This is a genomic window from Pseudomonas sp. E45-MNA-CIBAN-0222 (assembly GCF_040310405.1).
GTDB classification, from domain to species: domain Bacteria; phylum Pseudomonadota; class Gammaproteobacteria; order Pseudomonadales; family Pseudomonadaceae; genus Stutzerimonas; species Stutzerimonas stutzeri_AC.
The window spans coordinates 282,345-332,553 of sequence record NZ_JBEOPU010000005.1; the positions used below are offsets into that span (position 1 = coordinate 282,345).

Here is a 50,209-nt window from a genome sequence, read left to right on the forward strand (position 1 = left end):
TGGCGCAGGAAGGCAGGCATCCTAATCCGCTATTTGCACCGGCACACAGAGCGTTTAAGGAATTGGAGGCTGATGTATATGCAAAGGCTTCAGAGGCACTATCCACCTACAACAGCTTCTTAGAAAAGGTTATCGAATACGGACAAGAGGAGGAACGGCCTAATTAAACGACCGCGACACCATCTTTTACTAAGGGTTTTCACCCCTTAAATCGGTTATTAATACAATCCATACCCATTACAGGCTTTAGTCTGTTTGCGTATTTCTATTGCCAAAATATAAGGAAACAATCATATGAGACAGTGTCTAGTTTGCAACAAAGAGTTTGAGCCAGTACGAAGCAATCACCGAAAATGCAGCAATCTCTGTTGCGTCAGACACTATCAGGAGCGTTTGAAAGCTAAAGAGAAGTTTGCAGCGATTCTGAAACAGCTAAAGAGCCCAGAAGCCTTAAATATGTTGAATCAGGAATTGGAGCGAATGCTAGAGGCAACCCCAGATGCCGCGATCTGAAATATATATAGGATCGCTTGCCTACTCCAAAGAATTGCTGCTGATTGAGCTTGAGCTGCTCAACAAGCTACAGCGGCTGAGTCTGAAAGAAGGTGTCTCTGTATCGGAAACCGTAAACCACCTGCTAAACCAACTATTGAAGAAGAAGGAGGTCGAGCCATAGAGAATCCCATAGGTCCAGCAGACACCCGCCCGTGGTTCTACCAGACACTCGGCCATAGGTCTGCGGGAACCACTAATAATAATGATATAGAGATAAAGATATAGAAATAAAGAATAAAAGCCAAAAGCTTAAATTTCTTTCTACTCTGTTTGATGGTTCTACTTAGCTCTCGCCTTCGGCTGTTCGCACGTAGCCCCATCATCAAGACTCTGTGCAGTCTTGTTCGTCTTTCGACTCACGCTCAGCACAGTAAAGAGAAAGAGAAAGAGCATAAAAGCAAAGCTTGGTCTTGTGTTGACTGTATTTGCATTGATGGTGCATCAGCTTTCAGCTGTTATACATTTTTGTTGGTGCAAAGATCGCAAGATCGATAGGAAGAATAATTCCCCGAGTGTCTGACAGACCCACGGGAATCTTATTAACGTTTAGAGGTGCAATATGAAAATCAGAATCACACTTGGCGAACAGGCTAGTGAAGAGCTGTTGCAGCTTATGGAGCTATGGGGACATGAGAGCCCCACCCACTCCTGCAACAAAGCAGTCTCTGCTGTATTTAAACAACTAATTCAAATTCCATCCTTTAAGGAGAACAATAATGGCAACACAACTCTTTGCAAAAACTGAAAAAGAACTCTCCTCCTACTTCGCTGTGTATCGTGAACTGCTAACTGCCACCGGCTGGAACGGCTTGGAATTAGTAATGGCGAAGGACGAGAAAGGTAAGCTTGTCCCTACTGGAGAGGTTGTGGAAGTTTTTTATCCGTTGTCCTGTGAAGACAAGGTTGTTTGGTGCTGGATGTTAGACCGATTCCAATTCTTCAAAGAACAAAATGGTGTTTGGTTTGATAACCAAGACGAAATTGCTACTTACTGTGGTGTTGGCTTGTCCACAGTCAAACGGTTTATTAAGAAGCTGGTTATTTCTGGTGTGCTGCACGTTGAAAAGAAGCCAATGGGCGGAGCACGATTCAGCAATAGCTATGTTATTACCCGTGATCTTGTGCTGGTGCAGAAAGACAAGGCGAAAGCCCCTGTACCGACCAAGGAACAGCCCCAGCAGCCTATACAAGCCCCCCAGGAGCTAGCAGCCCCTCAGATGGATGACTTCGTGCCGGCTGGTGCTGAATGGGCCTCTGAAGCCGTTCCAATGGATGTATATGAGGATTTCTTGCCAGAGCTTGAGGACGATGGCTCTTGTGATGATGCCTTTAGCTACAGCGAACAGAGCGAGACTCAAGCTCCTGTAACGGTGCAAGAGACAAAAGCTACTTCCGTGGCTCGTTCTGGAATTGAAAGTATTGATCTAACCACGCTGCCCGAGATTTGCTATGAGCGGAATGGAAGTATAAACGATGCTATGTGGAATTGGCTTGAGGATCGAGACTTCTACATCGAAGACCCTAAAGATTGCATCGTGCATTTGAATGGCGCTCGCTATACCTTCAAAGGTCGTAAGTTTGAGGTATGCAATTCAGAAGCAGTAGAGGAAGGGGCTTTTAGCCCGTTCTAAACAGCTCTTTTACTGTGTAAATAGAGAGTAGCTTTAAACGATCAGCAGTTAACCCACCCTACCCACAGGGTGGCAATAAACGCATCAAACAACCTTATTTATTAACGAGATTCTGAACTCTTTCGAGAGTTTTGATAATAGGGCTTCTATGCCCACAACAACGCCAAATGGCAACAACTACTTAAAATCGAGGAACAAAATATGAAAGAAGTCGTAAAAATCAACACCTTTACTTTCAACCAAGAAGAGCTTGATCGCCGCACTAATCGAGCTATCGAGAACTTCAAAGCTTCCCTGCATGCTCTTGACCTGATCCAACTGCCCTTCGCCTTGGCAATCGATGCTGTAATCGAAGCCACTAAGAACGGAAAGAAACTCTCCACTTATCGAAAGCCGCAGATTCATGGAAGCCTTTGCTACATCTACCTTGAAAAAGAAGACATTCAGCATCTTTTGGAAGAAGTAAAAGAAAAAGAAAAAGCAAAGTACATCGCAGAGCTGGACGCTGAGAAGGAACGCAACCTCGACTTGCTTGCAGAGCAACTGTATCAGCAGGAAAAAGCTAAAAAGCTAAAAGCTGAGCAGGAAAAAGAACAGAAAGCACGAGATCAAGCAAAGCGCGATGCTATCGAATACTTCCAAAGCCTGGAGGCTCAATAATGAATGGTAAACGCCTGATGGCCGTTCTTGAACAGAAAGCACGAGAATCCAAAGCTCCTGCTCCTACAATTCCGACGCCCTCTCCTAAACAGGAAAATATGTATTCAGAGGCTGAATTGCAGTGGGCAATTGATTTGGTGATGGAGGCGCATTTAGAGAGTTTGAAACCTAAGCTATCAACTACAGATCGCATTATCCGGGAACGCCTAGGATTGATCTAACACTACAGGGGAGCGAAAGCTCCCTTTGTTTTTACAAGGATAAGAAACAATGATTGTATCGAAATACACAATTTCCGTTGGATTCAACTTCCCTCGATCAGAAATTAGGAAGGTTGATTTCCAGCTAAAAGCCCTTGAGAAACGGTTTCAAGCATTCGGTAAGGGGCTGGCCAGTAGCTTTGCCAAAACACTAACGCTTCCTGAGCTAAAGGTTAAAAAGCTAAGTCTCGATAGCTTAGGTGCGCAACGAAGCCTTCAAACCGATATGAATAGGATTGGTCGCCTCCTCACTGTGCCAATCGGCAATGTCCACATTGACCAAGCGCGTATCAATCGTCAGCTTCAAGGCGTTATGACACGTGCAGCTTCAGCAGCTCGAATCAATATCCGTACTATTCAGGGGAGTCACGGAGGATCAAATATTCACTACCCAAGCCATCTCGGTGTTCCACGAGGCTTTGACGCTTTCAGTGGGGGTTTTGGTGGAGCTGGGGCCGCTGGGTTCCTCCCTCGCCTTGGCCCCATTGGTGGTGCAGTAGCTGGCGTTGCTGCTGGCGCTGCTTATGGTGTTAGTAAGATCAATGATGCTAGAAAAGAGACAGCGACCCGTGAAGGTCAACGTCTACAACTTGAAACGGCGGTTGGTGGTAGTCGGGAGCGCAGAGACAGTTTCACTAAAGGATTCTTTGATTTATCCAACGATCTTGGCATCTCTGCTGAAAGCCAGATAACCGCGTATTCAAGGTTTATGAAACAAGCGCAATCATCTGGTATGACAGCCAACGATGGCTTTGATCTATTCAAGAACGTAGCCACGGCTACACGTGGTAATGGCGGCGATCAACAAAGTATTGAGCGCCAAGCATACGCGTTAATTAGTAGCGCCCTTGGTCAGCAATGACCATTGAAAACTCACCTAAACGGGGAAACTCTCTCGTAGACAATCCCGTGCTAAATCGTCTTCAGACGTAAATGCCTAACGACTATCCCGAAAGGGAGTAGAGCCAAGTGGCTCGAAACGGTGAGCACCCTAAATGGGTGGTGATATAGTCTCCTCTGCATAGCGATATGCAGCAGTTCATAAGAGAACGGCACAAGATTAACGACCTTGTGTGAAGATCAGGTGCAGCAAATGTTGGGTGTTGGGTATTTGCGTGGCGAGGAATTGAATCAGCAGCTTAATTGGTAGGCTGGCTGTGCCGGAATGCACAGAAAAATAAAGCTCTTTAATTGCTGGAAACCCCTAACGTTAAGACGAGGGCAATCAGCAGCGAAGCATCTAAGTGCTAGATGAACGTTCAACGATCAGTCGAAAGACGTAGGGTCAAGTGATCCGAAACGGGAGCCACCTCACCGGCATTAGCCGAAGGTGAAGATATGATCTGATCTTATGTGAAAGCATGAGCAGCTTGAATAAAGCGGGCAATGAATAACGACCATTGCTGAACATGTTGTGCCGATTCAAACCCAGCAATCAAGAAATTTATTATGCAGGCCTTCGCGGAGCGCACAGGCAAGAAGGGAACAGAAGCTTTCCTCGATGCCCTGTCCAATCGGGAAGTGTCTGTGCAGGACGTTTTGAAAGGTTATGAGAAATCAGCCAAGGAAGCCTCTGATCGTGTTCGTGAACTGTCAGGGAGTATTCAGGGTGCTGAAGCTCGTTTGGAAAACCTAAAGCTTGCAGAGGAGCTACAACGAACTGTAGACGGGCCTTTGACAGAGGCGGCTAAGCAGTGGACAGAAGCACAGACAGAGCTGCACGGTGCAATGGAGCCTCTACGCGACAGTTTTTACAGCGTAGCCGCTTCAGCTACAAGCCTTGCTGCAAGTCTCATCAGTTGGGGAGTTAAGCAGTCTGAGAGCGCCCCTGCTACAAATGGTGAGGCGAGCAATGAGCAACGCTCTGAGAATCCGTGGTCAAGCTCTACAGGACGCGGAATGCTTTCAGTACCTGATGCACGAGCCATCAAGCAGCCGTCATACCCTCAGTTCCTAAGCCCGCTAATCCCCGAGCAAAAAGAATGGGAGAAGTCCCGGTTTATGCCTTCTGTTGAAAGCGTCATGTCTTCTACATCAAGCAAGGTGGTCAACAATAGCCCTGTTATCAATCAAACATTTAATGTCAATGGTGTTGATAGCTTTGAGTTTAAGAGCTTGTTTCAGCACGAGTTCAAGAACGTTATAGAAACGACGCTACTTCAATTCCCCGAAAAGGAATGATTGTTATCTTATAACACATTGTCAATCACACGAGTTGGGGCATGCTGGCATGGAAGCTGGCACCACCTTATCTGCTACATCCCGCATATCCGCTATTCAAACGGTTGTTTGAATTAAGCCGTTTTGTCCTCCAATCCTCAATAAATTTAAATTCGAAGGAGAAGAATCCAATGATTCGCCTGATAACGGCTGTCCTGCTGACAGCCATCACGTTTCACCTGTTCGCCCTGGAGCGAGAAGTAAGCCAATCCGTAGTCACGGTGCAGCATCAAAGCCAAGAGATTGATGCACGCCTATCCAAACAGAACGAACGAATAGACACGCTGAGCAATGAGATACGCAATCGTCTGAATGTCATCGAAGCCCGTCAGAGGGCCACGCGATGAGCGATCTTTCCTGTATGTGGTTGGTGCTCAAGCCAGCTTCGGGCCTTACACCAGAGCCGTTATTGGAAGCTTGGGAGCCTGTCTCAATCGACGTGCAAGAGATGGCAGAGCCGGGCATGTACAGCGTCCTGTTCAGCACACAGAAGCAAGGACAGTTCTTCAATGCGTGGCGAGAAAGCATCCGTGGCCAGTGGCTTCGTCTTGGGTGGGCGAACGAAGCGATGTTCTTCCCAAGCCAACTCACCTTCCAGAACACCCTCGAAGACTTTAACGAATTCGTCACCGCCTACCGCAAGGGGATGAAGGTTCACCAGCTCACCGAATCCTAGTAGGGTTATTCAGCCTCTATGGCGTCCTGTAAAGCCCCTATATTTTTTCGCAGAACTTTTCGGTTTAGAGAGTGGAAGTAAGTGTCCAGATCGTTCTGGTACTCGTACGGCTTTCCATGCAGCATCCTGTGAAGGTTGCAGATCAGGCTTATCTGAACAGCAATGTCTTGGGACGTGTTGACTGTCAGTCCTAGTCGACTGATTTCCTTCTGTACACTGTCCAAGTGCTTTCTAATCTCCGCTTTTACATCCTTCCGCTGTGCGTATTCGTAGAGCCTCACCAGCGTTAGGTTCGGATTCCGCCCGATCTGAAAAACCGTCATATCTCCAACGACTCTGTTCGTAAGGGAATCGCCTGTGCTGGTTACAGCCGTCAGTACATCCTCCATGAAAAGAAGGGCTCCAGCACGACGATCTGTCATCCGATACAGGGGATCATCACACGCGCCTTTGTCTTCGAGCTTTTGCATTAGCTCTGGTGTCATTACCTCCTCTGCATAAATTGGTGCAGCGGTGCATAAGGCAATAGCTAGTACTAGTCGACGCATGGGCTTCTCCATTCGATCATGCTGCCACAATAACATCACGGCTCCTTGGGTCCCCCTCTCACTCCTATCATTTGAGTCTACTCAAAAGGTAGAGCGATAACCGCCTGTCTACTCCTATCACCATCCCTCTATTAAATAGCTAAACGATAGATTATCATTGATCTATCGACTTAGAGGACAAACGATAATGAACACTCACATCTACCTCCGCGCTTCAACCAAGGATCAGGATGCCGAGCGAGCTTTGGCATTGCTCCAGCAGTTCGCTAGCGATCACCACCTTAATGTTGTTGGTACATACGCCGAGAATGTCAGCGGAACCACTCTTGAGCGCCCGGCGCTGAATACGCTTCTGAATAGTGCCAAAGCTGGGGATGTGCTTCTGGTGGAATCGGTAGATCGCCTTTCTCGCCTTTCTCAGACGGATTGGGCCAAGCTGAAGACGGTGATACAGGACAAGGGATTGAAGCTTGTAGTGGCTGACCTACCAACGAGTCATATGCTGGTTGATGATAAGGGAATCACAGGTCAGATCATGCAGGTTATCAACGCCATGCTGATTGACCTGATGGCTACGATGGCTCGCCTCGATCAAGAAAAGCGCGTGGAGCGTATCAAGCAAGGTCTGGCGAACAAGCGTGCGGCTGGTGAGAAGGTGGGTGGTAAGGCTCGGAACGAGAAGAGGTGGGCGGAGATTCGCAAACACCTACAGAACCCCACGCTTACGGTGGAGCAGGTAGCCAAGCTGTGTGGTGTGGGTGTGGCTACTGTATATCGGGTGAAGAAGACCCCAGCCTGATTGAATCGGTATTCAAGAAAGCCCCTTCGGGGGCTTCTTTCGTTCTTGTGTACACAGCGTGACGATATTTTGGATATTGGTCACAAGTGCTGTACTCAGACTCTGGCCCGACTAAGCGCTACGACCCTAGCGACGGGGTTTAGGAATTGGCCCAGAGGATATTTCCCATAGCAGTGATCTTGACCTGTTCGTCCAAGGGCTGCCCCGTCAGACGGGGTAGTGTTATCGGAGCGATGCTCTTTCCCCCGAGCGGGGAATCTCAGCAAACGTTCTGCATATAGGAGAGGAAACAGGGGATGTGATATTTGCTAAGGAGAATCCCCCCACACCTGTGCAAAGCATGGGGGCTTTCTGACAGGGGGTTGGGTTACTCGTCCTTTTGTGCTAGTTGTGCTTCAAGCTCTCGAACACGCTTTTCGAGAAAGGCAATGTACCGGGTCTGTACGTCATCAGGCATTAGTGATTTTGTAAACTCAGTGAACAGCCCAGAATCCCCCCCAACACTGTTCGATCTGCTGACCTGCCGTACAGGTTCACCTTCGGCCTTGATCCACTTAGACATCACCGCATAGCTTGGCTTTCCTTGTTGCGAACAAAAGCGGCTGAGGCTCATACCACTTGTTTGATATTCCTCGATCAATGCTTGCTTCTGCTCATCGGCGTAGCGAATACCCTTTACCATTGTGTTAGCCCTTTTCGTGTAGGTAGCACAAAGGTATCACACGATATTTTCCCTATGCATCATCACCGCGCCTGCGATGGTCCCGAGCAATCAGAGACAGCAGGTCATTGAACTCCGGTGTCGGCTCTGGCAGAGGCTGCTTGTTCACCCTATCAAGAAGCTCTTGTTGCTCTGGACGTAGCATCAGCAGTCGATATTCCTGCCCTAAATCTTCATACACATAACTTTTTGCAGAACGATCATACCCCTTGTATTTCCAAGGGTGCTCATCCCCACTCACCCATATTTCCCCATTAGAAAAGCAAGTGATTGAGTATTCGGCCTGCTGAAGCAGTGCGTTGAGCTTGATTGGATCGTTTGCCAGATAGTCACGCTCCACGTTGATGATTGTATTGGTGGACACGGCATCATCAGCAGAACGATCAAGGATCAGGCGTTCGTCTTGTAGCTGCTTCCTCTGCGCCTGTAGCTGTTCGAGCTGTTCTTGTATCTCTGGCACCAGCCCGATTGCTGCGATGGTGCTAGCAAGGTTTCCGATTCTCTTGGACAGGTCTTCAAGCTCGCCTTCTATCTCGATCTTTCGTTTCTGGTGTTCAGTGAGCAACTGGCCTGCCAACGCACGTTCCACATACGGCAGAGAAGTTTTCACACGGATGTGTTCGAGAAGCTGCTTAGGGATGGATTTAGAATTGCTGCACCCGTCCAGCGTCAGACGCGCCCGGCTTGTGCATTGCATTGTGGCCCCGGTGTTGGGATGCTTCTTGACGTTGAAGTTACGCCCGCAATGTCCACATTTGACTAGGCCAGTCAGGAGGTAGGCTGTTGGTGCGCTACGCTTCTGATCCTTGTTGCGGCTTAGCTGCTCCTGCACACGGTAGAACAGCTCCTTCGGTACAACTGGTTCATAGACGTTTGGAATCTCACCCCAATTGCCAATGGCCGTAGTGTTCGTCAGCCACCTTTTAACAGTGGTGCCATTGATGGTTTGCAGTAGCTCGTGTCCTGACTCACGTAACCGCCGACAGATACGCCGCTCGCCCAACCCTGCCGCATAGTCCTCGAATGCCTGCCTTACAAGCGGTGCAACGGATTCGATTAGCTTTCCTTCCTTGTCGATCCACATTGGTGTGTGACGCTTTACAGCCTTACCTTCCTTAGCTGCTCGCCTCCTACGGTCATACGCGGCATTGATTCGACGGGACAGCGCCTCACTATAGTTATATGCCTGCTGCACCTTCGCCACGAGTAGAAACAAGTGATTGCTGTTCGCTGACTTCTGATCGTATGTCAGCCCATCGTCGAGCGTGACAATCATCACCCCTGCCTGAACGATCCTTCCTAATAGAGGAAGCATCTCTAATGGTTCAAGTCGCCCGGTGCGGTCGATAGCCTCGACAAGAATGCAATCCCCCGGCTGGATAACTCCCGCTTCAACAGCGGCCAAGAGTTTGCCAAATCCATTCTCAAGGTGTTCGCCCTTCCAACCGCTGCGCCCCAGGTCTTCAAAGCTCGTGAGGCTGAGAGTGTAATCAGGATGGGATGCCAGCCACTGAGCCACCATTGCTTGTTGGCGTTCAAGGCTCGACCCCCGCGCTTGCTTGGCTGAAGAAAAACGGACGTATGAGAATGCAGTGGGCATGGGATGCTGATTCCGAGCTAACCAAGATGGCCATTGTATCATTGCCCCGGTGTTCTCGAAGGGCGGATGCGCCACGAGGATCACATGGGCAACGTCGGGCGGCTGGAAAGCGGCGGTGTGCAGTGGATGACCGCAGCACGCGGTGTGATCCACAGCGAAATGCCGGAGCAGGAGGAAGGCCTCATGCGCGGCTTCCAGCTGTGGCTGAACCTGCCCGCCCACGCCAAGCTCGGAGAGCCGGGTTACCGCGACTTCGCACCTGCAGAGATTCCCCAGGTGCGCCTCGAAAACGGCGTACGGGCCAAGGTCATCGCCGGAACATTCAAGGCGGAAGGCATCGAGCACCAAGGCGTCGTGCAGCGGCCCGATACCGAGCCCCAGCTATTCGATCTGCACTTGCCCGCCGGTAGCACGTTCTCGCCGCAGATCCCGGACGGCCACCTGTTGTTGCTCTATGTATACGAGGGCGCGCTGCAGGTCGGCGATCAGCCGGTCGGCAAGGGCCAACTGGTGCGCCTGTCCGAACAGGGTGAGCTGCAATTACACAGCGAGACCGGCGCACGACTGATGCTGCTGGCCGGCCGACCGCTGAGAGAACCCATCGTGCAGTACGGTCCGTTTGTGATGAATAGCCGCGAGGAGGTCGAGCAAGCGCTGCGGGATTTTCGCGATGGGACACTGGCCTGACCGGAGCAGATCGGCGCGCGCCACCAGCGTGGCCTGCTGACCGGCCTATCGCTTCCTGCGTTTCTTATAAAGGCCAGGCTCACCAAGCGGGCGGGTCTTGAAACGGCGATGTGCCCAAAGGTATTGCTCCGGCAAAGCACTGACCGCCTCCTCGATCCACTGATTGATCCGCAGGCAATCGGCTTCTTCACTCTCGCCGGGAAAGTCCTCAAGCGGCGGATGGATCACCAACCGATAGCCCGAGCCGTCAGCCAGGCGTTCCTGGGTGAACGGCACGACCTTGGCCCTGCCCAGTCGAGCGAACTTAGTGGTGGCGGTCACCGTAGCTGCCTGGATGCCGAACAGCGGTACGAACAAGCTCTGCTTGCGCCCATAGTCCTGATCCGGCGCATACCAGATGGCGCGACCAGCCCGCAGAACCTTGAGCATGGCGCGTACGTCCTCGCGCTCGATTGCACTCGCGTCGAGGTTGTGCCGTTCGCGCCCGCGGCGCTGGACGAAGTCGAACACCGGATTCTTATGCTGGCGGTACATGCCGTCGATGGTGTGCCGTTGGCCTAGCAGCGCCGCGCCGATTTCCAGGGTGGTGAAATGCAGCGCCATCAGGATTACGCCCTGCCCCGCCGCCTGGGCCTGTTGCAGATGCTCCAGCCCTTCGATCCGGGCCAGACGCTGCAGGCGCGCCTGCGGCCACCACCAACTCATCGCCATCTCGAAGAAGGCAATGCCGTTGGAAGCGAAATTCTCATGCAGCAGTCGTTCGCGCTGCTCCTGGCTGAGTTCTGGAAAACACAGCTCCAGATTGCGCCGGGCGATGTAACGCCGCGAACCGGCGAAACGGAACATCAGTGCGCCGAGACCACGCCCCAGTTTCAGCAGCAGCGGATAAGGCAACTGAACCAGCAGCCATAGCAATCCCAGGCCCAGCCACAGCGGCCAGAAGCGCGGATGCAGGAAGTACGCACGAAACTGAGGACGGTCCATGAATAGCTCAACAGCCTATGAAGCGGCGCATTCTACCGGCAAATGCCCGCATTGACCGAACCTCGACGCACCAGTGATCGTTCCGCGGGCCCTTGCCGGGTTGCAGGCGGCGGCGCTCCCCGCTATAAGTCCTCGCCATTTACCGCAGCAGACAGACCATGAGCCAAGCCGACCTCACCGATCAGTCCCCAGCCTTTCAGCTCAAGGGCAGCATGCTCGCCATCACCGTGCTGGAGCTCGCGAGTAACGACATCGAGCGTCTCGACGAGCAACTTGCGGCCAAAGTCGAGCAAGCGCCGGACTTCTTCAATAACACCCCGCTGGTACTGGCACTGGACAAGCTGCCGGAGTCCGCCCGCGAGATCGATATCGCTGCGCTGGTCAGCCTCTGCCGCAAGCACCGCCTGCGCACGCTGGCACTGCGGGCTAGCGACCCCACACATCTAGAAGCGGCGGCAGTGCTCGACCTGCCTGTGCTACCGCCCTCCGGCGCACGTGAACGCCAGGTCGATCTGAATTCGAAAATCCCGGCTAAACCCGCTGAACCGGTCTATCGCCCTACCCGAGTCGTTACCACGCCAATTCGCGGCGGCCAGCAGGTGTATGCGCAGGGTGGCGACCTGATCGTCCTCGCTCCCGTGAGTCCGGGTGCGGAACTTCTCGCCGATGGAAACATCCATGTGTACGGTCCGCTCCGCGGTCGCGCCCTCGCGGGCATCAAAGGCGACACCACGGCACGAATCTTCTGCCAGCAACTCGCAGCGGAAATGGTTTCCATCGCCGGCCAATACAAGGTCGCCGAGGACCTGCGACGCGATCCTCTCTGGGCTGAAGCAGTACAGATCAGCCTCTCTGGCGATGTGTTGAACATCACCCGCCTTTAACGGATACTGCCGCGAATTTTCAAGGACCAAACGGGCAATCCTGACGCCGAAATCAGCGGAAGGTCCCGATTTTTTAATTTTTAGGGTGAATCACCTTGGCCAAGATCATCGTAGTCACTTCCGGCAAAGGTGGCGTTGGTAAAACCACCACCAGCGCCGCCATCGGCACCGGCCTCGCGTTGCGCGGCCACAGGACCGTCATCGTCGACTTCGACGTCGGCCTGCGGAATCTCGACTTGATCATGGGCTGCGAGCGTCGAGTAGTTTATGACTTCGTCAACGTCATCAACGGCGATGCCACCCTTACCCAAGCACTGATCAAGGACAAGCGCCTAGAGAACCTCTACGTGCTTGCTGCCAGCCAGACCCGCGACAAAGACGCCCTGACTCAAGAAGGCGTCGGTAAGGTCATAGACGAGCTGGGCAAGAACTTCGAATACGTAATCTGCGATTCCCCAGCCGGTATCGAGAAAGGCGCGCACCTGGCCATGTATTTCGCCGACGAAGCCATCGTCGTAACCAACCCGGAAGTTTCCTCGGTACGCGACTCCGACCGCATGCTCGGCCTGCTTGCTAGCAAGTCGCGCCGCGCCGAGAGCGGCGAGGAGCCTATCAAGGAACACCTGCTGCTGACCCGATACAACCCCGAACGCGTCACCAAAGGTGAAATGCTCGGCGTCGAGGACGTCGAGGAAATCCTTTCCATCCGCCTGCTTGGCGTAATTCCCGAGTCGCAGGCCGTACTCAAGGCGTCCAACCAAGGCATCCCTGTGATCCTCGACGATCAGAGCGATGCCGGCCAGGCCTATAGCGATGCCGTGGACCGTCTGCTCGGCAAGGAAGTGGTGCACCGCTTCCTCGACGTGAAGAAGCCTGGCTTCCTGCAACGACTTTTCGGAGGCCGCGAATGAACCTTTTCGACTTCTTCCGTGAACGCAAGAAGAAGGAATCCCCAGCTGCAATCGCCAAAGAGCGTTTGCAGATCATCGTCGCCCACGAGCGTGGCCAGCGCACTGAGCCGGACTACCTGCCGGCCCTGCAGAAAGAACTGGTCGAGGTGATCCGCAAGTACGTCAACATTGACAGCGACCAGGTCCAGGTTGCACTCGAGGATCAGGGCAGCTGCTCGATTCTCGAGCTGAACATCACCCTGCCGGATCGCTGAGCGAAACCGGCGTACAGAAACGGCGGCCCACGGGTCGCCGTCTTCGTTTGTGGAAAAGCGAATGCCTCTTAGCGCTATCGAGATCGTCCATCAGGACGCCGCCCTTCTGGTCATCAACAAGCCGACCTTGCTGCTGTCCGTACCGGGTCGCGCCGAAGACAACCGTGACTGTCTAGTAACCCGTCTGCAGGAAAATGGCTATCCCGAAGCGCGCATCGTGCACCGCCTGGACTGGGAAACCTCCGGGCTTATCGTGCTTGCCCGCGACGCTGATACGCACCGTGAGCTGTCCCGTCAGTTCCATGATCGTGAAACCGAAAAGGCCTACACCGCACTGTGCTGGGGCGAGCCGGAACAGGACAGCGGCAGCATCGACCTGCCACTTCGCTACGATCCGCCGACCAAACCGCGTCACGTGGTCGATCATGAGCTGGGCAAGCATGCCCTGACTTTCTGGCGCGTGCTCGAACGCTGTGGCGATTACAGCCGCGTCGAGCTGACACCTATCACCGGCCGCTCTCACCAATTGCGAGTACATATGCTGTCGATCGGGCACCCACTACTCGGCGATCGCTTATACGCACATGAGCAGGCACTGAAAGCCCACGAACGGCTGTGCCTACACGCCAGCATGCTCGCACTGACTCATCCGCAAACCGGCGAGCGGCTACGCTTCGAATGCCCGGCACCGTTCTGATGGAGCGTTTTCTCGAAGCGACCCAGGGCGCACCAGCGCACCCAACCCTTCGCAAGGCGCTCGACCTATGGAGCGCCTCCCCTGGCCAGGCTCTGGACCTGGGGTGCGGCGCCGGACGCGATAGTCTGGCTCTGCTGCGTGCTGGCTGGAAGGTGGTCGCTGTAGACCACTCTGCAGATGCTCTGGAAGTCCTGCGCGTGCAGGCCGACCCCAGCTTGTCAGGTAGGCTCACCACTCGGTGCCAGCCATTCGAGAACGAGACGCCGCTACCGATCGCTGATCTAGTGAACGCAAGCTTCGCGCTGCCATTCTGCAAGCCGGAAGCATTCAACGATTTCTGGGCACGGATAACCCAATGCCTACGCCCGGGCGGCGTGTTCGCCGGGCACTTCTTCGGGCCGCACGACAGCTGGGCGGCGAAGGGCTACACCATTCACGGTCGCGAGCGGTTGCTACGGAAATTCGAAAGCTGGACGCTAGTGGAGCTCAACGAGTTCGAGTTCGACGGCAAGACCGCGGTAGGTCACAGCAAGCACTGGCACCTGTTCGAAGTAATCGCTCGACGCCACTGAGTCCCAAGCCCGTAAAGGACTGCTGCCGCACATTGCAATGGGATAGACTTCGATGCTTGCAGTCCGGAGTCCGAAATGCGCAAAGCTCTCAACCAAGGCCTGATCGACTACTTGCAGGCCTCGCCTACCCCCTTCCATGCCACCCAGAATCTCGCCCAAGCACTGCAGGCCGCTGGCTACCGCGCGCTGGACGAACGCGAGGCCTGGCATACCGAGGCTGGCGGGCGTTATTACGTTACCCGCAATGACTCGGCCATCATCGCCTTTCAACTGGGCAGTAAGTCGCTCGTCGAGCATGGCCTGAGGCTGGTCGGCGCCCATACCGACAGCCCGTGCCTGCGGGTCAAGCCACAGCCGGAGCTGCAGCGCCAGGGCTTCTGGCAGCTGGGTGTCGAGGTGTATGGCGGCGCCCTGCTCGCTCCTTGGTTCGACCGCGATCTGTCGCTGGCCGGCCGCGTCACCTACAGCCGTGATGGCCGCATCGAGAGCCAGTTGATCGACTTCAAGGTGCCGATCGCGACGATTCCGAACCTGGCGATTCACCTCAACCGGGAAGCCAATCAGGGCTGGGCCATCAACGCCCAGAACGAGCTGCCGCCAATCCTCGCGCAGATCGCCAGTCAGGAAAGCCCGGACTTCCGCGCGCTGCTCGCCGATCAGCTCGGCCGTGAACATGGCCTGGTCGCCGACGTCGTACTGGACTTTGAACTGAGCTTCTACGACACCCAGAGCGCGGCGGTCATCGGCTTGCACGGTGACTTCATCGCCGGCGCCCGCCTGGACAATCTGCTTTCGTGCTTTGCGGGTTTGCAGGCCTTGCTGAACGCCGAACCCGAGCACACCTGCGTACTGGTCTGCACCGATCACGAGGAAGTCGGCTCGACCTCGTTGTGCGGCGCGGATGGCCCGTTCCTGGAGCAGGTCTTGCGTCGAGTGCTGCCGGATGAGGACGACTTCCAGCGCGCCATCAGCCATTCCCTGCTGATCTCCGCCGACAATGCCCACGCGGTGCACCCGAACTACGCCGACAAGCACGACGGCAACCACGGGCCTAAGCTCAACGCTGGCCCGGTGATCAAGGTGAACAACAACCAGCGCTACGCCACAAGCAGCGAAACCGCCGGGTTCTTCCGTCATCTTTGTCTGGAGAACGAAGTACCGGTGCAGAGTTTCGTCACCCGTAGCGACATGGGTTGCGGCTCCACGATCGGCCCGATCACGGCCAGCCAGCTGGGTGTGCGTACCGTCGACATTGGCCTGCCTACCTTCGCCATGCACTCGATCCGGGAGCTAGCGGGCAGCCAGGATCTGGCGCATCTGGTCAAGGTGCTGACCGCCTTCTACGCCAGCAGCCAGCTGCCTTGAGCCACACCAGGCAGGTCTGCAACATCTGCAACCTGCCCGTTTTATCAAGATAGGGCCAGTTCTGGCTCGTCTACATCAGGATGATGCGGATCAGGAAATCGCGCTATCGATCACCAGGGCCACCTTGCCGGACACGGTGTTGCTGGCCAGCGTTTCGAATGCAGCCTCCACATCACCGATGGCAAAGGTTCGCTCCAGACGCGGCGAAAGCTTGCCCTGGGTGAACAGCGGCCAGACCTTCTCTTCCATTTCCGCTAGCAGCCCGGCCTTGTAATCGGCGTCGCGGCTGCGCAGGGTCGAGCCGATCAACTGGATGCGCTTGGCCAGCAAACCAGCCAGATCCATCTCGGCCTTGCGTCCGCCCATCAAGCCGATCATCACCCAACGCCCATCCATCGCCAGTAGTTGCATATTCAGTGCGGCGTACTTCGCACCGACCGGATCGAGGATCATGTCGAACGGACCGAAATCGCGCAGCGCTTCGAGCGAGTCACCCCGTAGCACACCGCCCTGCGCGCCCAGCGATTCGCAGTAGGCCAGCCGCTCGGCCGAACCGACGCTGACCCAGCAGGGATTGCCAAAGGCCTTGCACAGCTGGATCGCCGCAGAGCCGACACCGCTGGCACCAGCGTGAAGCAGTACCTTGTCGCCGGCCAGTAATGCGCCCAGGCGATAGAGATTGAGCCAGGCCGTGGCATATACCTCCGGAATCACTGCGGCCTCGTGCAACGACATGCCCTCGGGAACCGGCAGCGCATGACGGGCGTCGACCACCACTTCTTCGGCCATGCCGCCACCTGCCAACAACGTGCATACGCGATCGCCCACCTTCCAGCGACTGCGCCCGCTTACCTCGGCGATAACGCCAGCACATTCCAGCCCCAGGATGTCGGTAACACCTGCTGGCGGCGGATAATGCCCGGCACGCTGCAACAGGTCTGCGCGGTTCAGTCCCGCTGCAGCCACGCGGATACGGACTTGGCCTTCACCGCACGCCGGAGCCGGTCGCTCAGCCCAATCCAGATGCCCCTCGATGCCTTGCAATGCCTTCATGCTGCCTCCATAGTGGTTCCTATCTCTGTCCACCCAACTGATCGCTCGCTGGCCTTTTTCGACCACCTGTACCATCGGGCTTGTGCTTTCCACCGCCGGACGGAAAACCGAACCGGCGCTTACTTTAGATGGCCTAATATGCGTTATTCCCTAGCCTTACGTCGCCCCCAAGCCATGAAACGTTCGCTGACCTGCACCGTTCTCGCCGTTCTTTTCGGCCTCCATGCCTCCCTGGCGATGGCCAAAGCCGTCAGCACGCCGGAGAACTGGGACTACCTGCAACCTGATCGTGACCAGGTGATTGCCAGCCTGAACGTCGTCGAGCTGCTCAAGCGCCATCATTACAACAAGCCACCGTTGAACGATGCACGCTCCGCGAAGATCTTTGACAGTTATATTCAAATGCTCGATCCGTCACGCAGCTTTTTCCTCGCCTCCGATCTAGAGGAATTTGGGAAGTGGCGTAATCAGTTCGACGATTTCCTTAAGGGTGGCAACCTTGAGCCCGGCTTTGCCATCTACAAGCGTCACCTCGAACGGTTGCAGAACCGCCTCAACTACGCATTGGGGCTGCTGGACAAGGGCGTCGATAGCTTCGACTTCACCGTCGACGAAGAACTGTTGGTCGACCGCGAGAAAGCCGCTTGGGCCAAGAACGCTGCTGAACTGGACGATCTATGGCGCAAGCGCGTGAAGGATGAAGTACTGCGCCTGAAGATTGCCGGCAAGGAGCCAAAGGCCATAGAGGAGCTGCTCACCAAGCGCTACAAGAACCAGCTTGCGCGTTTGAACCAGACCCGTGGTGAGGACGTGTTCCAGGCTTACATCAATGCCTTCGCTCAGTCGTACGACCCACACACTCAGTACTTGTCGCCAGACAATGCAGAGAACTTCGACATCAACATGAGTCTGTCCCTCGAAGGCATAGGTGCTGTGCTGCAGAGCGACAACGAGCACGTCAAAATCGTGCGCCTGGTACCGGCAGGCCCCGCCGAAAAGAGCAAACAGCTTGCTCCGGCTGACAAGATCGTCGGTGTCGGGCAGGCCAACGACGATATGGTCGATGTAATCGGCTGGCGTCTGGATGAAGTGGTCAAGCTGATTCGCGGCCCGAAAGGCTCAGTGGTTCGCCTGGAGGTCATTCCGGCGACCAACGCACCTAACGACCAGAAGAGCAAAGTCGTGGCGATCACTCGCGAAGCGGTGAAGCTCGAAGAGCAGGCGGCGAAGAAGTCGGTGCTCAAGCTCGATCATCAAGGGCAGAGCTTCAAGCTTGGCGTCATCGAAATCCCGGCGTTCTATCTCGATTTCAAGGCGCTGCGCGCCGGGGATCAGAACTACAAGAGCACCACGCGGGACGTCAAGAAGCTGCTGTCTGAGCTGGAAGCCGAGAAAGTAGACGGCGTCGTCATCGACCTGCGCAACAACGGTGGTGGCTCACTGCAGGAAGCCACAGAGCTGACCGGCCTGTTCATCGACCAGGGCCCGACAGTGCTCGTGCGCAATAGCGACGGTCGTGTGGACGTCCTCGCCGACGAGCAAACTGGCGTTTACTACAAAGGCCCGCTCGCCGTGCTTGTGAATCGCCTCTCCGCATCCGCATCTGAGATCTTCGCTGGCGCGATGCAGGACTACCATCGCGCACTCGTGCTTGGCGGTCAGACCTTCGGCAAAGGCACTGTGCAAACGATACAGCCTCTCAACCACGGCGAACTGAAGCTCACCCTTGCCAAGTTTTACCGTGTTTCTGGGCAGAGCACCCAGCACCAAGGCGTGATTCCCGACATCGCCTACCCGGCGGATGTCGATACCAAGGAAATCGGAGAAAGTGCGCTACCGGAAGCCCTGCCCTGGGATAGCATCAAAGCCGCGATCAACCCGGATATGAATCCGTTCAAGCCATTCCTTGCTGAACTCAAGGCTCGTCATGAAGCACGCACCGGAGAGAACCCGGACTTCGTGTTCACGCGTGATCGTCTGGCCTTGGCTCAGGAGCTGATGCACGAGACGACTGTCAGCCTCAATGAAGCAAAGCGCCGCGCGCAACAGGCCGACATTGAGAAGCGCCAGCTTGCCTTGGAGAACGCCTTGCGCCTGGCCAAGGGCGAGCAGCCGCTGGCTAAGCTGGAGAAGGAGGACGAAACCACGCCTCACAAAGAAACAGAAAAGCCTAAACCGGAAGACGATGCCTATCTCTCCGAGAGCGGCCGGATCCTGTTGGACTATCTCGGCCTGAGCTCGGCCATGGCCAAACACTGACCTAAGCACCGCACCAATGTCATCAAAATGACATCATGACGTCGTGAAATAAAGGGCCACACTCGTGGCCCTTTTTCTTTCACGCCCAGAGAACCCCATGACAGTCACCGAGCAGTTGAGCACGCTGGGACATATCCTTGCTCACGGAGACATCACAACGCTTTTCCAACCCATTGTTTCACTCTCGCAACGTCGCATTCTCGGTTACGAGGCTCTCAGCCGCGGCCCATCCAACGGCCCATTGCATTCCCCAATCAACCTGCTCACCACGGCCCGCCACGCAGGCCGCCTCAATGAACTTGAGATGAGCTGCAGGGAAACTGCATGTCGTCGCTATAGCCAGATAGCCCTGCGCGGCAAACTCTTTCTCAATGCTTCCCCGGAAACGTTGCTTGACGCAACACACAAACCTGGACGAACGCTTGAGCTGCTCCGCACCTTCGGAATTTCTCCCGATAAGGTGGTTATCGAACTGACCGAGCAGGCGCCTGCCGATGACCTTGAACTGCTGGACAAGGCGCTTCATCACTACCGCTCGATGGGCTTTAGCATCGCCCTGGATGATCTGGGCGCAGGCTATTCCAGCCTGCGCCTGTGGTCCGAACTGCGCCCGGATTACGTGAAAATCGATCGCTATTTCATCGATGGCATCCATCTAGATCCGGTCAAACGCGAGTTCGTCGAATCCATCCTGAAGATCGCTCGCGCCTCTCGTACCCAAGTTATCGCCGAAGGCATCGAACTACGCGAAGAGCTGGCGGTGTTGGCCAGCATGGGCATTGATCTGGTCCAGGGCTACCTGCTCGGGCGCCCCCAGGAACTACCAATGCAAGATATCGAAGAGGTATTGCCTTCGCCTGAAGCACAGCAGACCGGTTTCGGCGAGGACTCCGTGAATCTGTCCGCTCTGCTAATGCAGCAACCAGCCATGTCCGCAGACCGGCCGGTTGCCGAGGCGCTCGATGCGTTTCGTAGGCAGCCCAACCTGAACTCCATTGCAGTGCTGGACGCCGACGCCAGGCCAGTAGGCATCGTCCACCGCGGCCTGATCTCCGACGCGCTACTGAAGCCCTTCGCCACAGATCTGCTAGCGCGCAAACCTCTCAGCCGACTCATGAGCAAGGACTTCCTCGCCGTCGGTCTCGACCAGTCTTTACAACAAGTTAGCCGGCTGCTCACCAGTCGTGCTCGCCAGCGAATCGAAGAGGACTTCGTCATCACTCTCGCCGGGCGCTACCATGGTCTTGGCCGTGTAATCGACGTATTGAGACTGATCACTGAACTGAAGATCCAGCAAGCGCGCCACGCCAATCCACTGACATTGCTACCGGGAAACGTGCCGATCCAGCAATGTCTGACACGACTGTTGCTGCAACGACGGCAAGCGTCGGTCTGTTATGTGGACATCGACAACTTCAAGCCATTCAATGACCTGTACGGCTACGCGAAGGGTGACGAGGTGCTGCTGTGTTTGGCCCAATGCCTGAACGAACGGATAGATCCACAGGTGGATTTCGTAGGCCATATCGGCGGCGACGACTTCATGCTGGTGCTGAGCGGCCGTGATTGGAAGCAAGGTATCGAGCAGCTGCAGCGTGATTTCATGTTTCGTAGCAGGATGTTCTACCAGCAAGAGCATCTCGACGCCGAGTGTTTCATTTCCTCCAGCCGTGACGGCTGTGAGCAGCGCTACGCATTGCTGTCGCTATCCGTAGGTGTAGTGAATGTGCGCCCGGAGCACACTGATCGACTAGATGCGGGCAGGCTGGCCGCTATGGCCTCGGAGGCTAAACGCTACGCGAAGCAGATTAACGGCCCCAGCTTTCATGTCATTGATGCAGGCGACCCTTTAAAGGCCAGTCATAACCCCAGCTGCGCCGCCTTCGCCTTGTAGCGGTCTGCCTGCTGGACGTCAGCAGCTAGACCATGGCCGCCAGCGCGGTAAAGCTGCTCGAGCCTGACAGCAGCCAGAGGGTGCCCAGCTTCAGCTGCCTTCGTCCACCAGCGGGCGGCTTCGCCGCCGTCAGGCCCATGCGATGCGTCTTCGCTCAGGCTGACGACACCCATCTGGTAAGCCGCCTTCATGTCACCTGCAGTGGCCGCCAGCCGCAGGAGCCGGACGCCTTCCTGCTTGGCACCATAACCACGGCCGCGAAAATACAGAATGTGGCCGTAGAAGCTCTGTGCTGACACGTCCCCGAGAGCTGCCATGCGTGCAAACTGCCCCTCCATCCAACGCCAGAGCTTGGGCTGCTGGACAGCGTGGTGGGACATCATCAACTTGCGGGCAGCGACATAGCCTAGCCGCGCACGTAGCCTCCCCAGCATCAGGGTTCCTCCGGATAATCGAACTCGAATACCCGCGCTACTTCTCCAGCATGCCAGGACGCCGCCGCAGCACCATCTGCTGGTCCGCTGAAACGCCCGAGACGCGAGGCGCACTCGAAAAAGCCAATACGTGGCAGGCGGCTGGCGCCTTGACTGATAACCAGCGCGCTGCGTAACGGACGCTCCGAACGGGCATCCAATGCGGCGAGGTGTTCCAGCGCCGCAGTAAGAGTTTGCATCGCAGGTGTGGGCAGCTGCAGGCGCTCGACCAGTGCGCGATAGGTCACCAGATGTCGCTGCCGACGCGCGTGATCCAGCTCGCTGATCAATGCCTGCCAATGCTGACGGCTAATGGATATCGCCGCCTGTTTGCTCAAACGTCATCCTCCCATCCGGAAATGTCCATCGCACGAGCCAGAGCGCGGCGGATAGCGGCATCCGGCTCACGCTCGCCCGTCTCGATCAATCCGAGATATGCAGGACTGATTCCGACCAGGCGTGCCAGGGCTTCCTGGCTAAGACCCTTGGCATCGCGCAGCGCAGACAACCCGCTTAGAGGTGGCCTGGGCTGGTCTTCAGAAGCAGCAGCGGATGCAGCAGGCGAGCGCACACCGACTGCATTCAGGAGCGCCTGATACTCGTCCCATGGCAGTACGGCGTACTCCGGTGCGCCGTCACGCATGATGACCTGAACATTCATCCGTTTCCCCCTGGCGTCGTTGATCGATCAGAAGCGGGATCTTAACAGCCCGAGCGGCTGGTTGAAGCTACCAACCTGCCGCATGCAAGAACGAATCGAGATCAACGCCGCAAATGTGCGCCAGGTATCGACCAACGGACTCTTTACCGGCTCTAGCCAGGCATCAGACTGGCTTGCTTGGAGCCTTGGGTTCATTCAGATCAGGCAACTGTTGCAGACCCGCCTGGCGCTCTGCCGTCTGGGCCATTTTCCATGCTCTGAAAGCATCCAGCTCGCCCGACCACTTGCGCATAACCCAGCCCAATACAGCAAGATCATCGACAAAGCCGAGGCCTGGTATCCAGTCCGGAATGGCGTCTATGGGCGAAAGAAAGTAGAGCAAGCCGGCGACCACTGCGACCAGTGCCTGCGGGTTGATCGCGCGATACTCTCCACGCCACCAAGCTACGCAAAGTGCTTGCAAGAGACTCAGATCCTCCCTCAGCCCCTTAAGCAGTCCGCGCTTGGACGAAGATTTACGCGCCACGGCGAGCAGAAGCGCGGGAATTTTTCCACGCTTGATAAGACGCTGCGCGATTGGAAGATATCTAAGGAAACTCCAGGGTGCCTTCATCTCATGCCTCCAACCTGCGTCATCACTGACATTGAGAACGTTATCCACCGATCCTGTGGATAACCTTGTGAACAGTTTATGGATGACTGCCGCTAATGCCCTATCTACGGGGCTGCTGAACAGATCGGTGTTTTTTTATCCAGCGACCCAAAGCATTAAAAATCAACAACTTACGAGCTCTGTAAAATCAAGCAGCGGCGGGAGATAAAAACGAGAGACGCGCTATTCCGAATGTGCATAACCGTGGATTGTCAATGGCTTTACAAGCACTTCGACTGGTGGCAGCACTGGGCGTTCGCCCTCATCGACAGCAATCACAGCAGATAGGGGAGCAAAGCGGGCGATCTTTGAAACAAGAGGCCGATCATTGCGATCGGCCTCGGTGCAGCGTTACTGAAGGCTGAGTTGATTGCGGATTTTTTCCAGCGTTGCCGAGCCAATGCCATTCACTTCGAGCAATTCATCTACCGAGCTGAACGGGCCATGCTCCTCCCGATAGTCAACGATGGCCTTGGCCTTCGTTGCGCCGATGCCTCGCAGCTCGCGAGATAGCGTCTGGGCGTCGGCGGTGTTTAGATTCACAGACGCCTGAGCTACGGCAACAGTGGTTGCTGGTGCAGGTTGGGCCTGAGGAGCGGCATAGGCGCCGAAGGATACGCTGGAAAACACGGCAAAAGCCGCAGCGGCAAGTAGAGCTTTGCGCATGGTCATGTCCTTATGAGGTCGTAAAGTACGTCGTGCGGGACTTCCTGCTCCGCGTCAGCCAATCTAGCTACCTGCGGGGCAAAGTCAAAACGAGGTGGTCTTTTTGCGAACCTCGTCAAGATCTTCAGCGCATGGCGTTGAACAGATTCAACCCGCTAATTTTGACGTAACTCTGCTGCGCCGCCTCGAGTATGACCGTCTGAAACGACAATCTCGACAGAGCCTCCGCGTAGTCCAGCTCACGAAGCTCGGCCTGGACGGATTTATTCACCAGGGTCACGTCTTCATTGTCGGTCTGGGTGCTCTCGATCACGTTGAGCCTGGCGCCGATATTACCCCGAGCCGAATCCACGCTGATCATGCCGTGATCCAGATTGGAAAGCCCAACCGCAACCGCGTCCCGAATATTGGCATTACTGGATGCTGGATCTTCCAGAGCCATACGTAGGTTGGATATCGTCCCCAGAATGCCCTGTTTCTGTGCATCCGAATCCAGCTGAATCTCAACCGTCTCGCCCCCTGCGGGAACGCCATCGAATTGAATGACGACACCCCGAAACACCAGCTTCTCGGTGGTTTTGTCATTCTGGTCGACCGCACCGGAAGCCAAGACAAGACTGTCGTCGATTGGAGGATTATTGAAATCCGGAGGGGCGGCCAGATCGTAAACCACGTACTGGGTCTCAGAAGTGAAGCGTACCCCTACCCCTGCTGCTGGGAACGCTGGATTGCCGCTGATAGCAACTTCATCCTGAACTAGCGGTGGCGAAACACTCAGCGTCGAACCCGGCTGCCCCGTTGTATCCAGCGTGCTCTGGTAGCGCCCCGCGTTAGTCACGTTTTCAAATATAGACTTGCCGCTATCACTGATGGCGATGTTCAGCGAGCTGGCGATCTGTAGCTTGCGCTGCCCTTCGTCACCCTGATAGCTGTAGCTACCATCTCCTGCGCGCACGAACGGTTGCGTCTTGCCCTGGAAGCCGGAGAACAGGTATTCACCTCGAGCGTTGCGAGTATTCATCAGCGAAAGCAGCTCATCCTCGCGTACGGTCAACTCAGATGCGATCGACTTGCGGTCCTCTGCACTCAAAGCCCCGTTACCCGCCTGAACGGCCAGCTCGCGCACCCGCTGCAACACGGTATTCACCGAGTTGAGCGTAACTTCTTCCTGGGTGAGGCTGTTTTTCGCGGCAGTCAGGTTGGAGTTGTACTGAGTAAGCACATTCTGCTGCTGCTCAAGCTGCAGCAGACGCACCGAAGCAACCGGATCATCGGCAGGCGTGAGAATCCGGTTGCCAGTGCTGATCTGCTCCTGGGTACGGGTCGCGTTGGCATAGTTGCGCTGCAACCCGGCGACGCCGTTATTGAATGCTTGCACGGTAGAAATGCGCATAGGTCGGGCCTGTTACCTGAAGGTGCTGATCAATGTATCGAACAAAGAGCGGGCAACTTGAATGATCTGAGCCGAAGCGTTGTAGTACTGCTCGAACTTGATCAGGTTGGCCGCTTCCTCATCCAGGTTGACTGCCGATAACGAATCACGATTATCAGTAGCCTGCTTCAGAATCGAGCCGGTCGCATCGCTATCCATCCTTGCCTGTGCGGTCAGCGTACCGACGCGTTCGACCAGCTCGCCATAACCATCGGTAAAACTGAAACCCGAACCATTCACAGCCGCATCCACGCCAACGGTTTGCTTCGTCTGCAAGTCCACCAGCTTCAATGCGTTGCGGTTATCCGAGACACCGCCCTGGTTGAACGCCATTGAGAACCTGTCGCCGTCTTTAGGCGTACCGCTCAAAGAAAACTCGAACTGGTGGTTGGCATCACCCACTACCAACGAATTTTTTTGTCCTGGCTGGATGGTCGCGGTCGAAGAGTAAGTAACCGTCGGTGGGCTCGTACTGCTATCAACGTTGCGAAATTGAGCAGTACCGCCGGTAATCGTAACGGTTCCGGGGTCGGTAAAAGTGAGCGTCGCTCCACTGCTGCCAAACACCCCCTGCAACGCGGGAATGCTAATCGGTGAAGGCCCCGAGATCATGTCCGGCTGACCAATCGCGCCAGTGCCGGCGTTCTGCAAATTGCTTTCCGCCCGCACAGGCGCGGCAAACGCTAACTGATCGGCCTGATCCAACGTCGTTTTGATATCGGATGCACCGCGCCGAGTAGGCTGCAATGTGAACTTGTCCCCCGCAGCCGGTGCGGGGGTGCCGAGCACGACCTGGAACCCTTGGTCGCGGCCATTCTTGTCAGTGATCGACAGCGTGCCGGACGGATTTTCCGCTACGGTCATCAGCTGATTGTCGCTCAGGCGACGGACTTTATATCCGCCACCGTCGTATTCCATCAGGTAGTCGCTGGTGGTGAGGACGCTGGTATCAGTAATGTTCAGTACTGGCTGCGCATTGCTGTTGCCGGCGAACGCGTTGACGCGCAGCTTGGCCAGGGCCGGATCGTTGTAATCGCCAAATAGCGCTGAGCCGACCTGGCCCTTCAGATCCAACCCCTGCCCCAATTGAGTGTTGACCTGATCACTGACGGCAAGCGCCAGCCGGCCCAACGAGTTCATGGTGGAGTCCAGCACTTCCTCGCGATAGCGGATCAATCCGCCCAGCTCACCACCGGATATTTGCGAGGTAATGCCCTGCCGCGAACCGCCGCTAATGAACTGCACTTCGTGACGGTTGGGATCGCCCTGCCCTGGCACCACTTCGAGCTGTGCCACCGTGCTGCCCACTACCAGGGGCTGGCCACTGCCTATGAAAATGTTGAAGCTACTGTCGTCCTGCGGAACCACGGTAACGCCAATATAGCCGGACAACTGGCGTACGGCTTCATCGCGGGCATCAAGCAGATCGTTCGGCTGTTTGCCGTTCGCCGCTGCGATAGCGATCGCATTGTTCAGGCTACCGATGCTGCCAGCCAGTCGATTGACCTGGTCGGTGACCGCAGACATTTGCTTGTTGGTGAAGTTGTTCTGCTCGGAGAGACGGTCATAGACGGTATTGAAACGCCGCGACAGACCCTCGGCCTCGGCCAGCACCAGTTGGCGCGCCGGTATATTCGCCGGATCCTCGGCAGCGGTCTGCAATGCAGAGAAGAACTTCTGCAGCGACGGGGTGATACCTGTAGTGGTACCTGCCAGCAGTGAATCCAGCTGATCGATCTGGCTCTTGTAGGCTTCAACGTCGCTGTTCAGCGAAGTGCTGCTACGGAGCTGGCTGGTAAGAAACTCGCTATAGGTTCGGCGAATGTCGACCAGCGATGTACCCGAACCGATGTAGCCGGCGCCGCTGAACTGCGGCGAGCGGGTGGCCTGGGTCGCATCTTGGCGGCTATAACCAGGCGTGTTGACGTTGGTGATATTGTGGCCGGTGATAGACAGCTGGGTTTTGCTGGCAGCCAGGCCAGAAAGGCCAATGCTCAATAGGTCAGCCATGATTTAGCCTCTGGTCCGCATGGCGGGCACCGAATTCGCATCGGCGACGGTCTGATAGGTCTGCATCTTGCGCGCAATCTGAGTGATCTTGCGGGCGTACTGCGGGTCTGTGGCGTATCCGGCTTTCTGCAACTCTTTGACGAAGCGCTCCGAGTCGCCGGTGTTACTGGCAACCTGAATAGCAGTCTTATAGCGTCCATTGTTTTCCAGCAAGCTGACGAAATCGTCGAAGCTCTGCTCGAACGAGTCATAGGCACGGAAGCCCGCCTTTTCACGGGTTGCTTTGCCATTGACGTATTCGGTCGTCATTACGGTGGCGGACTCCCCTTTCCAGCCGGTCGCCTTGATACCGAACAGGTTGTGACTGTTACTGCCGTCCTTCTGACGGATCATGGATTTACCCCAACCGGTTTCCAGCGCCGCCTGCGCGACCAGGAAACGCGGCTCGATACCTAGGCGCTCCGCCGCCTTCTCGGCCATCGGCAGCATGTGAGCGATGAACTCTTCGGAGGAAGCGAAGCGCGTCTTGCTCGGCGCATTCGGTGCGCTCTTCTCCACGCCATTGACTGTCAACGGCTTGTCCTTCGGCGGCACGAAGGCCGTAGCAGGCTTCCAGTCGACATTTACCAATGGCTGCACACCTTCGGCGGCGGGTGTCTGGGCGGTAGCCGTAACATCTGCCACCTGCCGCTCGATCGATCTGCCTGGCAATGCCAACCGACGCTGATTCAGCAGCCGGGAATCATCTCGAGTGGATTCGGCGGCGGCCGTCGGCTTGCTCGGCCAGGCAGCACCTTCGGTCTGCGCCACCTGCGCGAAGGGGTTATTTCGCGTAACCGTTTCGGTCTGCTTGCTCAACTGGCGCACCAGGACATCCGCCAACCCGATGCCGCCGCCTTCTTTCGACAAGCTGACCGACAACTGCTGATCGTACATTTCCTGGTACTGCTTGCTCGCCTGGCTGTTCAGCGGGTTGTCCTTGGCCAGAACTTCGGTGGCCGACCGCATGGACTTGAGCATTTCGTTGAGAAAAAGCGACTCGAACTCCTGCGCAACCTTGCGCACGTTCTCTTCCCCATCCCGATCTTTTCCGACCTTGAGCTGGTTGAGACGATTGAGGTCGGTGTAGCTGCCGCTATCGAGGCCGCGACCACCGTTTCCGAGTCGATTTTCCATATCGCTACCCTTAAATCACGATCAGGTCGGCTTGCAGCGCGCCGGCTTGCTTCAACGCTTCGAGAATGGCCATCAGATCGCTAGGCGCCGCACCAACCTGATTCACCGCCCGAACGATTTCATCCAGCGTGGTACCCGGGCCGAACTTGAACATCGGCTTGGCTTCCTGTTCGGCCTTGACGCGGGTGTTGGGCACGACGACCGTCTGCCCATCCGAGAACGGCTCGGGCTGGCTGACCTGCGGGTCTTCCGAAATGGTTACGGTCAGGCTGCCGTGGGTCACTGCAGCAGGTTGAACCCGCACGTTCTGGCCGATCACGATAGTGCCAGTACGCGAGTTGATGATGACCTTGGCTACCGCCTGGCCGATCTCCACTTCGAGGTTTTCCAGAATCGACAGGTAATCCACACGCTGGCTCGGATCGAGCGGCGCGGTCACACTGATCGAGCCGCCGTCGAGCGCCTGCGCGACGCCCGGGCCAAGCAAGTCGTTGATCTGATCGACGATGTTCTTAGCCGTAGTGAAATCCGGGCGATTGAGGTTCAGCGTCAGCGTGTTGCCCTGGTTGAAACCGCTCGGAACCGGACGCTCTACCATCGCACCACCGGGAATGCGGCCCGCCGACGGTGAGTTAACGGTGATCCTCGAGCCATCCGCACCACCTGCATCGAAGCCGCCCACTACCAGGTTGCCCTGAGCGATCGCATAGACGTTACCGTCGATACCCTTGAGTGGCGCCATAAGCAGGCTGCCGCCACGCAAGCTCTTGGCGTTGCCGATGGACGAGATCGTGATATCGATGGTCTGCCCCGGCTTGGCGAACGGCGGCAGCTCGGCATGGATGGACACGGCCGCGACGTTCTTCAACTGGATGTTGCCACCAGCCGGCACCTTGATACCGAACTGAGCAAGCATGTTGTTGAAGGTTTGCACGGTGAACGGGGTCTGAGTGGTCTGGTCACCACTGCCATTTAGCCCTACGACCAAACCATAGCCGATCAGCTGGTTGCTCCGTACACCCTGGATGGTTGCAACGTCTTTCAAACGTTCAGCCTGGGCGCCAGCGCAAAGCGTGAGTAAACCCGTGAGCAGAAGCATTTTTTTCCACATGGCATCAGCTCCGGTCAGAAAGGCCACATAGGGCTCATGAAGAATCGGTCGAGCCAGCCAGGCTGGCTGGCATCGGCAAAGGCACCGGTTCCGGAATAGGTGATTCGCGCATCGGCAATACGGGTGGACGGAACCGTGTTGTCGGTGGAGATATCGTCTGCGCGAACCAGGCCCGCAATGCGCACCAGTTCGTCGCCGGTATTGAGCGTCATCCACTTCTCACCCCGTACGGCCAAGATGCCATTGGGCAGTACTTCGGAGACGGTCACGGTAATCGAACCGGTTAGGCTGTTGCTCTGACCGGCCTGGCCGGACCCGGACGTATCCCGCGATGCGTCGTATTCGGCACCCAGGTTCATCGAGTTTCCCGTCAGAGGATTGGCCATCGAAACCGCACCACCGAACAGCGAGCCGAGGCCAATACTGGCGCTGCTGTCCTTCGAAAGCTTCGACGATGCATTCTTGCTGGCCTGAGTCCGCTCGTTGAGGGTAATGGTGATGATGTCGCCGACTCGGTAGGCCTTGCGATCACCATAGAGGAATGTTTCAAAGCCCGACTGATAGATCGCGCCATTGTTCTGCGCCGCCGGCAACGGCGTACGCGGCAGCACCGGTGCGTAGTACGGATCGTTCGGTTTCGGCGCAGGAGCAACACATCCGACCAGCGCCAGGGCGGATGACAGCGAGACAACAATCAACGTGCGGCTCATAAACACCTCAAGCCATGACAGGCCATCGAAACTACTGCGAGCAGCACAAGCTGTGCGTACCCGTATACAACGGCGAACGCTCGATCAGAGCTGTTGCGTAACGAACGACAGCATCTGATCGGCGGTGGAAATCACCTTGGAATTCATTTCGTAGGCGCGTTGAGTAGTGATCATGTTCACCAGCTCTTCGACGACGCTAACGTTGGAGTTTTCCAGAGTGTTCTGAAGAACCGTGCCCAGCCCGTTGAGCCCCGGCGTGCTCACCTGTGGCGCACCGCTGGCGGCGGTTTCCAAGAACAGGTTGTTTCCCATCGCCTGGAGACCGGCCGGGTTGATGAAGTCTGCGGTCTGGAGGTTGCCGATGATCTGCGGCTGGGGATTGCCCACCGTCGTCACCGATACCGTGCCGTCTTCGCCAACCGTAAATGTCTGGGTTTCCGGCGGAACCACGATGGCAGGCTCCAGCGCATAACCGTTTGAGGTTACCAACTGACCATCGGAGCTCAGGTGGAAGCTGCCGTCGCGAGAGTAGGAAACCGTTCCATCAGGCAGCAGAACCTGAAAAAAGCCGCGGCCGTTGATAGCCATATCTAGCGGCTGCTCGGTAGTCTGCAAACTGCCCGCGGTGAATATCTTCTGGGTGCCGGTCACCCGTACACCGGTACCCAGCTGAAGGCCCGATGGCAGCTCGCTGTCCTGGCTGGATTGGCCGCCAGGTTGGCGACGAATCTGATACAGCAGGTCCTGAAACTCGGCCCGATCACGCTTGAAGCCAGTGGTGGAAACGTTGGCCAGGTTGTTGGAAATGGTCGTCAGGTTCATGTCCTGAGCGGACAATCCCGTCTTGCTGACCCAAAGTGCTGGAAGCATGAGCTTTCTCCTCGTGCGCCGCCGGCGCCACGCTATTAGCTGATTTGCAGTACGCGCGCCATGGCAGCCGCATCATCTTCGGCGGTGCGCATCATCTTTACGTGCAGTTCGAACTGGCGAGACAGCGCCAGGATGGAAGTCATTTCAGCTACGGCATTCACATTGCTTGCCTCAAGAAAGCCCGAAACGACTCGTACATTTGCGTCCGGCTCAATGGCCTGACCGTCCTTCATGCGGATCAGGCCATCGGTGCCCTTTTCCAACTGCTGTGGATCCGGATTGACCATCTTGATTCGGTCCACCGTAACCACGATATTCGGGTTCTCGCCCAAAGCCCGGATACTGATGGTGCCGTCCTGGCCGACATCAATCTTCTCCTCCGGAGGAATCGCGATCGGCCCACCGTTACCCATAACAGGCATACCTTGAGCCGTGCGCAACATTCCGAGCGCGTCAATATTCAGGCTACCGGTGCGAACATACGCCTCGCTACCATCAGGAGCCTGCACAGCAATCCAGCCCTCACCCTCGATGGCGACATCCAGATCACGACCAGTTTCCTGCAGCGTGCCCGAAGTAAAATCGGTGCCAGGCCGTTCCGACATGGCGTAGACCCGAGCCGGATGGCTGTCACCGAATACCTGCATCGAGCGCGCTTGTTCGAAGTCCCGGCGGAAGCCGGTAGTGGATATATTTGCCAGGTTGTTGGCATGGGCCTGTTGGGCCCGCGCATTCTGGCTGGCACCGGTCATGGCCACGTAGAGCATCTTGTCCATCGACTTCTCCGAGACGCGAGTTTGACACTTGCGATTCTGTTGATCAGAGAAAATGCAAGGCGCGTGCCAGCACCGGACACCCTAGGCAAGCCATTGAATTAATTGAAATTTCAGAAAAAGAAGAAGGCCCTGGCGGGCCTTCTCTTGCGGAAGCGGCGGAATACTGCCGTCAGCGGCAATGCTCCATTGCCACCCCTATCAACGCAGATTGATGATGGTCTGCGTGATCGCGCTTTCGGTTTCGATGGTCTTGGCGTTGGCCTGATAATTACGCTGGGCAACGATCAGGTTAACCAGTTGATCCGACAGCTCGACGTTCGAGTCTTCCAGCGCACCAGCCTGCAGCGCGCCTAGCGTGCCGGACCCCGGCGTGCCGACGACAGGCTCGCCGGATTCGAACGATTGCACCCACTGTGTCTTGCCGACAGGAGTGAGGCCCTGCACGTTGGCGAAGTTCGCCAGAACGATCTGCCCCTGCACCTTGGATTGGCCGTTGGTGTAGCGCGCAAAAATTACCCCGCTATCGTCAATTTCCAAGCCTGCAAGCTCGCCAGTCGTGTAACCATCCTGGCTCACACTGTTGACGGCGAAGGTGCTGGCGTACTGCGACGACTTCGAAAAATCGAGCACAATGCCATCCGGGTTGGCTAGAGCGCCGTTAGCGGACCAAGTGGCGGGAGTAGCGCCGTTTGAAATGGCGGGAATCCAGCCGCCTGTAGGGGGATTGCCCGTGGCCGAGTTCAGCGTCACCTTCAGGTCGGGCGAAACGCTGAACAGCGCAGAGCCGCCAGTGTCCACGGAGGTCAGCGCGCCGGACGCATTGAACGCCAGCCCCATAACGTAAGGCTGCGGTGGCTCCTGCGCAGGGTCCGCCGGGTTACGACCGTCTACAAGCACCTTCATGTCCCAGGTGTTCGCACTGGTCTTGACGAAGTACTGCGTCATGACATGGTCGTTACCCTGAGAATCGTAGATTCTTACCGACGTGGAATTGTTATAGGTCGTCGGATCGGACGGATTGAACGTAGCACTGGCCTGGGTCGCCGCATAAGCAGCGGCCTGCACCATTTCCGCATTGGTCGGAGCCGCAACATCAGCTACGTTTGCCGGGTTGCTGATCCAGGTGGAATATTCGGAGTCATACGTGGCTTGCCATGTGGCAGGCGCCTTCTGCGTCGAGTTCAGATTAAAGGCCGTATCGATCTTGGTGGTCGCTTTGGGTTCCTGATTGGTGGTCTGAATTTGCAGGTCACCAACCACGCCATTCTGCAGATTTCCATTACCGTCGACGGGAAAGCCTTGCAGTTTGTAGCCGAAGTTGTCGACCAGGAAACCGCTGCGATCAGTGCCGAAGTAGCCAGCCCGGGTGTAGCTGACCGCACCGTTGTTGCTGACCTGAAAGAAGCCATTGCCGTTAATGGCCAAGTCCAGCGCATTTTGGGTGTAGTTGATGTTGCCCTGATTGAATTGCTGGGAAACGTTGGACATCAATACGCCGCTGCCCTGCGGGTTCTTCCCCGTACCTAGCACCGATGACGCATACACGTCGGAAAACTCCGCACGCGACTGCTTGAAGCCTACAGTACCGGCGTTCGCAATGTTGTTGCCGGTGATGTTGAGGTCCTTGCTTGCGGCACGCAGGCCGCTAAGACCGATATTGAAGGACATTGAATCGCTCCTTTGCCGAGAGTGCCGGCGGTTATTGTCCGATGACCTGGACCTGGGAAAGTCCGATGCTGCCGATACCGGCAAGATTGAGCATCAGCTCCCCGCCGTTCTGACCGAGGGTGACGCTGTCGACGTTGGCAGGCAGCAAGGTATACAACCCCTTGGTCTCACCTTGATACGTAGCCTGCGCCTCGAAGCGATATGTGCCAGGCGGCAACACATTGCCGCTGGAATCCTTGCCGTCCCACATGAAGGAGATATTTCCGGCTTCCTGCTGCCCCATGTTGACCCGGCTAACCGCCGCCCCGGAGCTGTCGTAGATATTGACGAACACGTTGCTACTGGACGTTGGCAGAACCATGCTGGCCTTGAAGGTCTCACTGGTATCCACCACGGCTTTATCAGTCGGCACGATCACCTTGCGGCCTACCAGTGACGACGCTTGTAGCGCCTGCGATGACTGATAGCCAGACAGAATGGTCTGCATGCTGGAGTTCAGCTTCTCGACGCCCTCGACCGTGCTGAACTGCGCAAGCTGGCCGATGAACTCGCCGTTCTCTTGCGGCTCCAGAGGGTTCTGGTTGTTCAGCTGGGCGACCAGCAGCTCAAGGAATTCGTTTTTGCCAAGGTCGTTTCCCTTGGCCTCTCGGCTCTCACCAAACTGATACTGGTCGAGTATCGAACTGGTACCGCCGACGCCGCCTGTTGTGCTCATAAGTGCGTTCTCGTATCAATCACTGACCCAGTGTCAGCACTTTCTGCAACATGGTTTTGGCCGTATTCATCAGCTCGGCATTCGTTTGAAATGCGCGGCTGGCTGAGATCATGTCGGCCATTTCTTCCACCACGTTCACATTCGGGTAGTACACGTAGCCCGCCTCATCGGCAGCCGGGTGATTGGGCTCATAACGGGCTTGAAGCTCGCTTTGATCCTCAACCACGCCCAACACCTGGACACCGACGCCCGCCTGATCCTGCCCAGCGAACAGCGACTGATCGGGTTGGCCGTTGGCATGCTGAAAGACGGTGGCGAACACCGGATGCCGGGCACGGTAGGTCTGATCCACGCTGGATGAAACGGTCTCCGCATTCGCGATGTTGCTGGAAATAGTGTTCAGGCGGGTGCTCTGGGCACTCATGCCACTGCCGGCAATGTTGAATATGCTGCTAAGGGACATGGAAGGCTCCTTTATTCGCCACGCAGGGCGCTCATCAGCCCCCTGAACTTGCTGTTGAGCAGGGTGAAGCTCGCCTGAAAGTCAACGGCGTTCTTCGCGTAATTGGATTGCTCGATCTGCAGATCGACAGTGTTCTGGTCAAGCGATGGGTGCGCGGGCATACGAAAGCGCAACGATGCGTCGGCTATTTCCATCCCCTCGGCCGCAATGTGCTTGTCACTGGTCAGCGCCACACCGAATCCGCCCTGACTACGGGCCGACTGCTGGGCAAGCACGCTACTGAAATCCAGATCGCGAGCCTTGTAGTTCGGCGTATCGGCGTTTGCAATGTTATTGGCCAGCACTTCAGCACGCTGCGAGCGGAAACCAAGCGCCTTCTCGTGAATACCCAATGCCTTGTCAAAACTAATGCTCATGATCTGGCCCTCTGCCGGATACAAGTCTGCTTGCGCATACTCACAGCAAAGCCCGTGCCATTGATTTCAAAGCACTGATTTACAAGGGAAAAGAGGTATACAGCGAGGCCGAAGGCGTCAAAAGCGGCAAGTCTTTACCGCCTTTTTGCCGCAACCGTCATATTGCATGACGGTTTTCTGCCGCGGGGGGACGGCCGGATCACTTGGCCTTGTAGATGATTCCTGGACTGCACTGCACCATCTGGTACAACTCCGGCAGCCCGTTAAGCGCTTCTGACGCGCCCAGGAACAGATAGCCACCTGGACGCAACGTGGCATGAATACGCTTGAGGATGTCTTTCTTGACGTCGGCGGAAAAATAAATCAACACATTTCGACAAAAAACTATATCGAACTTGCCTAAACCGGCATAACTGTCGAGAAGATTCTGCACCCTGAACTCGACTCTAGAACGAATGGGCGCCTTTACCGCCCATCGTCCAGGGGCCTTCACGTCGAAATAACGCTGCAAACGTTCTGCCGAAAGGCCACGAGCAATGGCCAGACTGTCGTATTCAGCCGCCTTGCAAGCGGCAAGCATTGTTCCCGATAGCTCCGTGGCTACGATTTGCACACCGGTCTTCGGTTGACTGGGACTGCTGCGTTCAAACTCATCTATCGCCATTGAGAGCGAATAGGGCTCTTGTCCAGAAGAACAAGCGGCCGACCAGATACGCAAGCGCTGGCCGGATCCCGCTTTGAGCATCTCTGGCAGGACCCGACTTTTGAGTACTTCGAACGGATAGGTATCACGAAACCAAAGCGTCTCGTTGGTAGTCATCGCATCAACGACCAACTCCCGCAGACCACTACGTGGCTGCGCCTGGATTTTCCTGACCAAGTCGCCAAGCGTCTTAAGCCCCTGCTGCTCCATCAGCTTATTCAGACGACTGGTCACTAAATACTGCTTATTAGTGCCCAGCAGAATGCCGCACGTCTTTTCAAGAAATACCCGGAACTGCTCGAAATCCAGATCGACTGACACCAATAAAGCCTCACCATCGTTAGAGGAACTAGCCTCAGTTTGCATCCGCCTGCCTGATTCGATCTGCCACCCGAGCAGCGAGATCGTCAGGCTGGAACTTGGCGAGGAAATCGTCCGCCCCCGCCCGCTTCACCATGTTCTGATTGAACACGCCGGAGAGAGAAGTATGCAGGAGTATATGCATACCTTGCATACGCGGGTCGTGCCGCACCTCGGTAGTCAGGGTATAGCCATCCATCTCCGGCATTTCAATATCGGAAATCATCATCAGAAATTCTTCTGCGGGCTTCTTGCCTTCATCGGCCATGCGCCGCAGATAGTTGAGCGCATCTCGCCCATCATTCAACTGGACGACCTCAATGCCAAGATTCTCCAGACAGCGGGTGATCTGCTTACGCGCGACTGACGAATCATCAACAACCAATACCCGGCAGGACAGCGCCTTGGCACGGGTATCATCATCTACCACGCCCGGTGAAACCTCTTCCGAAGTCGGTGCTACCTCGGCCAGCACCTTCTCTACATCGATGATTTCCACCAGCTTGTTGTCGATATGAGTAACTGCCGTCAAGTAGTGATCCCGCCCGGCACCTTTGGGTGGCGGCAGAATAGCCTCCCAGTTCAGGTTGACGATTCTTTCTACCGAGCTCACCAGAAAACCCAGCGTCCTGTTGTTGTACTCGGTGATCACAGCGAAGGAATTTTCCAGGTCCATCAGAGCCGACTTGCCCGTGGCAAGCGACAGATCAAGAATAGGCAGCGTACTGCCCCGAATGCTCGCCACGCCGCGAACCACCCTGCCGCACTTTGGCATCACAGTCAGCCGAGGACATTGCAGCACTTCGCGCACTTTGAACACGTTGATGCCGTAAAGCTGATCGCCATCTAGGCGAAACAGCAGTAGCTCCAGGCGGTTTTGCCCTACCAATTGGGTACGCTGGTTAACCGAATCCAGTACACCGGCCATGCCAGTCTTCCTCTCTGCTTGCAGATAAACGGGGCCGGACTAATAAAGACGCGGCACGCCCCTTGCTTTGGTTCGGACATGAACGTCCATATGACTATTTCCTGGCGCAGCCGGCGGATGCTGTGCAAAAACGTGCTGCTACCCGTGCTTTGCGCGATGGGACAGCTCGCCCATGCATCAACCATGTCACATCCTGAACAGCTTATCGACGTGACCAAGCAGTTTCTTGAGCGCGAAGTAAGCGACTATTTGAGCCGAAGCGGAATTGATGCGCGGCACGAGATTCATGTCAGCCGCCTTGATCCTCGTTTGCGCCTGAATCAATGCGACCAGCCACTGGGTGCAAAACTGAGCAACACCTCTCCTCCCATAGGACGGGTCACGGTGCGGGTAAGTTGCGAAGGCCGCAGCCCCTGGTCGGTTTTCGTTCCTGCGCAAGTCCAGCTCTATCGCGAAGTGATCGTCGCCAACAAATCTCTTCTGCGCGATACGATACTCAGCGACAGCGACGTTAGCCTCGCGGAGCGAGATATATCCGCTCTCAACCAAGGCTATTTGACGCGACTAGACGAGGTGATGGGCAACAAGCTGACTCGGCCGATACAGCCAGATCAGGTGATCTCACCGAATCAGCTGGAAATGGCAGAGGTGGTTCGCAGAGGCGATCAAGTGGTCATCACCGCCAGAAGCGGTTCGATCAGCGTCCGCATGCCCGGCGAGGCAATGGCGGATGGCGCGCCTGGGAAGCAGATTCCCGTGAAGAACCAGCGCTCTGGCCGCACAATCAGGGCGCGCGTAACTGGGCCTGGCCAAGTTGAAGTAGCAATGTAGTCACCAAACCGGCCATGCAGTTTTCCCGTGTGCCCCTCTAAAAAAAGCGCTAAAGTTTCGCTTATTGTTGCCGAACACATGGCAAGCGTCCTGATCCCTTCGAGGTTTGCATCATGGTCATCGACTTCAATCGGCCCAACAGCCCAATGAATGCCCCTAGCGGGCGCAACGGCGTGCAAGGCAACGAGCGCGCCGGCAACACCCAGCAGACACCTGCTGGCGAGGCGCCCAAGCCCGGCACCGTAAGCACCACCAGTACCAACGACACAGTACAACTGAGCCCAGAAGCCCAGCGTCTGCAGCAGGCTGCCGACAAACTGAACGACCAACCGGCGGTCAATCATGAGCGTGTTGCAGAGTTGAAAAAGGCGATCGCTGATGGCTCCTATCAGGTCGACAGTCAGCGTGTTGCAGCCAAAATGCTTGCATTCGAAACGCAGCACTGAGGCTGGACCCAACACCCACGCGAGCATGCCCAGAGCCCGAAATGCACGATACAGCCCTGCTTGAGCAGCTAACCGACGATATCGGCATAGCACGCCAACTCCTTGAGCTCATTGATCAAGAGTTCGCGGCGCTGGGTGACCGCAACCTGGCGGACCTAGAAGCCATTCTGGCGAAGAAGCAACCTCTGCTTGCTCTCCTTGGCCAGCACGGTGCGCAGCGCAGCCAGTGGCTGATCAGTCAGCATCTGACTCCAGACCGCACGGGATTGGAAGCCGCAGCGAGCAAATCCGATAGCGGTGTAGCCATCCTTGAGCAGGCCCAGCTACTGGAGGCCGAGCTTGAGCATTGCCGCAGTGCCAACGAGCGAAACGGCCGTCTTATCCGCGCCAACCAGAGCGCGCTTGGCGGCATGCTGAATATCCTGCAGGGCAAGGAAGACACACCCGGCCTCTACGACAATCGAGGCAGCGCAGCCAGAACCAAGCAGCAGCGCCCTTTGAGCCAAGCCTGAACGAACGACTGCACAAGGACGCAACGCAATGGTGAGAACAATGCGCCGGAGAGCACCGGACCGTGTCTAGCTCATTTTTTGGCGACGAAGGACCGCAGCCTCCCAAGGTGATGACGGCTCCACTCGAAATTTACGCCAATCTACGCCCCCTCCTGGACAACAACATCCCGCTAACCCTACGCTTCGCCGAGCGCAGCCAGCGCTACCAGAGCTTTTTGGTCGAGATGAATCGGGAGACCGGCTGGATCGCACTCGACGAACTGATTCCCAACGACGGGGAGCGTCTTCTCGTGCAGGGCGAGCCCTTTCATATCGAGGGCTTCCATGAAGGCGCGCGAATCTCATGGACCAGCGACCAATCTGTGCATGTTGGCGAGATCAACGGCGCACGCTGCTACTGGATACCAACGCCAGCGGCGCTGACCTATCACCAGCGGCGCAATGCATACCGCGCTCAACTCAAAGAGATCGAAGTAGCGGCTCAACTGAGCAGCACAACGACAAGAAAGGCACTCGAAGGCAGGTTACTCGACATATCTGCTACAGGATGCAAGCTGAGCATCAAAGGCGACTTACAGAGCAGCCTGCAGACCGGTCAGGTTTACGAGCTCTCTGCCAAACTACCTATAGGCGCCATCCAGACCGAAGTCGAACTTCGCCATCTGGTCATCGATGAAAAAATGAACACCTCGATGTGCGGCCTACGCTTCCACCGCCTCAGCGGGCTCACTCAGCGGCAGATCGAGCGACTGGTGTATCAACTTCAACGCGATGCACGCCGCGAGAATAACGAAAGCCCATTCGGCTGATACAGAAAAGGGCCTTCAACGCTCAGCGCTGAAGGCCCAGAGTCTGCCCCATCGGCTGCGCCCAAACCCCGCGCAACCAATCCTGCGATTACGCTGCCCACCCCGAACTGCGAATGGCACTACGGCTATAACCGCGGACGGCTGAGCCAACCTGCCGGTCTCTCACTCTGAATAGAGTAAACGGGTCAAGGCCGACTGGCCTGACACCAGTTAGCACCTATTGACGCTCCGTTGATAAATGTTAATGAGCGCTCGACGATCACCGCCCACTATCTGCGTTCTTCGTTCCTGAAAAGCGCATAACAATGACTAACAATCGCCCCCGCACCATCTACGAACTACTCGTTGCCTCTGCCGAGCGAGCACCAGAATCAACCGCAATAACGTTCGTGGATGATCTCCACGGCATCAAGCCCCCCGCCCGCCAGACCCACAGCCAGCTACTGTCGAGTATTCATCGGAGCGTGAATATGATCAGGAGCCTGACAGGCAAATCACACCCTGTCGTTTCTCTGCTGCTCCCGAATATCCCGCAAGCCCAGACACTCCTCTGGGCGGCAGAAACAGCCGGCATTGCCAATCCACTCAATCCACTGTTGAGTGACGAAGCCCTATTCCAGCTGATGGCCAAAGCCCAGACGGATATCATCTTTGCCCTGAGCCCAAGTCACGGAGCCGAACTCTGGGAGAAAGCCGCCAGGGTAGCCAAACGCCTGCCAGGTAGACCAGCCTGTATCTCGGTTTATGGTCCAACCGACGAGCCAGGCTACGACTCCGAAGTTCTTCACTACGACGACGAGCCCTTACGTAAAACAGGCGCACCCACCGCCGAAGATATTGCGGCCTATTACCATACGGGCGGAACTACCGGCACGCCAAAACTGGCCTGTCATACCCACGCCAATCAGTTAGCTGCCGCGGCTGCCGTGATCGATAGCATGCAACTGACGGGGACAGATATCGCGATTAACGGGCTGCCCATTTTTCACGTAGCCGGAGCCATCGTAAACAGCCTTGCCATCTTGGGGGCTGGCGGTGAACTGGTGCTTCCGACGATTGCAGGCTTCCGGAACCCCGAAGTAATCCGGTACCACTGGGATCTAGTCGAGAGGCTAGGCGTGACGATCAGCAGCGGCATCCCCACCTCCATGACGGCGATGCTCGACGCGCCGACCAATGGCGCGGACATCAGCACTCTTAGGTTCCTACTTTCCGGCGGAGCCCCCGTTCCCTTGAAGCTCCACGAGCTTGCACACACCAAAGCAGGACAGGAGCTCTACCAGGCTTATGGAATGACCGAGTGCAGCGGAGTCATCGCACTTCCCGATCTCAGCGGGCCCGCAGTCTGGGGTAGCGTTGGCAAAATCAAGCCGCCTGTTGAAGCGCGTATCGAAGACGGTGAAGTCTGTGTGCGCAGCCCCATGGTCTTTCAAGGCTACCTTGGCCAAAAATCACCCGTGAGTAACGACGGCTGGCTAAGAACCGGCGACCTCGGACACATCGACACCGAAGGCAATCTCTTTATCACCGGGCGCACAAAAGACCTCATCATCCGTAGCGGCCACAACATCGATCCGGCATTGATCGAAAGCTGCCTGGAGCAGCATCCAAGCGTTGGAATGGCCGCGGCCATTGGAGCGCCTGACGAATATGCAGGCGAGCTACCCGTCGCTTACGTTCAGCTCCGCGCGGGAGCCGAAGCGACGTGCGAAGAGCTTCGACAATACGCTGCCGAGCACATAGCAGAGCGTGCCGCCTGCCCCAAGAAAGTAATCATTCTTCAGGCACTGCCGATTACAGCCGTTGGAAAAATCTTCAAGCCCAAACTGCGGGAAAACATCACCGAGCTGCTGCTTCACGAATTACTGAGCGAGCGGATAGAGCAGATAGGAGTCGAGAGCCGCCATACCGAAAAAGGCGAGCTCGTCGTGAGGTTATGGAACATACCCTCAGGCGAAGAACAATGGTGCAGGGACCAACTCAGGCGGCTGAATCTACGGCTAGAAGAGCTAACGCTGGATGAGCGCGCCCACGCGACGCTTCAGCCTGGATAGCGAAGCTGGCTCCATCCCTAGGTAGCTGGCGAGGTGATATTGCGGCACGCGCGTGACCAGCCATTGCTGATGTTCCAGCAGCCACATATAGCGGGCCTCGCTGTCACATGTAAGCAACACTGCCTCGCGCTGCTCATTACGCAGCATGATGTCCTGCACATAACGATTGAGCAGCTGCTGAAGCTGGGCGTTCGCATTGCACCCGGCCTGAAAAATGCTGACCGGGAAGGCTGCCAAATAACAAGGCTCCAGCGCTGCAATTGTGTAAGAGCACGGCTGGCACCTCAGAAATGAACTGAGCGAGCCAATCAATCGCCCCTCATGGAAGAAGGCCTTGTTCCACTCCTTGCCGCTTGGGGACAGGTAGTAGTAGCGAACTAGACCTTTAAGCACCACGTAAAACTGGGTAGGCAGTTGCCCGGCCCTGATAATGACCTCGTCTTTCTGGACTTCATGGAATCTTGCGAGATCGGACAAGTCGCCAAGAAGCCCTTGATCGACGAGACCCAGGGCCCGCAGCTGAAGCTGGAGCGCCTCACGAGACGTGTAATGTGCACTCACGGCAATCGGCCCACCAACCGGACACATTTGTCGGACCTGCACCGTAGCGCATTCGACAAACAAAACGCGAGTACCGGCCCGCGCCGGGGCGAAACCAACTGCCCGCCCGCATCGACCTCCCAAAGAAGCCTGATTCGTACGAGCATCCAAGAGCGACGAACGAAAGGTGCAGCAACGCACCGCATTCGATGCATGCGCTGGGCGCGCGCAGGGGGCAAGACCTGGAGAAATCAAGAGCAGACTGCCCGCACGACCCTCACGAGCTGAAGACTGTGAGTCTCTAGGGATTCGACAACGCAAGGGATTGCCGAAGCGTGGATATTCGGCGGCAGACGGGTGTAGCACCGAAGAAGGCCACCTCGGCCGCAGTTCGCGAGCCGCGTGGCGTCCCAGAGTGGGTTCGAACCACCAACCTTCCCCTTAGGAGGGGGATGCTCTATCCAATTGAGCTACTGGGACTTATTGCGCGGCGCGCATGTTAACGAGCCACGGGGAGTTTGTCATGCCTGGCGATGTTACATCCTAGCTTCAGGCGCTGGGACCATAGCTAAGTGGATAAGTGCGCAATCATCTCATTGCAAATTGCACGGTCGCCCAAGGGCATCCGTGCAAAGCGCAAGCCACTCGCCAAGCTTAGACTCACTAACTTATTGATTTAAAACGAATAATCTATAAAAAGAAGTTGGCACAACAGCTGCAATATGAGAACTAACCTAACGTGACGCGAAGGATCACGCTCATGATCAAGCCGGTTTCTCTCCTCAGCACTGGACTCGCGTTTGCCGCATTGACTGCACTGCAGTTCTCCTCGGCCGAAACGCAATCACTCCAGTACGAGCCATCACCACAGCTGACGATCCAGCACACTAGCGCTGTCCAGAACGTCCACACCACTACGCTTAGCACAACAGATACCAGCACTTTGTCTCAACCGCAGCGCTGGGTCTTCTAAGGATCGGATTTATAGCGGATCGTTCCGCAAAGGAGTTATACCCATGTCGAGAATCGCATTTTCTTTGCTCTTACTCACCGCCGCTTGCGCATACGGCGCCTTCCTCAGCCCGCATGAAAGCGACACGCTGAGCGCAATCTCCAAGGCAGGGGTCGTCATTTTCGGCCTGTTCTTCCTGTTCAGCATGATGGTTGGACGAAAGATAAAATTCGATCCGGTGCTGCGCTAGAGCTTTTTCTTCCTGGAGTAACGGGCCTGATCAGGGACTGCATCACAGTAAAGGCACTTTGATAGCACGGCATCTTTACTATTTTCAGCATCGTCGTACAATTGGCGCCAGCAAGCCGTCCTCATATTTTTCTCTTGAGGGCGGAACAGTAGGTACTGGTGGTTGTCAGACCGGTGACTACCCCGGCAATACGCCAGCACGCCCACTTGACTACCGGTTAATTATGCGCCCTATGAAACAGGCAGTTTACTCCAGCCGTACGGCTGACAAATTTGTGGTTCGACTTCCCGACGGTATGCGCGAGCGCATCGCTGAAGTGGCGCGTAACCACCATCGCAGCATGAACTCGGAGATCATCGCGAGACTTGAGCAAAGCCTATTGCAGGAAGGCGCTCTGGATGATGATCTGAGTATGCGCCTAGATAGTCCGGAGCTGTCGCTACATGAACGCGAGCTCCTTCAGCGCTTTCGCCAACTTGCCCATCGTCAGCAAAACGCGTTGATCGCACTGATTGCGCAAGACACTGAGCTGGCAAAAGAGGATAGCTGATCCTCACGCTAGGACCCTGCCCACAGGGTCCTAAGCCACCTTCTACTGACGCCTTAGAGCGCCAGATCGCTGGCTAACAAGCCTATAGCCAGCTTTGTTACAGCCCCCTCCAAACAGCACTCAATCGGCTCTGCTCAAGCTCGCCTTGCGCGTTGGCCCGCGCCGTAGATTCTTCCTGCTCCACCGCCTCGCCGACAACCACAGCCCACAAAGTACACCTAGCATTTCTTTTGAGGGAGTCGGTCTTGGCCTGGAAAAAGCGGTTTGATCAAAGGCCTCAAGCGCAGAGCAAAAAAGCCGCAGAGGCCATTGACCACTGCGGCGGCAGAGAGCGCCAGGCGCACCGTTAGCAGCGCCTCGCAATACGATAGCTAGCCTACAAAGTTAAGGAGTACCCCTGCAGCTACAGCGGATCCGATGACCCCCGCCACATTCGGCCCCATTGCGTGCATCAGCAGGAAGTTCTGCGGATTGGCCTCCAGACCAACCTTGTTTGAGACACGGGCCGCCATGGGCACTGCCGAGACACCTGCCGACCCAATCAGCGGGTTGATCTTGTTCTGACTGAAGCGGTTCATAACTTTGGCCATGATAATTCCAGCCGCGGTACCGCCACAGAAGGCAACCATACCAAGCACCAAAATCCCAAGGGTTTTCATCTGCAGAAAAGCATCTGCTGACAACTTTGAACCCACCGTCAAACCCAACGCGATGGTGACAATGTTGATCAGGGCATTACGCGAAGTGTCCGCCAGTCGATCGACTACTCCACACTCACGCAACAGGTTACCAAACGCAAACATGCCTATCAGCGGCGCGGCATCAGGCAACAGCATGCCCACAAGAAGGCAGAGCACCAGTGGAAAGACGATCTTTTCGATCTGACCAACATGACGCAGCTGGGTCATTACGATTGCCCGCTCCTCCTTGGTGGTTAGTGCCCGCATGATCGGCGGCTGGATTAGCGGCACCAGTGCCATGTAGGAGTACGCCGCCACGGCGATAGGGCCAAGCAGCTCCGGTGCGAGCTTGGACGTCACGAAAATCGACGTCGGACCGTCCGCACCGCCAATGATGGCGATTGAAGCCGCTTCACGCAGCGTGAACTCCATTCCCGGAATTCCTGCAGCGGTGAGCGCCAGCGCACCAAGCAATGTGGCAAAGATGCCAAATTGGGCAGCTGCGCCGAGCAGCAGGGTCTTGGGATTAGCGAGCATCGGACCAAAGTCCGTCATTGCGCCAACTCCCATGAAGATCAAAAGCGGGAAAACACTGGTCGGCAGGCCTACCTCATAGAACAGATGCAGGATTCCCGCACCTTCTGCCATGTTGGCCACTGGAATGTTCGCCAGGATGCCGCCGAAACCGATGGGTATCAGCAGCAATGGCTCAAACCCTTTGCGGATGGCCAGATAGATCAGCCCGAGGCAGATGACAATCATCAACGCCTGGCCCGGCTCCAGATGATAAAGCCCGGTTCCCTGCCACAGCTTGAGCAACTTTTCCATGCAACTCCCCTTAAGCGATGCTCAGCAGGCTGTCGCCGACCGAGACCGCGTCGCCAACCTTGACGTTGACCGAAGCGACGGTGCCGGCCTTGAACGCGCGAATCTCGGTCTCCATCTTCATGGCTTCGAGGATCATCACAAGGTCGCCTTCCTGAACCAGTTGCCCGGGCTGCACCAGCACCTTGAAGATGTTGCCCGCCAACGGCGCCGCTTGCGTTTCTCCACCGGCCGGCACAGCCGCTCCTGCGTCAGCTGCTACAGGCGCTACAGCATCGCCTCCCAGGGATTTGATACCTTCGATGTCACCACCATCGGAAACCTGCACGACAAATGACTTGCCGTTGACTTCGACGGTGTATACCTCCGGCTTCCCGGCTTCACGCGCAGGAAAATCATTTCCGCTCGGTGCCGGCTCGAATGCTGCTGCGTTGCCGCGGTTCTCGAGAAACTTCAAACCGATCTGAGGGAACAATGCATAGGTCAGCACATCATCGATCGAGTCTACGGCCAGCTTGATACCCTTCTCCTGTGCAATTCCATTCAACTCGCTGGTCAGACGATCCATTTCCGGCTGCAACAGATCCGCAGGACGGCAGGTGATCAGCTCGGCACCATCCAACACACGCGCCTGCAGCTCCGTATTGAATGGCGCAGGCGCCGCGCCATACTCACCCTTGAGCACGCCTGCCGTCTCCTTGGTGATCGACTTATAGCGCTCACCCATCAGCACATTGATTACCGCTTGAGTGCCCACGATCTGCGAGGTTGGTGTCACGAGAGGGATGAAGCCAAGGTCTTCACGAACACGCGGGATTTCCGCTAAGACGTCGTCGAACTTGTCCAGGGCGCCCTGCTCTTTCAGCTGGCCCTCCATATTGGTCAGCATGCCACCAGGCACCTGAGCCACGAGAATGCGGGAATCGACCCCGCGCAGCGTTCCCTCGAACTTCGCGTACTTCTTGCGCACCTCCCGGAAGTACGCCGCGATCTCTTCCAGCAACTCCAGATCCAGACCGGTATCGCGCTCTGTCCCCTGGAAAATCGCCACCACGGACTCAGTCGGCGAATGGCCATAGGTCATCGACAGGGAGGATATTGCGGTATCCACATTGTCGATTCCGGCTTCGACAGCTTTCAGGATCGCGGCCGTAGACAATCCAGCAGTGGCATGACACTGCATATGGATCGGAATGGCGAGGCTACTCTTCAATCTCGACACCAGCTCAAACGCCATGTAGGGCGTGAGAATTCCGGCCATGTCTTTGATCGCTACCGAATCGGCACCCATGTCTTCGATACGCTTGGCCAGATCGACCCACATTTCGAGCGTGTGCACCGGACTGGTGGTGTACGAGATAGTGCCCTGCGCATGCTTGGCTTGCTGCTTGACGGCACGAAGCGCGGTCTCGAGGTTACGTGGATCGTTCATCGCGTCAAACACGCGGAACACATCCACACCATTGACGGCCGCTCGCTCAACGAATTTTTCCACCACGTCATCCGCGTAGTGGCGATAGCCCAGCAGATTCTGACCACGCAGCAACATCTGCTGGCGCGTGTTGGGCATCGCTTTCTTGAGTTCGCGAATGCGCTCCCAGGGGTCTTCCCCCAAATAGCGAATGCATGCATCGAAGGTCGCGCCCCCCCAGCTCTCCACCGACCAGAAACCTACCTGGTCGAGTTTTCCTGCGATGGGCAACATGTCTTCCAGACGGACACGGGTGGCCAGGATGGATTGGTGCGCATCACGCAGCACCACATCGGTTATGCCGAGCGGCTGTTTAGCAATGGTCATGGAAGGAACTCCCTTTCCAGAGTCAACCGCGTCGCGCGCGGTGTTGATGAATCGCGGCCTGGATGGCTGCAAGAGTATCCGCATCTGTCGCGACGCTTGTGGCGGGCGCAGCCACTACCCTAGGCATCGGCGCGCTAACAAAGCGACCGGTCAGGTAGGACATCAGGCGAATGCAAAGGATCAACAGAATAAGGAAAACGAAGACGGAACCGATGCCGAATAGCATGAGTTCGACACCTTCGAGCAGGAGTTGGCTGGAGGTCATCGGGGGTTCCCTTGTCAGCAGCTCAAGCCGCTTGTTATTCGCTGCGTTAGTTCGGACTCGTTTCGCGACACGCGAAACGGCCGAACCTTAGCCCGAAACAACGAAACAAGGCAAACCCCAATAAGGCGCGAAAACTGCCGTTACAGGAGAAAAATAGTCGCTAAACCAAGGAAAATGAAGAAACCGCCGCTATCAGTCATAGCGGTGATCATTACGCTTGCGCCTAATGCCGGATCGCGACCCAGCCGCGTCAGCGTCATTGGAATCAGCACTCCCATGAGGGCCGCCAGCAAAAGATTCAGGGTCATCGCTGTAGTCATCACCAGGCCCAGAGACCAGCTGCCGTACAGCCACCAGGCCACAGCGCCAATGACGCCGCCCCACACAACGCCATTGACCAGCCCCACACCGACCTCCTTGCGTAGCAGGCGGGCTGTATTACCGGTCCCTACCTGATCCAGCGCCATTGCGCGCACGATCATGGTGATGGTCTGGTTACCCGAGTTACCGCCAATGCCTGCGACAATTGGCATCAGGGCTGCCAGCGCTACAAGCTTCTCGATCGACCCATCGAACAGGCCAATTACCCGTGAAGCAATGAACGCGGTGACCAGATTTACAGCCAGCCAGGCCCAGCGGTTGCGGACGGATTTCCAGACCGAGGCAAAGATATCCTCCTCCTCACGCAGACCGGCCATATTGAGGACTTCGCTCTCGCTCTCCTCGCGAATCAGGTCGACCATTTCATCAATGGTCAGACGGCCGATCAGTTTGCCGCTCTTGTCGACAACCGGCGTAGAGACCAAGTCATAACGCTCGAAAGCCTGAGCCGCCTCGTAAGCATCTTCGTCGGGATGAAATGTCACCGGATCACTGGCCATAACCTCCGCGACCTGCTTGTCCGGATCGTTCACCAGCAGGCGCTTGATCGGCAGGACCCCCTTGAGAACACCGTCATAATCGACAACAAAGAGCTTATCGGTATGCCCAGGTAGCTCTTTGAGGCGCCGAAGATAGCGCAGTACCACCTCCAGACTGACATCCTCACGAATGGTCACCATCTCGAAGTCCATCAGGGCGCCGACCTGATCCTCCTCATAGGACAGCGCCGAGCGCACCCGCTCGCGCTGCTGCGCATCGAGGCTTTCCATCAGTTCGTGAACGACGTCGCGCGGTAGCTCAGGCGCCAGGTCGGCCAGCTCGTCGGCGTCCATCTCCTTGGCCGCAGCGAGCAGCTCGTGATCGTCCATGTCGGCGATCAGCGTTTCTCGAACGGCGTCGGATACTTCAAGAAGGATGTCGCCGTCTCGGTCAGCCTTAACGAGCTGCCAGACAGTCAAGCGCTCATCAAGCGGCAATGCTTCGAGGATGTGAGCGACATCCGCAGGGTGTAGCTCTTCGAGCTTGCGCTGCAGCTCGACGAGGATCAGCTTCTGGTCTTCATTGTCACCCAGAACCACCTGCTGGCCGTCTTCTTCACCCAGTCGATGATGGCGTTGCAGCAGTTCGACCACCTGCGCCAAACGGTCCTGCAGGGTTTCTTGTGGCTTTTTTGCTTCTACTTCTGTCATGGCGCACTCCACCCCCGGCCGGGAGCGCGCCAGGGGAAATCAATCAATCAGTACGTGATCGGTAACCGGGAAACGTGAACGACTACTGGGTAAGTCCATAAGGAAAGGTTGTTCCACAAACCCTCGGGGGCAGATTGGCAATCATAACATCGCGCCGGCGAGCTAAACGCGCTCAACTGCCGCCATCACAGCCACTTGCAGAGCACACACAGGGAAAATCGCAGCCCGTCCGGCCAAAGCCGATCCGACAATCTGTCGACGTCTTCACGCTGCGACAAGACACGCATGGATCGAGCAGTTTTATTGAGTAGCCTGAGCAGGCAGTTGTTCAGTCACGGAGGACAAGAATGAAAGCACTATTTGTTTGTTCAAGCCTGCTGCTATTGGCAAATCCCGCATTTTCGGCAAACGTATTTCGCTGCGTCGACGAGCAGGGACACGTTACTTTCAGTCAGCAGGGCTGCCCAGCAGAGCAAAGTCAGCAACGCCAGCGGGCAAGCAACCCGACGCCCAGCTCGGGGAAAGCAGTCCCCATGGCCTCCCCTACAGCGAGCAGAGCCACGCGCAAGCGCAGCGATGAGCTGGCCATTGTTGCGGAGAAAGATGATGGCTGCGGCAACAAGGTGACCGGCAGCGACCGCCGCAGCGCAATCATTGGCCGGAATATCCGCTCCGGAATGACCCGAAGTGATGTTGAGAGCGCACTGGGTAAACCGGAGAGCATCACCAGCAGCAACGGCCGAGACCGTCTGCGTTTCCGCGACAGCAGCGGGCAGGTACGCACCGTCAGTTTCGACGAGCACGGCTGCGTACTGGGCAGGCGCTAGCTAGCGTAGCGGAAACGAAAAAAGGGCCTGCATCGCTGCAGGCCCTTTCTTGTTTGGCGCACTCAGGAGGATTCGAACCTCCGACCGCTCGGTTCGTAGCCGAGTACTCTATCCAGCTGAGCTATGAGTGCGTAAGCGCTTGGTAGACCAGATCACCGCTGGTTACTTGAACGATCCGCATCACTGTGAATCGTTCGAAATGTGGCGCACTCAGGAGGATTCGAACCTCCGACCGCTCGGTTCGTAGCCGAGTACTCTATCCAGCTGAGCTATGAGTGC

The 50,209-nt window shown here is 56.3% G+C and carries 55 protein-coding genes, 3 tRNA genes and 1 pseudogene (1 of these 59 running past the window's edge); 28 read left to right on the forward strand and 31 right to left on the reverse strand.

What is annotated here, in order from left to right; all coding sequences use genetic code 11:
* The 9 genes from AAEZ08_RS10055 to AAEZ08_RS10095 form a co-directional block, all read left to right on the forward strand.
* Positions 1-167 carry the 3' portion of a hypothetical protein gene (locus tag AAEZ08_RS10055; RefSeq protein ID WP_500124199.1) on the forward strand. The gene continues 163 nt to the left of window position 1, outside the view, so the window shows 167 of its 330 coding nt (coding positions 164-330); its start codon lies off the left edge, out of view; its stop codon occupies positions 165-167.
* A 947-nt stretch (positions 168-1,114) separates the two neighbouring features.
* Positions 1,115-1,300, forward strand: a complete 186-nt coding sequence (locus tag AAEZ08_RS10060) for a hypothetical protein (RefSeq protein ID WP_155736264.1) — start codon at positions 1,115-1,117, stop codon at positions 1,298-1,300.
* The gene (locus tag AAEZ08_RS10065) at positions 1,272-2,186 is read left to right on the forward strand and encodes a helix-turn-helix domain-containing protein (RefSeq protein ID WP_063540935.1); all 915 of its coding nucleotides are present in this window, start codon (positions 1,272-1,274) and stop codon (positions 2,184-2,186) included. Before AAEZ08_RS10060 ends, AAEZ08_RS10065 begins: the two co-directional genes overlap by 29 nt.
* Positions 2,187-2,387: 201 nt before the next feature.
* Positions 2,388-2,846: a hypothetical protein gene (locus AAEZ08_RS10070; RefSeq protein ID WP_500124201.1), complete on the forward strand. Its 459-nt coding sequence runs from the start codon at positions 2,388-2,390 to the stop codon at positions 2,844-2,846.
* Positions 2,846-3,067, forward strand: coding sequence for a hypothetical protein (locus AAEZ08_RS10075; RefSeq protein ID WP_500124202.1), 222 nt, complete (start codon positions 2,846-2,848; stop codon positions 3,065-3,067). Before AAEZ08_RS10070 ends, AAEZ08_RS10075 begins: the two co-directional genes overlap by 1 nt.
* Positions 3,068-3,116: 49 nt before the next feature.
* On the forward strand, positions 3,117-3,968 hold the full coding sequence (locus AAEZ08_RS10080; RefSeq protein WP_500124203.1) for a hypothetical protein: 852 nt from the start codon (positions 3,117-3,119) through the stop codon (positions 3,966-3,968).
* 587 nt (positions 3,969-4,555) lie between these two features.
* Positions 4,556-5,287 carry a hypothetical protein gene (locus AAEZ08_RS10085; protein WP_500124204.1) on the forward strand — a complete coding sequence of 244 codons (732 nt, stop codon included), beginning with the start codon at positions 4,556-4,558 and terminating at the stop codon, positions 5,285-5,287.
* A gap of 41 nt (positions 5,288-5,328) precedes the next feature.
* A complete protein-coding gene (locus AAEZ08_RS10090) occupies positions 5,329-5,673 on the forward strand; it encodes a hypothetical protein (protein ID WP_500124205.1) in 345 nt (114 codons plus the stop codon).
* Positions 5,670-6,002, forward strand: a complete 333-nt coding sequence (locus tag AAEZ08_RS10095; RefSeq protein WP_500124206.1) for a hypothetical protein — start codon at positions 5,670-5,672, stop codon at positions 6,000-6,002. Before AAEZ08_RS10090 ends, AAEZ08_RS10095 begins: the two co-directional genes overlap by 4 nt.
* Positions 6,003-6,007: 5 nt before the next feature.
* On the opposite strand, the gene AAEZ08_RS10100 is transcribed toward AAEZ08_RS10095, so the two are convergent.
* The gene (locus tag AAEZ08_RS10100) at positions 6,008-6,550 is read right to left on the reverse strand and encodes a hypothetical protein (RefSeq protein WP_500124207.1); all 543 of its coding nucleotides are present in this window, start codon (positions 6,548-6,550) and stop codon (positions 6,008-6,010) included.
* A 187-nt stretch (positions 6,551-6,737) separates the two neighbouring features.
* Here AAEZ08_RS10100 and AAEZ08_RS10105 point away from each other — a divergent pair, with 187 nt between their 5' ends.
* Entirely contained in the window at positions 6,738-7,349 is a 612-nt protein-coding gene (locus tag AAEZ08_RS10105; RefSeq protein ID WP_500124208.1) for a recombinase family protein, read from the forward strand.
* A 367-nt stretch (positions 7,350-7,716) separates the two neighbouring features.
* On the opposite strand, the gene AAEZ08_RS10110 is transcribed toward AAEZ08_RS10105, so the two are convergent.
* Both AAEZ08_RS10110 and AAEZ08_RS10115 read right to left on the reverse strand, forming a co-directional pair.
* Positions 7,717-8,031: a hypothetical protein gene (locus tag AAEZ08_RS10110; protein ID WP_045631984.1), complete on the reverse strand. Its 315-nt coding sequence runs from the start codon at positions 8,029-8,031 to the stop codon at positions 7,717-7,719.
* Positions 8,032-8,083: 52 nt separating this feature from the next.
* Positions 8,084-9,670, reverse strand: coding sequence for a recombinase family protein (locus tag AAEZ08_RS10115; protein WP_500124209.1), 1,587 nt, complete (start codon positions 9,668-9,670; stop codon positions 8,084-8,086).
* Between the two features lie 51 nt (positions 9,671-9,721).
* Here AAEZ08_RS10115 and AAEZ08_RS10120 point away from each other — a divergent pair.
* A pseudogene (locus tag AAEZ08_RS10120) lies at positions 9,722-10,357 on the forward strand (pirin family protein); the annotation flags it as partial.
* Positions 10,358-10,402: 45 nt separating this feature from the next.
* Here AAEZ08_RS10120 and AAEZ08_RS10125 read toward each other — a convergent pair.
* Complete coding sequence (locus tag AAEZ08_RS10125; RefSeq protein WP_003285614.1) at positions 10,403-11,341, reverse strand: lipid A biosynthesis lauroyl acyltransferase; 939 nt, start codon at positions 11,339-11,341, stop codon at positions 10,403-10,405.
* Between the two features lie 158 nt (positions 11,342-11,499).
* Between AAEZ08_RS10125 and minC the strand changes: the two genes are divergently transcribed.
* From minC to AAEZ08_RS10155, 6 genes are all read left to right on the forward strand, one after another.
* Positions 11,500-12,225 (forward strand): septum site-determining protein MinC, encoded by a 726-nt coding sequence (gene minC, locus AAEZ08_RS10130; RefSeq protein ID WP_003285613.1) that lies wholly within the window; start codon positions 11,500-11,502, stop codon positions 12,223-12,225.
* Between the two features lie 95 nt (positions 12,226-12,320).
* Positions 12,321-13,136: a septum site-determining protein MinD gene (minD, locus tag AAEZ08_RS10135; RefSeq protein ID WP_003285612.1), complete on the forward strand. Its 816-nt coding sequence runs from the start codon at positions 12,321-12,323 to the stop codon at positions 13,134-13,136.
* Entirely contained in the window at positions 13,133-13,390 is a 258-nt protein-coding gene (gene minE / locus AAEZ08_RS10140) for a cell division topological specificity factor MinE (RefSeq protein WP_003285611.1), read from the forward strand. The genes minD and minE overlap by 4 nt, the downstream gene beginning before the upstream one ends.
* Positions 13,391-13,451: 61 nt before the next feature.
* Positions 13,452-14,087 (forward strand): RluA family pseudouridine synthase, encoded by a 636-nt coding sequence (locus AAEZ08_RS10145; RefSeq protein WP_003285609.1) that lies wholly within the window; start codon positions 13,452-13,454, stop codon positions 14,085-14,087.
* A complete protein-coding gene (locus AAEZ08_RS10150; protein ID WP_102821560.1) occupies positions 14,069-14,659 on the forward strand; it encodes a class I SAM-dependent methyltransferase in 591 nt (196 codons plus the stop codon). The genes AAEZ08_RS10145 and AAEZ08_RS10150 overlap by 19 nt, the downstream gene beginning before the upstream one ends.
* 75 nt (positions 14,660-14,734) lie before the next feature.
* Entirely contained in the window at positions 14,735-16,024 is a 1,290-nt protein-coding gene (locus AAEZ08_RS10155) for a M18 family aminopeptidase (protein WP_003285606.1), read from the forward strand.
* A 90-nt stretch (positions 16,025-16,114) separates the two neighbouring features.
* On the opposite strand, the gene AAEZ08_RS10160 is transcribed toward AAEZ08_RS10155, so the two are convergent.
* The gene (locus AAEZ08_RS10160; protein ID WP_427702408.1) at positions 16,115-17,077 is read right to left on the reverse strand and encodes an NAD(P)H-quinone oxidoreductase; all 963 of its coding nucleotides are present in this window, start codon (positions 17,075-17,077) and stop codon (positions 16,115-16,117) included.
* 174 nt (positions 17,078-17,251) lie between these two features.
* Here AAEZ08_RS10160 and AAEZ08_RS10165 point away from each other — a divergent pair, with 174 nt between their 5' ends.
* Complete coding sequence (locus tag AAEZ08_RS10165; protein WP_058064188.1) at positions 17,252-19,336, forward strand: carboxy terminal-processing peptidase; 2,085 nt, start codon at positions 17,252-17,254, stop codon at positions 19,334-19,336.
* Positions 19,337-19,433: 97 nt separating this feature from the next.
* Positions 19,434-21,230 carry a bifunctional diguanylate cyclase/phosphodiesterase gene (locus tag AAEZ08_RS10170; protein WP_181066785.1) on the forward strand — a complete coding sequence of 599 codons (1,797 nt, stop codon included), beginning with the start codon at positions 19,434-19,436 and terminating at the stop codon, positions 21,228-21,230.
* On the opposite strand, the gene AAEZ08_RS10175 is transcribed toward AAEZ08_RS10170, so the two are convergent.
* The 18 genes from AAEZ08_RS10175 to AAEZ08_RS10260 all read right to left on the reverse strand — a co-directional run bounded on the left by AAEZ08_RS10175 (position 21,197) and on the right by AAEZ08_RS10260 (position 37,020).
* On the reverse strand, positions 21,197-21,664 hold the full coding sequence (locus tag AAEZ08_RS10175) for an SEL1-like repeat protein (RefSeq protein ID WP_058064186.1): 468 nt from the start codon (positions 21,662-21,664) through the stop codon (positions 21,197-21,199). The two genes, AAEZ08_RS10170 and AAEZ08_RS10175, sit on opposite strands and share 34 nt — an antisense overlap.
* Positions 21,664-22,041: a hypothetical protein gene (locus AAEZ08_RS10180; RefSeq protein ID WP_058064185.1), complete on the reverse strand. Its 378-nt coding sequence runs from the start codon at positions 22,039-22,041 to the stop codon at positions 21,664-21,666. Before AAEZ08_RS10180 ends, AAEZ08_RS10175 begins: the two co-directional genes overlap by 1 nt.
* Positions 22,038-22,364: a helix-turn-helix domain-containing protein gene (locus AAEZ08_RS10185; RefSeq protein WP_181066786.1), complete on the reverse strand. Its 327-nt coding sequence runs from the start codon at positions 22,362-22,364 to the stop codon at positions 22,038-22,040. The genes AAEZ08_RS10180 and AAEZ08_RS10185 overlap by 4 nt, the downstream gene beginning before the upstream one ends.
* Positions 22,365-22,527: 163 nt before the next feature.
* Positions 22,528-22,977, reverse strand: a complete 450-nt coding sequence (locus tag AAEZ08_RS10190; RefSeq protein WP_058064183.1) for a YkvA family protein — start codon at positions 22,975-22,977, stop codon at positions 22,528-22,530.
* Positions 22,978-23,367: 390 nt separating this feature from the next.
* Complete coding sequence (locus tag AAEZ08_RS10195) at positions 23,368-23,682, reverse strand: ComEA family DNA-binding protein (RefSeq protein ID WP_058064182.1); 315 nt, start codon at positions 23,680-23,682, stop codon at positions 23,368-23,370.
* 124 nt (positions 23,683-23,806) lie between these two features.
* A complete protein-coding gene (flgL, locus tag AAEZ08_RS10200; RefSeq protein ID WP_181066787.1) occupies positions 23,807-25,075 on the reverse strand; it encodes a flagellar hook-associated protein FlgL in 1,269 nt (422 codons plus the stop codon).
* 12 nt (positions 25,076-25,087) lie between these two features.
* A complete protein-coding gene (gene flgK / locus AAEZ08_RS10205; RefSeq protein WP_500124210.1) occupies positions 25,088-27,124 on the reverse strand; it encodes a flagellar hook-associated protein FlgK in 2,037 nt (678 codons plus the stop codon).
* A gap of 3 nt (positions 27,125-27,127) precedes the next feature.
* A complete protein-coding gene (gene flgJ, locus AAEZ08_RS10210) occupies positions 27,128-28,300 on the reverse strand; it encodes a flagellar assembly peptidoglycan hydrolase FlgJ (protein ID WP_500124211.1) in 1,173 nt (390 codons plus the stop codon).
* 10 nt (positions 28,301-28,310) lie between these two features.
* A complete protein-coding gene (locus AAEZ08_RS10215) occupies positions 28,311-29,411 on the reverse strand; it encodes a flagellar basal body P-ring protein FlgI (RefSeq protein ID WP_102821442.1) in 1,101 nt (366 codons plus the stop codon).
* Positions 29,412-29,425: 14 nt separating this feature from the next.
* On the reverse strand, positions 29,426-30,121 hold the full coding sequence (gene flgH, locus AAEZ08_RS10220; RefSeq protein ID WP_500124212.1) for a flagellar basal body L-ring protein FlgH: 696 nt from the start codon (positions 30,119-30,121) through the stop codon (positions 29,426-29,428).
* Between the two features lie 84 nt (positions 30,122-30,205).
* A complete protein-coding gene (gene flgG, locus AAEZ08_RS10225; protein ID WP_058064176.1) occupies positions 30,206-30,991 on the reverse strand; it encodes a flagellar basal-body rod protein FlgG in 786 nt (261 codons plus the stop codon).
* Positions 30,992-31,026: 35 nt separating this feature from the next.
* Entirely contained in the window at positions 31,027-31,767 is a 741-nt protein-coding gene (gene flgF / locus AAEZ08_RS10230) for a flagellar basal-body rod protein FlgF (protein ID WP_058064175.1), read from the reverse strand.
* A gap of 198 nt (positions 31,768-31,965) precedes the next feature.
* Entirely contained in the window at positions 31,966-33,435 is a 1,470-nt protein-coding gene (locus AAEZ08_RS10235) for a flagellar hook protein FlgE (protein ID WP_058064174.1), read from the reverse strand.
* A gap of 31 nt (positions 33,436-33,466) precedes the next feature.
* Positions 33,467-34,150: a flagellar hook assembly protein FlgD gene (flgD, locus tag AAEZ08_RS10240; protein WP_058064173.1), complete on the reverse strand. Its 684-nt coding sequence runs from the start codon at positions 34,148-34,150 to the stop codon at positions 33,467-33,469.
* A 19-nt stretch (positions 34,151-34,169) separates the two neighbouring features.
* Positions 34,170-34,613, reverse strand: a complete 444-nt coding sequence (gene flgC / locus AAEZ08_RS10245) for a flagellar basal body rod protein FlgC (RefSeq protein WP_058064172.1) — start codon at positions 34,611-34,613, stop codon at positions 34,170-34,172.
* Between the two features lie 11 nt (positions 34,614-34,624).
* Positions 34,625-35,029 carry a flagellar basal body rod protein FlgB gene (gene flgB / locus AAEZ08_RS10250; RefSeq protein WP_003279648.1) on the reverse strand — a complete coding sequence of 135 codons (405 nt, stop codon included), beginning with the start codon at positions 35,027-35,029 and terminating at the stop codon, positions 34,625-34,627.
* A gap of 199 nt (positions 35,030-35,228) precedes the next feature.
* Positions 35,229-36,098 (reverse strand): protein-glutamate O-methyltransferase CheR, encoded by an 870-nt coding sequence (gene cheR, locus AAEZ08_RS10255; RefSeq protein ID WP_085987863.1) that lies wholly within the window; start codon positions 36,096-36,098, stop codon positions 35,229-35,231.
* Positions 36,088-37,020: a chemotaxis protein CheV gene (locus AAEZ08_RS10260; RefSeq protein ID WP_003279646.1), complete on the reverse strand. Its 933-nt coding sequence runs from the start codon at positions 37,018-37,020 to the stop codon at positions 36,088-36,090. The genes cheR and AAEZ08_RS10260 overlap by 11 nt, the downstream gene beginning before the upstream one ends.
* 90 nt (positions 37,021-37,110) lie before the next feature.
* Between AAEZ08_RS10260 and flgA the strand changes: the two genes are divergently transcribed.
* The 5 genes from flgA (at position 37,111) to AAEZ08_RS10285 (ending at position 41,672) form a co-directional block, all read left to right on the forward strand.
* Positions 37,111-37,851 (forward strand): flagellar basal body P-ring formation chaperone FlgA, encoded by a 741-nt coding sequence (flgA, locus tag AAEZ08_RS10265; protein WP_058064171.1) that lies wholly within the window; start codon positions 37,111-37,113, stop codon positions 37,849-37,851.
* Between the two features lie 113 nt (positions 37,852-37,964).
* Positions 37,965-38,297 (forward strand): flagellar biosynthesis anti-sigma factor FlgM, encoded by a 333-nt coding sequence (flgM, locus tag AAEZ08_RS10270; RefSeq protein ID WP_058064170.1) that lies wholly within the window; start codon positions 37,965-37,967, stop codon positions 38,295-38,297.
* Between the two features lie 41 nt (positions 38,298-38,338).
* Positions 38,339-38,809, forward strand: coding sequence for a flagella synthesis protein FlgN (locus tag AAEZ08_RS10275; RefSeq protein ID WP_003279641.1), 471 nt, complete (start codon positions 38,339-38,341; stop codon positions 38,807-38,809).
* A gap of 62 nt (positions 38,810-38,871) precedes the next feature.
* Positions 38,872-39,618, forward strand: a complete 747-nt coding sequence (locus tag AAEZ08_RS10280; RefSeq protein ID WP_036990675.1) for a flagellar brake protein — start codon at positions 38,872-38,874, stop codon at positions 39,616-39,618.
* Between the two features lie 305 nt (positions 39,619-39,923).
* On the forward strand, positions 39,924-41,672 hold the full coding sequence (locus tag AAEZ08_RS10285) for an AMP-binding protein (protein ID WP_181067544.1): 1,749 nt from the start codon (positions 39,924-39,926) through the stop codon (positions 41,670-41,672).
* Here AAEZ08_RS10285 and AAEZ08_RS10290 read toward each other — a convergent pair.
* Together AAEZ08_RS10290 and AAEZ08_RS10295 are read right to left on the reverse strand one after the other, a co-directional pair.
* Positions 41,628-42,233 carry a Crp/Fnr family transcriptional regulator gene (locus tag AAEZ08_RS10290; protein ID WP_157999788.1) on the reverse strand — a complete coding sequence of 202 codons (606 nt, stop codon included), beginning with the start codon at positions 42,231-42,233 and terminating at the stop codon, positions 41,628-41,630. The genes AAEZ08_RS10285 and AAEZ08_RS10290 overlap by 45 nt on opposite strands.
* 382 nt (positions 42,234-42,615) lie before the next feature.
* A tRNA-Arg gene (locus AAEZ08_RS10295) sits at positions 42,616-42,692 on the reverse strand.
* 280 nt (positions 42,693-42,972) lie between these two features.
* On the opposite strand from AAEZ08_RS10295, the gene AAEZ08_RS10300 reads away from it, so the two are divergent.
* The 3 genes from AAEZ08_RS10300 (at position 42,973) to AAEZ08_RS10310 (ending at position 43,964) form a co-directional block, all read left to right on the forward strand.
* Complete coding sequence (locus AAEZ08_RS10300; protein WP_003279635.1) at positions 42,973-43,185, forward strand: hypothetical protein; 213 nt, start codon at positions 42,973-42,975, stop codon at positions 43,183-43,185.
* 43 nt (positions 43,186-43,228) lie between these two features.
* A complete protein-coding gene (locus AAEZ08_RS10305) occupies positions 43,229-43,414 on the forward strand; it encodes a PA3371 family protein (protein WP_483031898.1) in 186 nt (61 codons plus the stop codon).
* A 223-nt stretch (positions 43,415-43,637) separates the two neighbouring features.
* A complete protein-coding gene (locus tag AAEZ08_RS10310; protein WP_058064152.1) occupies positions 43,638-43,964 on the forward strand; it encodes an Arc family DNA-binding protein in 327 nt (108 codons plus the stop codon).
* Positions 43,965-44,335: 371 nt separating this feature from the next.
* Here the strand turns inward: AAEZ08_RS10310 and AAEZ08_RS10315 are convergent, their stop codons facing one another.
* From AAEZ08_RS10315 to mgtE, 4 genes are all read right to left on the reverse strand, one after another.
* Entirely contained in the window at positions 44,336-45,472 is a 1,137-nt protein-coding gene (locus AAEZ08_RS10315) for a sodium ion-translocating decarboxylase subunit beta (protein WP_003285256.1), read from the reverse strand.
* Positions 45,473-45,482: 10 nt separating this feature from the next.
* Positions 45,483-47,267, reverse strand: coding sequence for a sodium-extruding oxaloacetate decarboxylase subunit alpha (gene oadA, locus AAEZ08_RS10320; RefSeq protein ID WP_500124222.1), 1,785 nt, complete (start codon positions 47,265-47,267; stop codon positions 45,483-45,485).
* 22 nt (positions 47,268-47,289) lie between these two features.
* A complete protein-coding gene (locus AAEZ08_RS10325) occupies positions 47,290-47,532 on the reverse strand; it encodes an OadG family protein (protein WP_058064150.1) in 243 nt (80 codons plus the stop codon).
* Positions 47,533-47,672: 140 nt separating this feature from the next.
* Entirely contained in the window at positions 47,673-49,103 is a 1,431-nt protein-coding gene (gene mgtE, locus AAEZ08_RS10330; protein ID WP_003285252.1) for a magnesium transporter, read from the reverse strand.
* A 347-nt stretch (positions 49,104-49,450) separates the two neighbouring features.
* Here mgtE and AAEZ08_RS10335 point away from each other — a divergent pair, with 347 nt between their 5' ends.
* Positions 49,451-49,930 carry a DUF4124 domain-containing protein gene (locus AAEZ08_RS10335; RefSeq protein ID WP_102821430.1) on the forward strand — a complete coding sequence of 160 codons (480 nt, stop codon included), beginning with the start codon at positions 49,451-49,453 and terminating at the stop codon, positions 49,928-49,930.
* Positions 49,931-49,984: 54 nt separating this feature from the next.
* Here the strand turns inward: AAEZ08_RS10335 and AAEZ08_RS10340 are convergent.
* Both AAEZ08_RS10340 and AAEZ08_RS10345 read right to left on the reverse strand, forming a co-directional pair.
* A tRNA-Arg gene (locus AAEZ08_RS10340) sits at positions 49,985-50,061 on the reverse strand.
* Between the two features lie 71 nt (positions 50,062-50,132).
* A tRNA-Arg gene (locus AAEZ08_RS10345) sits at positions 50,133-50,209 on the reverse strand.

Excerpts from the sequence above, each read along its gene's own strand:
- AAEZ08_RS10060 (WP_155736264.1), top strand. The coding sequence starts at position 1,115 with ATGAAAATCAGAATCACACTTGGCGAACAGGCTAGTGAAGAGCTGTTG.
- AAEZ08_RS10065 (WP_063540935.1), top strand. The coding sequence starts at position 1,272 with ATGGCAACACAACTCTTTGCAAAAACTGAAAAAGAACTCTCCTCCTAC.
- AAEZ08_RS10070 (WP_500124201.1), top strand. The coding sequence starts at position 2,388 with ATGAAAGAAGTCGTAAAAATCAACACCTTTACTTTCAACCAAGAAGAG.
- AAEZ08_RS10075 (WP_500124202.1), top strand. The coding sequence starts at position 2,846 with ATGAATGGTAAACGCCTGATGGCCGTTCTTGAACAGAAAGCACGAGAA.
- AAEZ08_RS10080 (WP_500124203.1), top strand. The coding sequence starts at position 3,117 with ATGATTGTATCGAAATACACAATTTCCGTTGGATTCAACTTCCCTCGA.
- AAEZ08_RS10085 (WP_500124204.1), top strand. The coding sequence starts at position 4,556 with ATGCAGGCCTTCGCGGAGCGCACAGGCAAGAAGGGAACAGAAGCTTTC.
- AAEZ08_RS10090 (WP_500124205.1), top strand. The coding sequence starts at position 5,329 with ATGCTGGCATGGAAGCTGGCACCACCTTATCTGCTACATCCCGCATAT.
- AAEZ08_RS10095 (WP_500124206.1), top strand. The coding sequence starts at position 5,670 with ATGAGCGATCTTTCCTGTATGTGGTTGGTGCTCAAGCCAGCTTCGGGC.
- AAEZ08_RS10100 (WP_500124207.1), bottom strand. The coding sequence starts at position 6,550 with ATGCGTCGACTAGTACTAGCTATTGCCTTATGCACCGCTGCACCAATT.
- AAEZ08_RS10105 (WP_500124208.1), top strand. The coding sequence starts at position 6,738 with ATGAACACTCACATCTACCTCCGCGCTTCAACCAAGGATCAGGATGCC.
- AAEZ08_RS10110 (WP_045631984.1), bottom strand. The coding sequence starts at position 8,031 with ATGGTAAAGGGTATTCGCTACGCCGATGAGCAGAAGCAAGCATTGATC.
- AAEZ08_RS10115 (WP_500124209.1), bottom strand. The coding sequence starts at position 9,670 with ATGCCCACTGCATTCTCATACGTCCGTTTTTCTTCAGCCAAGCAAGCG.
- AAEZ08_RS10125 (WP_003285614.1), bottom strand. The coding sequence starts at position 11,341 with ATGGACCGTCCTCAGTTTCGTGCGTACTTCCTGCATCCGCGCTTCTGG.
- minC (WP_003285613.1), top strand. The coding sequence starts at position 11,500 with ATGAGCCAAGCCGACCTCACCGATCAGTCCCCAGCCTTTCAGCTCAAG.
- minE (WP_003285611.1), top strand. The coding sequence starts at position 13,133 with ATGAACCTTTTCGACTTCTTCCGTGAACGCAAGAAGAAGGAATCCCCA.
- AAEZ08_RS10145 (WP_003285609.1), top strand. The coding sequence starts at position 13,452 with ATGCCTCTTAGCGCTATCGAGATCGTCCATCAGGACGCCGCCCTTCTG.
- AAEZ08_RS10150 (WP_102821560.1), top strand. The coding sequence starts at position 14,069 with ATGCCCGGCACCGTTCTGATGGAGCGTTTTCTCGAAGCGACCCAGGGC.
- AAEZ08_RS10155 (WP_003285606.1), top strand. The coding sequence starts at position 14,735 with ATGCGCAAAGCTCTCAACCAAGGCCTGATCGACTACTTGCAGGCCTCG.
- AAEZ08_RS10160 (WP_427702408.1), bottom strand. The coding sequence starts at position 17,077 with ATGAAGGCATTGCAAGGCATCGAGGGGCATCTGGATTGGGCTGAGCGA.
- AAEZ08_RS10165 (WP_058064188.1), top strand. The coding sequence starts at position 17,252 with ATGAAACGTTCGCTGACCTGCACCGTTCTCGCCGTTCTTTTCGGCCTC.
- AAEZ08_RS10170 (WP_181066785.1), top strand. The coding sequence starts at position 19,434 with ATGACAGTCACCGAGCAGTTGAGCACGCTGGGACATATCCTTGCTCAC.
- AAEZ08_RS10175 (WP_058064186.1), bottom strand. The coding sequence starts at position 21,664 with ATGCTGGGGAGGCTACGTGCGCGGCTAGGCTATGTCGCTGCCCGCAAG.
- AAEZ08_RS10185 (WP_181066786.1), bottom strand. The coding sequence starts at position 22,364 with ATGAATGTTCAGGTCATCATGCGTGACGGCGCACCGGAGTACGCCGTA.
- AAEZ08_RS10190 (WP_058064183.1), bottom strand. The coding sequence starts at position 22,977 with ATGAAGGCACCCTGGAGTTTCCTTAGATATCTTCCAATCGCGCAGCGT.
- AAEZ08_RS10195 (WP_058064182.1), bottom strand. The coding sequence starts at position 23,682 with ATGCGCAAAGCTCTACTTGCCGCTGCGGCTTTTGCCGTGTTTTCCAGC.
- flgL (WP_181066787.1), bottom strand. The coding sequence starts at position 25,075 with ATGCGCATTTCTACCGTGCAAGCATTCAATAACGGCGTCGCCGGGTTG.
- flgK (WP_500124210.1), bottom strand. The coding sequence starts at position 27,124 with ATGGCTGACCTATTGAGCATTGGCCTTTCTGGCCTGGCTGCCAGCAAA.
- flgJ (WP_500124211.1), bottom strand. The coding sequence starts at position 28,300 with ATGGAAAATCGACTCGGAAACGGTGGTCGCGGCCTCGATAGCGGCAGC.
- AAEZ08_RS10215 (WP_102821442.1), bottom strand. The coding sequence starts at position 29,411 with ATGTGGAAAAAAATGCTTCTGCTCACGGGTTTACTCACGCTTTGCGCT.
- flgH (WP_500124212.1), bottom strand. The coding sequence starts at position 30,121 with ATGAGCCGCACGTTGATTGTTGTCTCGCTGTCATCCGCCCTGGCGCTG.
- flgG (WP_058064176.1), bottom strand. The coding sequence starts at position 30,991 with ATGCTTCCAGCACTTTGGGTCAGCAAGACGGGATTGTCCGCTCAGGAC.
- flgF (WP_058064175.1), bottom strand. The coding sequence starts at position 31,767 with ATGGACAAGATGCTCTACGTGGCCATGACCGGTGCCAGCCAGAATGCG.
- AAEZ08_RS10235 (WP_058064174.1), bottom strand. The coding sequence starts at position 33,435 with ATGTCCTTCAATATCGGTCTTAGCGGCCTGCGTGCCGCAAGCAAGGAC.
- flgD (WP_058064173.1), bottom strand. The coding sequence starts at position 34,150 with ATGAGCACAACAGGCGGCGTCGGCGGTACCAGTTCGATACTCGACCAG.
- flgC (WP_058064172.1), bottom strand. The coding sequence starts at position 34,613 with ATGTCCCTTAGCAGCATATTCAACATTGCCGGCAGTGGCATGAGTGCC.
- flgB (WP_003279648.1), bottom strand. The coding sequence starts at position 35,029 with ATGAGCATTAGTTTTGACAAGGCATTGGGTATTCACGAGAAGGCGCTT.
- cheR (WP_085987863.1), bottom strand. The coding sequence starts at position 36,098 with ATGCAAACTGAGGCTAGTTCCTCTAACGATGGTGAGGCTTTATTGGTG.
- AAEZ08_RS10260 (WP_003279646.1), bottom strand. The coding sequence starts at position 37,020 with ATGGCCGGTGTACTGGATTCGGTTAACCAGCGTACCCAATTGGTAGGG.
- flgA (WP_058064171.1), top strand. The coding sequence starts at position 37,111 with ATGACTATTTCCTGGCGCAGCCGGCGGATGCTGTGCAAAAACGTGCTG.
- flgM (WP_058064170.1), top strand. The coding sequence starts at position 37,965 with ATGGTCATCGACTTCAATCGGCCCAACAGCCCAATGAATGCCCCTAGC.
- AAEZ08_RS10275 (WP_003279641.1), top strand. The coding sequence starts at position 38,339 with ATGCACGATACAGCCCTGCTTGAGCAGCTAACCGACGATATCGGCATA.
- AAEZ08_RS10285 (WP_181067544.1), top strand. The coding sequence starts at position 39,924 with ATGACTAACAATCGCCCCCGCACCATCTACGAACTACTCGTTGCCTCT.
- AAEZ08_RS10300 (WP_003279635.1), top strand. The coding sequence starts at position 42,973 with ATGATCAAGCCGGTTTCTCTCCTCAGCACTGGACTCGCGTTTGCCGCA.
- AAEZ08_RS10305 (WP_483031898.1), top strand. The coding sequence starts at position 43,229 with ATGTCGAGAATCGCATTTTCTTTGCTCTTACTCACCGCCGCTTGCGCA.
- AAEZ08_RS10310 (WP_058064152.1), top strand. The coding sequence starts at position 43,638 with ATGCGCCCTATGAAACAGGCAGTTTACTCCAGCCGTACGGCTGACAAA.
- AAEZ08_RS10315 (WP_003285256.1), bottom strand. The coding sequence starts at position 45,472 with ATGGAAAAGTTGCTCAAGCTGTGGCAGGGAACCGGGCTTTATCATCTG.
- oadA (WP_500124222.1), bottom strand. The coding sequence starts at position 47,267 with ATGACCATTGCTAAACAGCCGCTCGGCATAACCGATGTGGTGCTGCGT.
- AAEZ08_RS10325 (WP_058064150.1), bottom strand. The coding sequence starts at position 47,532 with ATGACCTCCAGCCAACTCCTGCTCGAAGGTGTCGAACTCATGCTATTC.
- mgtE (WP_003285252.1), bottom strand. The coding sequence starts at position 49,103 with ATGACAGAAGTAGAAGCAAAAAAGCCACAAGAAACCCTGCAGGACCGT.
- AAEZ08_RS10335 (WP_102821430.1), top strand. The coding sequence starts at position 49,451 with ATGAAAGCACTATTTGTTTGTTCAAGCCTGCTGCTATTGGCAAATCCC.